This is a genomic window from Colwellia psychrerythraea, assembly GCF_000764225.1.
In the GTDB taxonomy this organism is placed as follows: domain Bacteria; phylum Pseudomonadota; class Gammaproteobacteria; order Enterobacterales; family Alteromonadaceae; genus Colwellia; species Colwellia psychrerythraea_D.
Genome location: NZ_JQED01000003.1, coordinates 57,672 through 115,342, shown reverse-complemented (window position 1 = coordinate 115,342; position 57,671 = coordinate 57,672). Strand labels below are relative to the sequence as shown.

The 57,671-nt window shown below is 38.4% G+C and carries 54 protein-coding genes and 1 other RNA gene (2 of these 55 cut by a window edge); 23 read left to right on the top strand and 32 right to left on the bottom strand.

The genetic code is table 11. The features are described from left to right. The 3 genes from ND2E_RS20650 to ND2E_RS20660 all read left to right on the top strand — a co-directional run. A protein-coding gene (locus ND2E_RS20650; RefSeq protein ID WP_033091910.1) for an ABC transporter permease crosses the window boundary here: on the top strand, positions 1–126 show its 3' portion. 2,367 nt of this gene lie to the left of the window's left edge; the window shows 126 of its 2,493 coding nt (coding positions 2,368–2,493); its start codon lies off the left edge, out of view; its stop codon occupies positions 124–126. Positions 127–324: 198 nt separating this feature from the next. After that, a complete protein-coding gene (locus tag ND2E_RS20655; protein WP_033091909.1) occupies positions 325–1,677 on the top strand; it encodes a sigma-54-dependent transcriptional regulator in 1,353 nt (450 codons plus the stop codon). After that, entirely contained in the window at positions 1,667–3,001 is a 1,335-nt protein-coding gene (locus ND2E_RS20660) for a sensor histidine kinase (protein WP_033091908.1), read from the top strand. Before ND2E_RS20655 ends, ND2E_RS20660 begins: the two co-directional genes overlap by 11 nt. Before the next feature lie 62 nt (positions 3,002–3,063). Here the strand turns inward: ND2E_RS20660 and ND2E_RS20665 are convergent, their stop codons facing one another. Next, complete coding sequence (locus tag ND2E_RS20665) at positions 3,064–4,650, bottom strand: alkaline phosphatase (protein WP_223303509.1); 1,587 nt, start codon at positions 4,648–4,650, stop codon at positions 3,064–3,066. Between the two features lie 340 nt (positions 4,651–4,990). Between ND2E_RS20665 and ND2E_RS20670 the strand changes: the two genes are divergently transcribed. The 6 genes from ND2E_RS20670 to ND2E_RS20695 all read left to right on the top strand — a co-directional run bounded on the left by ND2E_RS20670 (position 4,991) and on the right by ND2E_RS20695 (position 11,853). After that, positions 4,991–7,279 carry a TonB-dependent receptor domain-containing protein gene (locus ND2E_RS20670; RefSeq protein ID WP_033091906.1) on the top strand — a complete coding sequence of 763 codons (2,289 nt, stop codon included), beginning with the start codon at positions 4,991–4,993 and terminating at the stop codon, positions 7,277–7,279. An 84-nt stretch (positions 7,280–7,363) separates the two neighbouring features. Continuing rightward, positions 7,364–8,527, top strand: a complete 1,164-nt coding sequence (locus ND2E_RS20675; protein WP_033091905.1) for a sulfatase-like hydrolase/transferase — start codon at positions 7,364–7,366, stop codon at positions 8,525–8,527. Beyond that, positions 8,524–9,624: an alkaline phosphatase D family protein gene (locus ND2E_RS20680; RefSeq protein ID WP_052056161.1), complete on the top strand. Its 1,101-nt coding sequence runs from the start codon at positions 8,524–8,526 to the stop codon at positions 9,622–9,624. Before ND2E_RS20675 ends, ND2E_RS20680 begins: the two co-directional genes overlap by 4 nt. A 509-nt stretch (positions 9,625–10,133) precedes the next feature. After that, entirely contained in the window at positions 10,134–10,808 is a 675-nt protein-coding gene (locus ND2E_RS20685) for a DUF1826 domain-containing protein (RefSeq protein ID WP_033091904.1), read from the top strand. Positions 10,809–10,953: 145 nt separating this feature from the next. Continuing rightward, positions 10,954–11,406 (top strand): Fur family transcriptional regulator, encoded by a 453-nt coding sequence (locus ND2E_RS20690; protein WP_033091903.1) that lies wholly within the window; start codon positions 10,954–10,956, stop codon positions 11,404–11,406. A gap of 33 nt (positions 11,407–11,439) precedes the next feature. Then, positions 11,440–11,853, top strand: coding sequence for a MerC domain-containing protein (locus tag ND2E_RS20695; RefSeq protein ID WP_033091902.1), 414 nt, complete (start codon positions 11,440–11,442; stop codon positions 11,851–11,853). A 127-nt stretch (positions 11,854–11,980) separates the two neighbouring features. Here ND2E_RS20695 and ND2E_RS20700 read toward each other — a convergent pair whose 3' ends face one another. The 5 genes from ND2E_RS20700 to ND2E_RS20720 form a co-directional block, all read right to left on the bottom strand. Next, entirely contained in the window at positions 11,981–12,451 is a 471-nt protein-coding gene (locus ND2E_RS20700) for a GNAT family N-acetyltransferase (RefSeq protein WP_033091901.1), read from the bottom strand. A 45-nt stretch (positions 12,452–12,496) separates the two neighbouring features. Further along, the gene (locus ND2E_RS20705) at positions 12,497–13,045 is read right to left on the bottom strand and encodes a phage tail protein (protein WP_033091900.1); all 549 of its coding nucleotides are present in this window, start codon (positions 13,043–13,045) and stop codon (positions 12,497–12,499) included. 150 nt (positions 13,046–13,195) lie between these two features. Further along, on the bottom strand, positions 13,196–13,744 hold the full coding sequence (locus tag ND2E_RS20710; RefSeq protein WP_033091899.1) for a phage tail protein: 549 nt from the start codon (positions 13,742–13,744) through the stop codon (positions 13,196–13,198). A gap of 89 nt (positions 13,745–13,833) precedes the next feature. Then, the gene (locus ND2E_RS20715; RefSeq protein WP_033091898.1) at positions 13,834–14,229 is read right to left on the bottom strand and encodes a DUF6916 family protein; all 396 of its coding nucleotides are present in this window, start codon (positions 14,227–14,229) and stop codon (positions 13,834–13,836) included. Between the two features lie 114 nt (positions 14,230–14,343). Beyond that, positions 14,344–15,036, bottom strand: coding sequence for a PEP-CTERM sorting domain-containing protein (locus ND2E_RS20720; RefSeq protein WP_033091897.1), 693 nt, complete (start codon positions 15,034–15,036; stop codon positions 14,344–14,346). Positions 15,037–15,340: 304 nt separating this feature from the next. On the opposite strand from ND2E_RS20720, the gene ND2E_RS20725 reads away from it, so the two are divergent. Further along, a complete protein-coding gene (locus ND2E_RS20725; protein WP_033091896.1) occupies positions 15,341–16,000 on the top strand; it encodes a HEAT repeat domain-containing protein in 660 nt (219 codons plus the stop codon). Between the two features lie 40 nt (positions 16,001–16,040). Here ND2E_RS20725 and ND2E_RS20730 read toward each other — a convergent pair whose 3' ends face one another. From ND2E_RS20730 to rsmI, 4 genes are all read right to left on the bottom strand, one after another. Continuing rightward, on the bottom strand, positions 16,041–17,006 hold the full coding sequence (locus tag ND2E_RS20730; RefSeq protein WP_033091895.1) for an SAM-dependent methyltransferase: 966 nt from the start codon (positions 17,004–17,006) through the stop codon (positions 16,041–16,043). Between the two features lie 320 nt (positions 17,007–17,326). Beyond that, a complete protein-coding gene (locus tag ND2E_RS20735) occupies positions 17,327–17,899 on the bottom strand; it encodes an aspartyl/asparaginyl beta-hydroxylase domain-containing protein (protein WP_033091893.1) in 573 nt (190 codons plus the stop codon). Between the two features lie 484 nt (positions 17,900–18,383). Then, positions 18,384–18,807: RNase P RNA component class A (gene rnpB, locus ND2E_RS22300), an RNA gene on the bottom strand. A gap of 213 nt (positions 18,808–19,020) precedes the next feature. Beyond that, positions 19,021–19,869, bottom strand: a complete 849-nt coding sequence (rsmI, locus tag ND2E_RS20740; protein ID WP_033091892.1) for a 16S rRNA (cytidine(1402)-2'-O)-methyltransferase — start codon at positions 19,867–19,869, stop codon at positions 19,021–19,023. 426 nt (positions 19,870–20,295) lie between these two features. Between rsmI and ND2E_RS20745 the strand changes: the two genes are divergently transcribed. From ND2E_RS20745 to ND2E_RS20760, 4 genes are all read left to right on the top strand, one after another. Further along, positions 20,296–22,338 carry a penicillin-binding protein activator gene (locus ND2E_RS20745; protein ID WP_081961956.1) on the top strand — a complete coding sequence of 681 codons (2,043 nt, stop codon included), beginning with the start codon at positions 20,296–20,298 and terminating at the stop codon, positions 22,336–22,338. Next, the gene (locus ND2E_RS20750) at positions 22,322–22,711 is read left to right on the top strand and encodes a YraN family protein (RefSeq protein WP_033091890.1); all 390 of its coding nucleotides are present in this window, start codon (positions 22,322–22,324) and stop codon (positions 22,709–22,711) included. The genes ND2E_RS20745 and ND2E_RS20750 overlap by 17 nt, the downstream gene beginning before the upstream one ends. Before the next feature lie 61 nt (positions 22,712–22,772). Further along, positions 22,773–23,363 (top strand): phosphoheptose isomerase, encoded by a 591-nt coding sequence (locus ND2E_RS20755; protein WP_033091889.1) that lies wholly within the window; start codon positions 22,773–22,775, stop codon positions 23,361–23,363. A 29-nt stretch (positions 23,364–23,392) separates the two neighbouring features. Then, positions 23,393–23,971: a BON domain-containing protein gene (locus tag ND2E_RS20760; RefSeq protein ID WP_033091888.1), complete on the top strand. Its 579-nt coding sequence runs from the start codon at positions 23,393–23,395 to the stop codon at positions 23,969–23,971. Between the two features lie 91 nt (positions 23,972–24,062). Here the strand turns inward: ND2E_RS20760 and ND2E_RS20765 are convergent, their stop codons facing one another. From ND2E_RS20765 to rplM, 7 genes are all read right to left on the bottom strand, one after another. Further along, positions 24,063–24,542: a ClpXP protease specificity-enhancing factor gene (locus tag ND2E_RS20765; RefSeq protein WP_033091887.1), complete on the bottom strand. Its 480-nt coding sequence runs from the start codon at positions 24,540–24,542 to the stop codon at positions 24,063–24,065. Further along, positions 24,542–25,183 carry a stringent starvation protein SspA gene (gene sspA / locus ND2E_RS20770; RefSeq protein ID WP_033091886.1) on the bottom strand — a complete coding sequence of 214 codons (642 nt, stop codon included), beginning with the start codon at positions 25,181–25,183 and terminating at the stop codon, positions 24,542–24,544. The genes ND2E_RS20765 and sspA overlap by 1 nt, the downstream gene beginning before the upstream one ends. Before the next feature lie 359 nt (positions 25,184–25,542). Further along, positions 25,543–26,265, bottom strand: coding sequence for a cytochrome c1 (locus ND2E_RS20775; RefSeq protein ID WP_033091885.1), 723 nt, complete (start codon positions 26,263–26,265; stop codon positions 25,543–25,545). Continuing rightward, on the bottom strand, positions 26,265–27,542 hold the full coding sequence (locus ND2E_RS20780) for a cytochrome b (protein ID WP_223303494.1): 1,278 nt from the start codon (positions 27,540–27,542) through the stop codon (positions 26,265–26,267). The genes ND2E_RS20775 and ND2E_RS20780 overlap by 1 nt, the downstream gene beginning before the upstream one ends. Further along, positions 27,542–28,132: a ubiquinol-cytochrome c reductase iron-sulfur subunit gene (gene petA / locus ND2E_RS20785; RefSeq protein ID WP_033091884.1), complete on the bottom strand. Its 591-nt coding sequence runs from the start codon at positions 28,130–28,132 to the stop codon at positions 27,542–27,544. The genes ND2E_RS20780 and petA overlap by 1 nt, the downstream gene beginning before the upstream one ends. A 644-nt stretch (positions 28,133–28,776) precedes the next feature. Beyond that, complete coding sequence (gene rpsI / locus ND2E_RS20790) at positions 28,777–29,169, bottom strand: 30S ribosomal protein S9 (RefSeq protein WP_033091883.1); 393 nt, start codon at positions 29,167–29,169, stop codon at positions 28,777–28,779. Between the two features lie 3 nt (positions 29,170–29,172). Beyond that, positions 29,173–29,601, bottom strand: coding sequence for a 50S ribosomal protein L13 (rplM, locus tag ND2E_RS20795; RefSeq protein WP_033091882.1), 429 nt, complete (start codon positions 29,599–29,601; stop codon positions 29,173–29,175). Positions 29,602–30,352: 751 nt separating this feature from the next. Between rplM and ND2E_RS20800 the strand changes: the two genes are divergently transcribed. The 8 genes from ND2E_RS20800 (at position 30,353) to yacG (ending at position 38,753) form a co-directional block, all read left to right on the top strand. After that, a complete protein-coding gene (locus ND2E_RS20800) occupies positions 30,353–30,799 on the top strand; it encodes a pilin (protein WP_033091881.1) in 447 nt (148 codons plus the stop codon). Positions 30,800–30,951: 152 nt separating this feature from the next. Then, positions 30,952–32,574, top strand: a complete 1,623-nt coding sequence (locus tag ND2E_RS20805) for a PglL family O-oligosaccharyltransferase (RefSeq protein WP_033091880.1) — start codon at positions 30,952–30,954, stop codon at positions 32,572–32,574. 210 nt (positions 32,575–32,784) lie between these two features. Beyond that, a complete protein-coding gene (gene pilB, locus ND2E_RS20810) occupies positions 32,785–34,485 on the top strand; it encodes a type IV-A pilus assembly ATPase PilB (RefSeq protein WP_033091879.1) in 1,701 nt (566 codons plus the stop codon). Between the two features lie 116 nt (positions 34,486–34,601). Beyond that, the gene (locus ND2E_RS20815) at positions 34,602–35,861 is read left to right on the top strand and encodes a type II secretion system F family protein (RefSeq protein WP_033091878.1); all 1,260 of its coding nucleotides are present in this window, start codon (positions 34,602–34,604) and stop codon (positions 35,859–35,861) included. A gap of 85 nt (positions 35,862–35,946) precedes the next feature. Next, complete coding sequence (locus ND2E_RS20820; protein WP_081961935.1) at positions 35,947–36,852, top strand: prepilin peptidase; 906 nt, start codon at positions 35,947–35,949, stop codon at positions 36,850–36,852. A gap of 31 nt (positions 36,853–36,883) precedes the next feature. Continuing rightward, entirely contained in the window at positions 36,884–37,492 is a 609-nt protein-coding gene (gene coaE / locus ND2E_RS20825; RefSeq protein ID WP_033091877.1) for a dephospho-CoA kinase, read from the top strand. A gap of 60 nt (positions 37,493–37,552) precedes the next feature. Beyond that, positions 37,553–38,305: a cell division protein ZapD gene (gene zapD / locus ND2E_RS20830; RefSeq protein WP_033091876.1), complete on the top strand. Its 753-nt coding sequence runs from the start codon at positions 37,553–37,555 to the stop codon at positions 38,303–38,305. Between the two features lie 211 nt (positions 38,306–38,516). After that, positions 38,517–38,753, top strand: a complete 237-nt coding sequence (gene yacG, locus ND2E_RS20835; protein ID WP_033091875.1) for a DNA gyrase inhibitor YacG — start codon at positions 38,517–38,519, stop codon at positions 38,751–38,753. Between the two features lie 12 nt (positions 38,754–38,765). Here the strand turns inward: yacG and mutT are convergent, their stop codons facing one another. From mutT to ND2E_RS20850, 3 genes are all read right to left on the bottom strand, one after another. Beyond that, positions 38,766–39,188, bottom strand: a complete 423-nt coding sequence (gene mutT, locus ND2E_RS20840; protein ID WP_033091874.1) for an 8-oxo-dGTP diphosphatase MutT — start codon at positions 39,186–39,188, stop codon at positions 38,766–38,768. Positions 39,189–39,339: 151 nt separating this feature from the next. Then, positions 39,340–42,018 carry a preprotein translocase subunit SecA gene (gene secA, locus ND2E_RS20845; RefSeq protein ID WP_033091873.1) on the bottom strand — a complete coding sequence of 893 codons (2,679 nt, stop codon included), beginning with the start codon at positions 42,016–42,018 and terminating at the stop codon, positions 39,340–39,342. Between the two features lie 89 nt (positions 42,019–42,107). Next, complete coding sequence (locus tag ND2E_RS20850; protein ID WP_033091872.1) at positions 42,108–43,004, bottom strand: M23 family metallopeptidase; 897 nt, start codon at positions 43,002–43,004, stop codon at positions 42,108–42,110. 58 nt (positions 43,005–43,062) lie between these two features. Here ND2E_RS20850 and ND2E_RS20855 point away from each other — a divergent pair, with 58 nt between their 5' ends. Next, positions 43,063–43,569 carry a DUF721 domain-containing protein gene (locus ND2E_RS20855; protein WP_033091871.1) on the top strand — a complete coding sequence of 169 codons (507 nt, stop codon included), beginning with the start codon at positions 43,063–43,065 and terminating at the stop codon, positions 43,567–43,569. 75 nt (positions 43,570–43,644) lie between these two features. On the opposite strand, the gene lpxC is transcribed toward ND2E_RS20855, so the two are convergent. The 12 genes from lpxC to ND2E_RS20915 all read right to left on the bottom strand — a co-directional run. After that, positions 43,645–44,562: a UDP-3-O-acyl-N-acetylglucosamine deacetylase gene (lpxC, locus tag ND2E_RS20860; RefSeq protein WP_033091870.1), complete on the bottom strand. Its 918-nt coding sequence runs from the start codon at positions 44,560–44,562 to the stop codon at positions 43,645–43,647. A gap of 264 nt (positions 44,563–44,826) precedes the next feature. Beyond that, positions 44,827–45,987: a cell division protein FtsZ gene (gene ftsZ, locus ND2E_RS20865; protein ID WP_033091869.1), complete on the bottom strand. Its 1,161-nt coding sequence runs from the start codon at positions 45,985–45,987 to the stop codon at positions 44,827–44,829. A 124-nt stretch (positions 45,988–46,111) separates the two neighbouring features. Then, complete coding sequence (gene ftsA, locus ND2E_RS20870) at positions 46,112–47,347, bottom strand: cell division protein FtsA (protein WP_033091868.1); 1,236 nt, start codon at positions 47,345–47,347, stop codon at positions 46,112–46,114. Beyond that, positions 47,348–48,226 carry a cell division protein FtsQ/DivIB gene (locus tag ND2E_RS20875; RefSeq protein ID WP_033091867.1) on the bottom strand — a complete coding sequence of 293 codons (879 nt, stop codon included), beginning with the start codon at positions 48,224–48,226 and terminating at the stop codon, positions 47,348–47,350. A gap of 9 nt (positions 48,227–48,235) precedes the next feature. Beyond that, positions 48,236–49,189, bottom strand: a complete 954-nt coding sequence (locus ND2E_RS20880; RefSeq protein ID WP_081961934.1) for a D-alanine--D-alanine ligase — start codon at positions 49,187–49,189, stop codon at positions 48,236–48,238. Continuing rightward, the gene (gene murC / locus ND2E_RS20885; RefSeq protein WP_395858391.1) at positions 49,189–50,673 is read right to left on the bottom strand and encodes a UDP-N-acetylmuramate--L-alanine ligase; all 1,485 of its coding nucleotides are present in this window, start codon (positions 50,671–50,673) and stop codon (positions 49,189–49,191) included. Before murC ends, ND2E_RS20880 begins: the two co-directional genes overlap by 1 nt. After that, positions 50,673–51,830, bottom strand: a complete 1,158-nt coding sequence (gene murG / locus ND2E_RS20890; RefSeq protein WP_033091865.1) for an undecaprenyldiphospho-muramoylpentapeptide beta-N-acetylglucosaminyltransferase — start codon at positions 51,828–51,830, stop codon at positions 50,673–50,675. The genes murC and murG overlap by 1 nt, the downstream gene beginning before the upstream one ends. Beyond that, entirely contained in the window at positions 51,830–53,143 is a 1,314-nt protein-coding gene (gene ftsW, locus ND2E_RS20895) for a cell division protein FtsW (RefSeq protein ID WP_033091864.1), read from the bottom strand. Before ftsW ends, murG begins: the two co-directional genes overlap by 1 nt. Next, complete coding sequence (murD, locus tag ND2E_RS20900; RefSeq protein WP_033091863.1) at positions 53,134–54,549, bottom strand: UDP-N-acetylmuramoyl-L-alanine--D-glutamate ligase; 1,416 nt, start codon at positions 54,547–54,549, stop codon at positions 53,134–53,136. Before murD ends, ftsW begins: the two co-directional genes overlap by 10 nt. A gap of 51 nt (positions 54,550–54,600) precedes the next feature. After that, positions 54,601–55,683: a phospho-N-acetylmuramoyl-pentapeptide-transferase gene (gene mraY / locus ND2E_RS20905; RefSeq protein WP_033091862.1), complete on the bottom strand. Its 1,083-nt coding sequence runs from the start codon at positions 55,681–55,683 to the stop codon at positions 54,601–54,603. Next, positions 55,683–57,224: a UDP-N-acetylmuramoyl-tripeptide--D-alanyl-D-alanine ligase gene (locus tag ND2E_RS20910; RefSeq protein WP_033091861.1), complete on the bottom strand. Its 1,542-nt coding sequence runs from the start codon at positions 57,222–57,224 to the stop codon at positions 55,683–55,685. The genes mraY and ND2E_RS20910 overlap by 1 nt, the downstream gene beginning before the upstream one ends. Continuing rightward, positions 57,221–57,671: the 3' end of a UDP-N-acetylmuramoyl-L-alanyl-D-glutamate--2,6-diaminopimelate ligase gene (locus ND2E_RS20915; RefSeq protein WP_033091860.1), read on the bottom strand. Its footprint extends 1,157 nt past the window's final position; the window shows 451 of its 1,608 coding nt (coding positions 1,158–1,608); its start codon lies off the right edge, out of view — the gene reads right to left on this strand; its stop codon occupies positions 57,221–57,223. Before ND2E_RS20915 ends, ND2E_RS20910 begins: the two co-directional genes overlap by 4 nt.

Sequence of the window (57,671 nt, the reverse complement as noted above, 5' to 3'; positions counted from 1 at the left end):
GATTTTAACTGGCTAGCCATGGCCTCTTTAGATGCCGTTTTAGTGATTATTGTTATTTTGTCAGTCATTATGCCGGCATGGCGAGTGATTAGCAGTGACCCTATGCAAGCTTTACGAGAAGAGTAAATTTATTACTATGATTTTTTACACTAGCCAAAACACTAAAATAATTGTCATACTAATACCCTAAGAGGTCATACCTAAAGGACAATTCCTAGCGTAAAGTGAAGAAAATGGATTAGCCCATTTCCTTCACTTTTATTTACCTTACTATTATTTATATTTTTATTAGCTAAAGACCCGCTTTATTTTATGGAAAACTCAATGAAAAACGCCACCATTTTAATTGCTGATGATGATGAAGACATCCGCTTAGCATTGAACTTATTACTCAGTGCACAGGGATATCAGGTTATCGAAGCGGCTAACGCTAAAGAAATCATCATAGAAAGCAACCGGCAACAGCCAGACTTAGTCTTGTTAGATATGAATTTCTCTCGAGATACCACCAGCGGTCAAGAAGGTTTAGCCATTTTAGAACAATTACAACCATTAAATATTCCAGTGATTTTAATGACGGCTTGGGGCTCAATTGAATTGGCAGTAGAGGGCTTACAAAAAGGCGCCAATGACTTTATCGAGAAACCGTGGAATAAACTTAAGCTATTAAATAGTATTAAACAGCAATTAAATTTTTCACGAGTCAAAGTACAAAACCAAGGTTACCGACAATTACTCGCCAACGACAATAAAAAAGCTTGGATTTGTCAATCAGAAAGTATGCAAGCTATTGAAACGCTTATCGCGCAAATTGCACCTACAGATGCCAATATCTTAATTTTAGGTGAAAATGGCACGGGTAAATCATTGCTCGCTGAACGAGTTCACCAGTTGTCATCGCGACATCAAGCTCCGCTTATCGCGGTTAATATGGCGGCAATTCCTGATAATTTATTTGAAAGTGAACTCTTTGGCCATCAAAAAGGAGCTTTTACTGATGCCAAGCAAAACCGAGTAGGTCGCTTTCAATTAGCGGACAAAGGAACTTTGTTTTTTGATGAAATAGGATCCTTGCCACTAACACTTCAGCCTAAATTGTTACGAGTATTAGAAACAGGCCACTATGAGGTTTTAGGCTCAAGCCAAACACAAGTAGCAGATGTTCGCTTAATTAGTGCAACTAATGCTAATCTCAATCAATTAGTCAGCGAACAAGCATTCCGTCAAGACCTTCTTTACCGATTAAATACTATTGTTATTACTATACCGCCATTACGCGAACGACTTGAAGATATTTCAGCTTTAGCTGATTGCTTTATCGCTAAGTTTAGTGAAAAGTATCATAAACAAACCTTAATTATCAGTCCGTGTGCGCTCAGTAAGTTAAAGCGACACAATTGGCCAGGCAATATTCGAGAGTTCAGTCATGTGATAGAACGTGCTGTTTTACTCACAAGTAGCGGCGAAATAACAGCACAACAATTAGTGTTAGAAAATACCGATAGCGCTAATGATTCAGTTACCTTACAACCCCTTGAACAAGCAGAGAAACAGTTAATTGAAAAAGCAATGTCAGTCACCTCAGGTCAAGTGATAGAAGCAGCGAAACTACTGGATATCTCTCGTAATGCACTTTATCGACGTTTAGAGAAGTTTGACATTCATCATGCCGAATAACATCAATAAAACGCCCAAACCGTTAAGCTTAAAGCTGAGCCATGAACAGTGGTTAATCTTTGGCTTATCCAGTACTTTATTGATTATATTGTCCTTAGTCATTGCGCTTACATCTACTCTTGGTTGGAGTCTATTGGCGTCAGCCACATTAGTTTTTTTCCTCTGTTATCCCCTTATCTGGCTTGCTTGGCGTAGTTATAACTTCTGGAGACAAGCCATTATGCAATTGACAACTTATACGCAAGTAATCCGCGAAGGGGAGACAAATTTACGTTTTAAGGTGCAACATCCAGACAATTTATTAGCAGAATTGCAGCAAGAAATATCTGCCCTTGCTACGGGTAACGAACATAAATTACAACAAAACCAAACACTGGATAATGTTCTGAGTCATATCCTCGATTCGTGGCCTATTCCTGTGTGTTTATTTGATGAGAATAATCAGTTAAGTTATCGAAATATCGCCATGAAAGACAAGATACAGCAACCTATGCTTGTCGGTACTGCCGCTACCGATTTAGGCTTTGTACTCGAAAACGGTAACTTAACCCACAGTCAATTCAACCAGCAGTGGCAATGCCAAAGTATCAGTTACCTCTTTCAACAAAAAAAATGTCACATCTTTTCCGCTTTAGACATCTCTCAACCATTACATCAGCAACAAAGTAATACTCAGCAAAATCTTATTAGAGTATTAGCTCATGAATTACGTAATTCATTAACGCCTATGGCATCCATGGCCGATACGCTACTATCTAACGACAGCTTCAATGAAGCGCAAGTACGGTTGGTCTTAAGTCGTATCAAACAACGCAGTAACCGTTTGCTGAGCTTTATCGAACAATACAGTCAACTGAGCCAATTACCGGCTCCACAATCAACTTGGTTTGATTTTAATGATTTACTTGATGAAGCAAAAGCGATGATCACTGCGCCTTGTACAATAAGTTATCAAGGCAGTAGTCAATGTTATGCTGACGAACAGCAAATGGCACAAATACTGATTAATATTTTCAAAAATGCCCAAGAAGCTTGCGATGAAGAGTGTTGTGAGATCCAAGTCAGTTTATATCACCGACAAGAAAGCTCTCAAGGATATCAACAAACCAAACAAGTCATTGAGATTAACGATAATGGCCCAGGATTCGCTAACCTTGATAATGCGTTGACACCTTTTTATACCACTAAGAGTCACGGCTCAGGTATTGGTTTGTCATTATGTGCTGAAATCACGCGCAATCATGGTGGTGATTTCATTTTAGAAAACACAAAAAATGGTGCGAAAATTACGCTCTCTTGGCCTGCTGACAAAAAAGTTCATTAGCGCTTTAATCAACTACTTGCTGGCTGTCTCCATTAAAGAATAAAGCATCTACAACGGGTAGTTCATGGCTCATCCTGAAGTAAGGCTTTCATCATTTTTTGAGCTATTTCAGTATGATGCTGCATCGTTGAAAATTGTTTAGTGATACTTGACGGGCCAAAGACATACACGGGTACAGGGCTTGCCGTATGCGTCCCTGTTCCCCAAACAACATTCTGCTCTGCCGACAAAGCCCTGCCAATCAAATTTGCATGAAGATCATCGCCATAAACATAAAACTCTTTAAAGTCCTTTATTTTAGGAAATTCTGCTGCTGATAAATAGCGGTGGTTTTCTTGATGATACTCATTCGGTTCACGTTTACTAATCTCCAATGCTTGCGCTAACGTTACCTTAAAGTCACTGTATTGATTAATTACCTCATACCATTGCTCCGCTTTGGTATTAACAAATGAACTATCATAACTTACTTGTTTCATCATATCGTAAAAGGTGGCTTCCTGTTGATAAAGGCGGTCAAGAGTATTTAAGGCGCCAAAATTGAAATTAGGTTTATATTGCTGACCTGCCATGCCGTTACCTGTTAAAGTTTTAGCACTTGGTACATTCTTACGTGAATAACTAAAGCCGAAACCACCCGTTTCATGGTCAGCCGTAACCACTAATAAGGTATCATTGCGATCTTTAACCCATTCATAAACTGCGTTGACGGCTTCATCAAATTTTAATAACTCATGTAACATCCAACCCGTATCATTAATATGCCCAGCCCAGTCAATTTGCCCTCCTTCAATCATGAGAAAAAAGCCTTGCTCATTTTTTGATAATATTTCTAATGCCGATAATGTCATGTCTCGTAGCGAAGGTTGTGAGCAATCAGCTGCTTTTTTACAAGCACTATAAGCAATACCATTTTCCATAGCTGAATTAGCAAATAACCCCAGTACTTTACCGCCGTTAACTTGCGCTAATTGCTGCTGATCAAAAGCAATGCTGTAACCGTATTGATTTTTTGCTTCCATAATAAGATTACGCTGATCTTTTCGTTGAGAAGAGTTATAAAGTGCATTTGCTGCTCCCAAGTCCTTCATCAGCTGCTGTGCACTTGTGTCTGATTTAATATCGTTTGGTAGAAAATGTCTCGCGCCACCAGACAATAAAACATCAACACTGCCTGACTCAATAAGCTCTTCCGCTATTTCATTTTCAAAGGAACGATGCGCTTGATGTGCCGCAAAAGCAGCAGGCGTTGCATGGGTGATGCGCGTATCAGAAACTAAGCCTGTTGCTTTTCCCTGAGCTTTAGCTCTTTCTAAAATAGTTTGTACTTTATTGCCATGTTCGTCTAAACCAATCATTTCAGAACCAGCCGCTACCCCAGTTGCTAACTGAGTTGCAGAACATGCAGAATCGACTACTAGGTGACCATCTTGACCATAAGGCGCAGTTAACGACAAACCTACGCGGCCTGACTCTGCTAATTTGGTTAACGCAGTTTGATTACCCTTATGATTATAAGTAGAGTGCTTTGCTCTTCGGGCAAACTCCTCTAACAAACCTACTTGCTGTGGACCCATGCCGTCACCAATCATTAGAATGACATTGTTAACTTTATTGTCTTGAGCGACATTTTCCGCGTTATCGCCAATAAAATTGTGACTACAGCCGAGTAAGGCAAGTGAAACACTAATAAGCACGAGTAGTTTGCTGTTAAACACAGAGTTCTCCGAGATAAGTATCAAGTATTGCTTTATTTACCCTAAGTATAAGCCTGCTATATGACACTAATAAGTCCAACGTTAGAATTTACCAACAACATACTACAGGTCTTGCTTCACGTATTTAACAAACTCACATCAACAAATCAGTGTTATAAGACAGCTGTCATAATTCATTAGTTAAACAGTCATTATTCAGTCAATAATCTGTCATAAACAGTGAGCATACTTCCCCGCAATTAAAACAATACACATTTTATCTAGGGGATATATGACTATTCAATGTTCAAAAAAACTTATCGCTATAGCCATTGCTTCAGCATTGTCGTTACCTGCTACTGCAGCCGACAAACAAGAAAATGAGAGTGCGATGGAAGAAGTCACCGTGGTGGCTAAAAAGCTATCTCATGCCAATCATGTAATTGAATCATCGATGATCAAGCAGCAGTCACCTGCTAGTAGCATACTCGCTATTATGGACAACCTGCCCGGTATTAGCATCAATGAAGGCGATGCTTTTGGTGGTGATGATTGGTCAACATCGATTACCATGCGCGGCTTTACTATTGATGGTAATCAGCAACAGCTAGGCATGACAATTGATGGCATCCCAAATGGTGGCTCTAACTATGGTGGCGGCGCTAAAGCAAATCGTTATTTAGATAGCGAAAATATGCGTACCATTGAAGTATCACAAGGAACTTCTGATATTTCATCAGCTTCATTAGAGGCACTGGGGGGGACGTTCAACTTTGTTAGTGCAGACCCTGCTTTTGAAGAAACAACAACCTTGGCCTATACCGATGGTGATCATGATGCCTCTCGCTATTTCATCCGTCATGACACAGGACGGATCTTCGATAATACCTACGCTTACGCGAGCTATTCATCCACTTCGACAAGTCGCTGGGTGGGTGAAGGGTCTAATGGAGGTATGCAAAGAGAGCACGCCGAAGTTAAGTTCATTACCGAACTAGATAACTTAAGTATTACTGGCCGTTTATCGTATGACGATGCCGACGAAGACAATTACAATTCGGTTAGTTTAGATCAGTTCAACCAAACACCTGATTGGGATCAATTAACATGGAATTGGACGGGCACGCCTCACCTTGATCAAATGTTTGCCGAAGGCTGGTCAACACTGCGTGAAAATACTTTAGGTTATGTAAAATTTGATTATCAATTGTCTGACAATGCGTCGTTTCAAATCACACCATATTTTCATAAAAATAAGGGGCGAGGTGATTGGATCCCACCTTATTTAGTTTCCGCAGTAGATAGTAACGGCAACCCAACCAACCAAGGTGGTTCAATAGGGGCGACTTATGGCTTTACCGACCAAAATGGCACGCCATTAGCACCTGCGACAGGCTGCGAGCAAAGTTTTACTTGGCCATGGGATTCTGGCCCAGGTTTACATCCAGCCTGTTATAGTGATAGCGCTGTGCCTGTGATGTCTTATCGTCATACCCATTATGAAAAGGACCGTATAGGCTTAACTGCAAATGCACAGTGGACTATTGCCATGAACGACATTCAATTTGGATTATGGGCAGAATCAAATGAACGTAATGAATCGAGAGATTGGCATAAAGTGATTGATGCACGTGTTTATCATCATTTTGATTCAACGCCCTATTGGACACAATATAGTAATGAATTTCAAACCGACACATTAAAGTTCTACCTACAAGACACGCTAGATTTTGGCGATCTATCCTTAAATATCGGCGCGCAAAAATACTTAGTAGATATTGAAAAAACTGATGGTTTTACCAACCAACAAACGGGAAAAGTTAACAGTGATTCTGATGTCCTCTTTAGTACTGGTGCTATCTATCAAGTAAACAATAACATTGAGATATTTGCTGGGTACAGCGAGAACTTTTCAGCTATTAAAGACGGTGTATTGGAGCGTGATGCATCTACACTTGAAAATATTGAACCTGAAACAGCTGAAAATATCGATTTAGGCCTGCGCTACAACACTGAAGATATTAGCTTTTCAGCCACTTATTACACTATTGATTTTGAAAATAGAATTACCTTCATAGCGCCTGGCAGCGATACTGATGGCATTGATTACACTATTGGTACTAATGGCTCTTACGTTAATGTTGGTGGTATTGAGTCCGATGGTTTTGAACTCAGTGTAAACTACCGCTTAAATGATCAATGGAGCTTATATTCATCGTATACCAATAATGATTCACGTTATGTTGGTGATGCCCCAGGTTTTAGCGAAGGTGATAAAGTCATCGATTCCGTGGATGATATGTTTGTTTTATCAACGGATTACACTAAAGGTGATTTCCGACTTGGTGCATCGGGTAAATATACCGGAGAACGTGGTGATGCGCCTTCTTACACCACATTTGATTTCAATGCAGGTTACTTTGTTCCTTTTGACGGTCAAGCAATTAGCTCGATTGACATCGCGTTCGTTGTTACCAACATTACCGATGAAAGTTATTTATCAACGGGAACCGGCAATGGGACTACCTTCTTTATCGGAGCACCTCGAACGGCTTCAATGACCTTTACTGCCAACTTCTAAAGCTTAATAGACAACATTGATAACCAAGCCAAGTAGCTCTTACTTGGCTTCTTTCATTTGAATTATTCGACAACAGGTCTACACATGTTAAAAAAAATCATTCTAATCATGCTATTGCTAACGGGCTTTAGTATTAATGCAAATGCAGACAAAGGAAATTCTGCGATCGACAATACAGCAAGTGGTACCAACTTAGTGTTAGTCACTATTGATGGATTACGGTGGCAGGAATTATTTTCTGGCGCTGACCCTTCGTTACTCAAGAATGAAAAGTTTGTTCGACAAGGACATCATGTCCAGGAAAAATTTTGGCATGACAATGAAGAAAAACGTCGTCAATTATTAATGCCATTCTTTTGGAATACCTTTGTAAAAGAAGGCATGGTAATTGGCAATCGTAATATTGGGTCAAACATGTCAATTGCTAACCAATGGCACTTTTCCTACCCTGGATACAGTGAGATTTTTACTGGTGTGGTTGATCATTCCATCAATAGCAATAAAAAAAAATTAAACCCACAAATTTCTTTTTTAGAATGGCTAAATACTAAAGAAGATTACCAACACAAACTGGCTGCATTTGGCAGTTGGGACGTATTTCCTTTTATTTTAAATAAAGAACGCAGTCAGCTTTATATTAATGCTGGGTTTGATTCAGCCAAAGGTTATGCACTGTCTAATCAAGCTAAACTACTGAACAATTTACAAAAAGAAATCCCTAGCCCTTGGCACAACGTTCGCTTAGATAGTTTCACTTATCGATACGCAAAAGATTATTTATTAACAGTTAAACCTAAAGTCATGATAATTGCTTTAGGTGAAACAGATGATTTTGCCCATGATGGCCATTACGACAGTTACCTCTCCTCGGCCCATCAAACTGATAAGTTTATCGCTGACTTATGGCACACTCTGCAAACAACCTCTGGTTATCAAGATAATACCGTGTTAATGATCACCACAGATCATGGCCGAGGTAGTAATGCCGACGATTGGCAACATCATGCCTCAAAGTTAGCGGTACAAGGTTATATGAAAAACCTCAAAGCGTTTCCAAATGGCATTATTGGTTCAGAAAATATTTGGTTTGCTGCCATGGGGCCTGGTGTGCGCGCGCGAGGTGAAATAAAAACCACACAAGAAGTTAAGCAAAATCAAATTGCCGCGACCGCATTGACCTTGTTAGGTGAAGACCCTAAGGCATTTAATCCGACAGCAGGCTCAGTTATTCAGGAGGTTTTTGAATGAAATCATCATCATTGGTGCTACTTTGCATAACCAGCTTTCAGCTATTGATAACAGCACAAGCTACGCAATTTAATCAATTAATTCAGTCAAATAAGTTAAAGAGCTCACCACAAAAAATTCTTTTTGGTTCTTGTTCACATCAAGATAAAGCCATGCCCATTTTAAAGTCTATTAATGACGAGGCGGCAGATTTATTCATTTTTCTGGGAGATAATATTTATGGCGACACAAAGAACATGCAAGATATGGCCGAAAAATACCAACGACTTGGCAATAACCCTGGGATAAAAAAACTCCGCTCTACCACACCAACCATCGCCATTTGGGACGACCATGATTTTGGTGAGAATGATGCAGGCGCAGAGTACCCGCAAAAAGAACAATCTAGAAAGCTAATGTTAGACTTCTGGCAAGAGCCACAAAATTCAGCTAGGTATACGCAAGAAAATGGTATTTATACGGCTTATATGTATGGAGAAGCGCACAATAAAGTGCATGTTATTTTACCCGATTTACGCTGGAATCGAGATGAATTGAGCAATGTCGGCAGCGTTAATTATCAAACTAACCGTCAACCAAATAATATGGGACCTTATAGTCCCAACTTAACAGAAAATGCATCAATGTTAGGAGAAGCCCAATGGCAGTGGCTAGAAACAGAATTGCAAAAACCATCAAAAATTAAAGTGATTGCTTCGAGTTTACAGCTACTACCTGAATTTACCGGCTGGGAATCTTGGGCAAACTTTCCTCATGACAGAGAACGTCTTTTTTCTTTAATTAAAAAGTATCAGGTCAACGGGGTAATAATCATTAGTGGTGATACACATTGGGGAGAAATGTCTAAGGTAACAAGCAACCTAGACTACCCCTTATGGGAAGTCACTAGCTCTGGTTTAACAGAGGAATGGAAAGAAGTAAGTCCTAACAAACATCGCGTAGGTAATTTTATTAATAACGTGAATTATGGTGAGTTGCTCATTGATTGGCAACAAGTCGACCCTCAAATTACCCTGAGCATAAAGGACGTAAATGGCAAGGTATTTAGTCAGCAAAAAATGCCGTTATCTTTAATTAGTCCATACCAGAAAAAATAGAAAGAAGTTTGTCATTTTCATTGTCTTGATGGGTTAATAATTTTTAAAACGAAAGCATTATTGCCCATTGACTAAATACCGAGCTCTCTTGCTTGAAAGTAAAACTTGGAGCTAGCTTCATTCTTTCGAAGACGTCTAAATACCGTTTATTCTGTAATTTTCAAAATAAACGGTACTGCCAAATAGCTAAGTAATCACATAAAATAGCTTCAAACGATCAACACAACATATTGATATAAAGTAACAACAAAAACCTTTTAACAAACACCACTTACCTTACCAATCTCTTTATAAAAACTAACAAAAGCACATAAAAACCGTAATGAAAATATAATAAAAACAAAAAACATGAAAAGTTAATATATAACACTTTCTGCCACCGAAAAAAAAACACACCTTGACTATGTTATAGTATCACATTAACCTATCAAACATATCTTACCTAAAACATTTTAAAGCCTCTGCTATTTCAGCTAAATGATGAATAATAATGTGGATACCTAAATATTTTGAATCAATCAACTTCCAGCGCTTTAGCGACAACCACGGACAAATGTCGTATTACGAGTCAATCTCCTCTACCAAGTACCTTAACTGATATATATCGAGATGATGTCAATTTGGCCGTTTGGCAACACTCTCTGACTGATAACATTAATCGTTGCATTGAAAAGATCATTATACAAAAGCCAAAATTTAGAACTGTAATGGTCTTAACGCCAAGTAATGCCTATGAGCACATTGCCAACTGCCTCGATGATATCGAGGAAATTCATGATTTTTGCCAGCATATAACGTTATTAGTAGACATGTTCTGTACACTTTTCGAATTAGAATGTGCAGGTTTGCGGTTGAAATTACTTGATAGCCCTATGTGTCCTAGGTTCCATGTCGATAAAGTACCGTGTCGGCTAGTGACAACCTTGCATGGTCCTGCGACTCAATGGCTTCCTCAAGAAGCGGTGAATAGAAATAAGTTAGGCTCAGGTAGTAATGGGTTGTCAGATGATTGCTCGGGGTTAATCAACCCCACAGCGAGTATCGAGCAGATTTCATGTGGAGACATTGCCTTACTTAAAGGTGAGAACTGGCACAATAATGAACAAGCTGGTTTAGTACATCGCTCCCCCATTTGCGCGCAAAGTGAGCAGCGATTAATTCTTACCTTAGATTTCATGAGCTAATTTCATGGAAAGATTAAATAATTATAAATATTTCGTCATAGCTCCTTACTTTTTACAGCCATTTTTGCGAGCCAACACACATAGTATCAAAAGCTGCACTTTAGAATACATACCTGCACACAACCGACATAAATTGAGATAAGACATGGAGAAAATTCAAGCTCATATTACACATGCTGAACAAAAGTGTCGCCAACAAGGAGCTCAATTAACAACGAAAAGAAAGCTAATTCTAACGGCATTATTACAAATAGATAAAGCTGTTTCAGCTTATGAGTTAATCGATTTGCTTGAAAAGGAATTTAAGCAATCCCTTGCTCCGATGTCCATCTATCGAATTTTATCTTTTTTAGAGAAAAGTCAATTAGTGCATAAGTTAAATATAGCGAATAAATATGTGGCTTGTGCTGATATTATCAATGACTTACCTCATGTAACGTCACAACTACTGTTTTGTCAACAATGTCAGCGAGTAGATGAAATTAAGCTAGATCCCAGCAAATTATTAGAACTAGACAACAAAGCTAAGCAATTTGGCTACCAATTATTGTCCTCCCATATTGAGCTAAATTGCATATGCAACACTTGCTTACGCTAACAATGCAGCGGTGAACTTATTAAGGTTAACAAAATGAAAAATTTATCTATTTCCACCGACAAAATGGCTATTAGTTTATCACTCGCTTGTGTACTACACTGCTTAGCAGTACCGCTGTTTATCGTTTTTTTTCCTAGTTTTGCAATAATTCCTTTAGAAGGCGAAGCCTTTCATTTTTGGATGATAGTCGCCGTTATCCCTGTTAGTATTTACGCCTTAGCTTTAGGCTGTAAAAAACATAAAACGCTGTCATTCATGGTTACAGGACTATTGGGATTATCTTGCTTAGTTGTTGCCATTCTTCTGGCTGAAAGGCATCTCGGTGAAACAGGAGAAAAAGTATTAACTGTTTTAGGTGCCGCACTGATTGCATTTAGCCACGTTAGAAACTTTTCACTTTGTCAAAAGCTAGAACAATGTCCATGCCCGGTGAAAGCAGATAAGTAGGTTCAAATTCAGTGAAATTGACAATCAAAATACTTTATAGAGCCTACAAGCAATAATATCAGCCATAAAAAAAGCCTCTACATCACTGCAGAGGCTTTTCAAGGAATATGTGAGTTGATCACGTACGTTAACCCTTCATCAATTGCTTTTGCATGGCAATCTGAGTTTCATTTTGAGAAGTGACTTTATAGCCTAGGTGATCATACAACGTCTTTGCTCTATTATTCGTAGCAACTGAAAGTGTTAGTTTAGTACAGCCTATATCTAATGCCCTGTGTTCGACTAACATCAATAATTGCCGACCGATGCCTTTATTCCTATACTTTTCATCAATGACGACATCTATGATGTGCATGCCTGATTTGTACGTGCTTAAGATAATTTTTCCAATACCTAATCGTCCGGATTTCACAAGGTAAGTTGTTGCGTCAGGCCACTGGCTCTTGTAAGCGCTAATTTTGGCCAAGTACTGCATTTCAATAAGATTTTCCCGTTGTTCTCGGGGTAGGAATTGGAATATTCGTTGTGCATGTTCAGCATCGATTTGTTGAAAGAAGCTTTCATCACTAGTCGTGCCTAATGCAATTGTTATTTTCATTTTATGTGTGGTTGAAAAGGGAGGATTCTCCCCCCTTCAATATTTTTAATTACGTGATGGATAAGTGCCAACCAATGCAATACAGTAATTTATCACAAGGAAAGGCTGCATATTGTTAACTGCTTGGTTTGCCCCCGTATTAGCAGACTCAGCGGTGACTGCCCCTGCAGCCATATCCGCATCTGCTCCTGCATTGGAATAAGTTGCAGATGAAACGCCGGCATCATTTGACCAAACATTACCAACCGCCGTATTAGCATTACCTGCACCGCCTTTACATTTGGCCGTTGCTGTAATGGCATGGTTATGCGCTGGCAGTTGATTTTGACTGAGTGTATTGGTTTCAAAGCCACTTTTCTGACCAATGGTTCTAGGTGTTAAACCAGGGCCATTACCTAAACCCATAGCGGCCCTTCCACGTAAATCGGGTAAAGCAAACGTTGTTCGGCCATCGCCACCATAGATAGTGCCAAGCAGTGAAAATAAAGCAGTATTGCTAGCAATAGAAAGTAATTGACCTTGGCATAGTGCCCAACCACGCGGAGCGAAGTTAAAACCAAAGGCTCTTATTTCGCCGACAAATGGATCTGACATAATAATTCCTTAATAAATTTTACCTTGTATAAGTCTTTTAAACAGTAATAAACCTACTGACATACAAAATAGTAAATTGCCAAAATGATTACATTTAGTCCCAAAACCTTGTTCAAAGAAGCAATGTAATCATTCCCTTTTGACGCATAATCAATTGCGCGACGGAAATAGTCCTTGAATCGCGATAATATAATTGCATACTAAGTAAGGTTGCAAATTATTAACTGATTGATTTGCCCCAGTATTAGCTGACTCAGCGGTAATAGCACCTGCGGCCATATCCGCATCTGCCCCAGCATTTGAATAAGTTGCAGAAGAGACGCCAGCATCATTCGACCAAACATTACCAACCGCAGTATTCGCATTGCCAGCAGCACCTTTACACTTAGCCGTTGCCGTAATGACATGGTTATGCGCTGGCATCTGATTTTCAATGAGGGTGTTGCTCTCTGAACCACTACGTTGACCAATGGGTCTATTAGTCAAACCAGCTCCATTTCCAAAACTCATCGCTACCCTGCCACGTAAATCGGGTAAAGCAAATGTGGTTCGGCCATCGCCACCATAGATGGTGCCTAGCAGAGAAAAAAGTGCTTGATTTTGACTTATTGCCAATAAAGCGCCATTACAAAATGCGTAACCACGAGGTGCAAAATTGCCACCAAACATTTTTATTTCACCAAGGAATGGTTCAGCCATAATATTTCCTTATTCATTGTTGAGGTTTGTACAAACCCTTTGAACAGCAAGGAACTACTAACGTACAAACAAATTTGCTATTGTTATCATTAAGTCAATAAACAAAATGTCGAAACATAGTGTTGTTTCATTGTTTGACTCGCTTCAATATTCATCTGCCGTGTTTCTAGTGTCGAAAGATGAGTAACGGAATAAATATCATCTGTGAAATTTGGACTATCACTGGTAAAGATTAATTGAAATTGTTCCATACCATCATGTTCAGGGCCAAGCTCAACTTTTTTTAGGGTTAACCAATGACTGCCATTTTCATTGCGTAATAAAAACTTATCATTAATTATGTTTTGAAATTTTTGTTGAGTAGAGTGCTTACTTGATTGTCCATAACTAAGGTCAATGGCACTTGGTTGTGCGATAGCATTAGGTAAAGCCGTCGCAACTATTGCACCGGAGGTTGATAATAAAAAATGTCGTCGATTTATCATGCGTGTATTTCCTCTTGATGACGCATCACAATGACCTATGCCAATATGATGCGTGGGCTAATAACACAACTGCTAAGGCTGCTAAACCTTTATATGTTTTATCATTACAACTTATTATTTAATACGAGCTTTTAATCCTGCTAGAGAAAGCACAATCAATAGCAAGGTACTTGGTTCAGGCACACTAGGGGGGGTAGAAGGATCCTCAAACGTGATACTTAAACTTGAATAAATTAGATGATAACCATTTGTTGCAGTTTCACTAACTTGTCCACCAAATAGAGCAGTTTGTAACCCCGTACCGCCGATATCCAAATCAACAGAAAAGTTACCATCAGCAAGGTCAGCAAAAAATGCAGCCCCTAAGTTAAAGTTATAAACACTATACTGAGCATCTGTTGCCCCTCCGCCACTTTCAAACATAACATCCAAGGCTGCAGTATTATCAATACCACCTAATGAAAATGCATCTAACTGACTTCCCGATGCAGCAGAATCATGATCCCAAATACCAAATGAAAAGCTTGCTGATAAAATGGACTCTGCAATCGCGCCATAATTAAATTGCCAGTTAACATTAGCCGGGTCGCCAAAGAGTTCGCTACCGATACCAGCATCAAAGGGGGCTGGCTGCCCTGCTTGGGCGTTAAGGATATCTGGAATTAGGGCATAGGTACTACCATCGATAAGCCCAGAAGCTGCATTTCCCAAGTCAATTTGAATCATGGCAGCTTTTGTTGTTGGCGCTAAAAGTAGTAATGATAATAGTAAAGGTAAAAATAAAGTTAACAAGTTTGAGTGCTTCATATAATGATCCTTTTACTGAAATTTATAGTGTTCCTATTAGTACATCTCGATATTTAAAGCATAAAACATACCGAGCTATAGTTATCAATAGCTTATAAAATGAACAGCCATTTAAAAAACAAACAGTGTAAAAAAACCTGACAGTTGGTTTCCACAAGTAAGAGCGTCATTATTAATCTATGCCTTACTATTGACTACAATGAGTAGTAAATGGCTTAACTCAAGGTTCACACAAAAAGTAATAGCGATAAAATATCAGGTCAATGCTAGGTTTACTCTACAATATAAAAAGAAAGGAACGCTTATGTACGTTATTTTTACTCATAAATATTTCCTGGCGATTGTGGCATTTTTCTGCGGTCTGTTGATTGAGAGATATTTATTTGCACCAGAACAAATTATCCATTCAGATGATGAAGCTTCTAGTAAATATGAAATCCAGCCAAAACAAGGAGTAAAACTTACTAATCATAAAACAATCAGTGTATTAGCAAGTCATAGTAACCCACTATCTGAAGTCAATTCTAAAGTTAATCAAAAAGAAGAACCTGTAAGTGATGATACAAAGCCAACTAATATGTTTATAGCTTCTGCCGTTCGCCTTGTTGATTTCTCAGAGGATAGGCTCTACGAGCAACCAAAACTATATTGGCACAATCAGCTTTATTTATCTGAATCAGTAGAAGATAAGCTAACCGCTATTGAAGAGTTGGTTAACTTACAAGAAACTTATCTTTTAGCATCAGGGCTAGGTGATGATAATATTGAAGTACGCAGTGCAACCATTGAAGGGTTAAAAAAAATAGCAAATAATGAAGCGGTCCAAGCTTTAGGACAGGCATTGTTTTCTGAACAAAATACGGATGTAAAAAATGAAATCATCAACGCACTAGAAACGTTAGACTATTTAGATAATGCGTTAATATTTTTAAATTACACTAAAAGACACTCTACAGAAAAATAATAAAGTAAAGGTAATTCACGTTATCAAAATAACAGTAAAACTAATTAATAACGTGCGCCTTTAATCTTGGCTGATCGGTTACTTGGTAGTTGAACTCTAAAGTTTCGCCTAATGAAAAATCCCGATCACAGCTTATCGCTCGTGGGTAAGTCAAACCAGAGTCATACTCTTTAAGCACGTGATGTTTATAAGTCTTTATGGTCGTAAAAAGTTTAGCATCTAAATACTGGGGTATTGTTTTAGGGATTTGTATTGCTATCGCGGGGAGCACTAGCTTTTCTTTATTAACTTGTGCTAATAATTGTTCTTTATTAATCGTTAATGCGCTTCCCAATCTAACACGCATTTTGGATTTGTCCTCGCCATTAAATTCAAATTCATTGTTACTATCAACCATGATCAATTCAATTTTTATCTCTTGAGGAATTAATATCGCCTTTGGCGCTTGTTTAATAAGGCGGTGGCTTACGGCGACTTGAGGCTCTTTAGCTAAACAAGCTTGCATGATTTCCAGAATGATAATATCGGGAGGATTGTTGTTATCAACTTGATAATTAAATGCGTCTATTTTTTCAATAGTATTTATTGATTTGTTTAATTTCAATGCATTTACTATTTGCTCTACTGAGTCTATAGACACTTGATGTAAATCTAATAAGGTAAATTTAGCTTGATGCTCAGTTAATATAAACATCAACGGGATTGCTAATATTGCCAAAGGTCCTGTACCAGCATATAACACTTGAGCAGGTGTTTCTGGTTTAAGCTGATTTACATCTAAAATTGCACTATGTAGTGCTCGAATAAATTGAACTGTACGTACGTAATCATCTGCACACATAATTGCCATTGTCGGTGACACGGCTAACCCCGCATTCGTTGCTGTTTCTCCTTCATCTATCCTATCGCAAAGCAATTTATCTATATCGACTGTTTTTTTTAACCTTTGCGCCAGTTCATTCATTTGCGGTTTTAATGTATATACCCGTTCCACTTGAAGATGCATGATTCAGCTGGAATTAGAAACGCCTTTAGGCAAGGCATTTATTGAAGAGAATAGTTATTCTATTGTCGAAATCAATAACGCAGCATTAAGGGGTTCTAAACCAGCCCCTTGGGGAAGGCTGAGCAAATCATACTCTGCGTTACATTTCTTTTTAAGGGAATGACCCTTAACAAAAAAATGCGCCTTGATCATGAAGCGCTCAGACTTCCTGAAACGAGCATCTTCAAGTGGAGCGGGTATAGACAGTTTTTTTCATCGATGATTTCACTAATTAGTGTTTGGATTGATGACATATTTCGTCCTTAAAACGTTTACCTTACTTAGAGCGGGTGACGTAATTTCTGCTCTAGCCAATCATTAACGACCACATCAAGCACTAAATGAATTCTGTCACTTTGACTATTATTATCGACATTATGAGGGTCTGATAAGCGTAAATACCAACACTCTCCTTGATTCATCAAAACTTCACTATCGTTTAAAAAAAAGTGCACATCTGTATTTGTCTCTATTGGTACATGCAACCGAGCTTCTCCATATTCAGCAGCTAAATCTAGATCGGTATGTTTTTTAATAATAGAGCCTGCAGCTAACTTCATTAAACGAACAGATTTTACTGGGCATCGAAACCAGCTGACAACCTTTGGCAGATAGCGAGTTTGCTTTAAAAAATGAGTATCAATGAATTCATGTTGTGAGGGATCTGAATAACTCATTCTAATGGGATGAGTTTCGCCTTTCGGGCTTCGCAGTGGAATTATTGACCACTCACCCTCAAAATTATTTTTTACAAAGTGTTCCACCCATTCATCATTTTTCAGTTTTTCGAGGTCTTGGCGCATTTGCGAATGGTCAAATAAAATAGGAAGTTTTATACGATCTGGAAACATCATTATGCTTATAATTCATCAAGTTTTTATATTAGTTTAGTTAAGCACAACTATTATTGCGAGTTAGGGTTTTAAACACTGACAGCGGCTCTTTAGGCGCAATGATTTTATTTGAGTAAGCAATTCGAATCTTCACTCACATATTAAGCAACCACAGACTAACAGTTGAAAAATAAGACTTTTGAGTAATACATTAAAATTTTATTGCACTAATCACTATTTGAATAATAATGGCACTGCTGTCTTCGATGAATTGCAATCAGAAAGAAATGTTTATCAAGCAAAAAGTTGAGCCTAAATCAATTCCGTGGAGAAGTTTGCTCGTGATTATTTAAAAGTGAGACTAAAAATGATAATTGAATTTAAGAGAGTAAAATTCGAGGCCGTGCATCTAACCGTGTACCATTTTTTGAATGTAACGATTTGATTTGAAGGTGTTTTAGCGCACCGCTTGATTATTTATTAGATAATCAAGCGGTTACTAAAATTGGTGAGATGACCACATAAGCCGGGTTTTGTAGCTCCCTTACTAAAAGTAAAAGAGATGACAATCATTCGTCTAGGCTATAAATCGCTCTATAGCTCAAGCAACCTACCCGGTTTCCACGCGAGCCACGCTTATATTAGTAAACTAATCATGAAACCCTATTTGGTCTTGCTCCAGGTGGAGTTTACCCTGCAATTACTGTTACCAGCAATCCGGTGCGCTCTTACCGCACCCTTTCAGCCTTACCTGTTCCGCAAGCGGTCATCGGCGGTCTTCTCTCTGCTGCACTTGTCGTCGGCTCACGCCGCCCAGGCGTTACCTGGCACCCTGCTCATTGGAGCCCGGACTTTCCTCCCCTCTATCTGTCTAGTTTACACCGAAATGTAAGCTACAACGATAAAGCAGCGATTGTCTGGTCAACTCGGCGCGCATTTTACCTTATTCATTGGAAATGTCTATATTCTTTGCTAATACCAATTGAAATAATTATTCGATCATTCTATGACGGTCTAAATCCCCAAAAGCTGCGTTGCTTTCAATCCCAGTAGCTAGTTATTGCTCAATCAAGCGCCTTGCTCTTGAAAATTTATCTTCGCTTAACATTGCTTACTTATTTAATTAATTGGTATAAATGATCTTACTTAAGTTCTAAAGCCACTTCATATAAGGCATTTTTCTTTACACCATAAATTTCAGCCGCAATGGCACAAGCCTTTTTGGGCTTCATCTCCGCGAGCAGCAATTTCAGCGTATTGATCACTTCTGCAGAAATTTCATTTTCCGCAACTTTATAACCTTCAATGATCAACACCATTTCCCCCTTTAACTGATTTGCATCTTGCTCTAACCAAGCAAGTAGGTTTTCAGCAGTATCACTGTGAATAGTCTCGAAGGTTTTGGTCAGCTCACGAGCGATTACAATATAGCGTTCACCACCTAAGGTGGTAACAATGTCTTGCACCGTGTCGATAGCTCTGCGTGGAGCGTCATAAAAAACCATAGTGCGTGATTCATCTGCTAGTGCAGCCAAAGTTGCTTGTCTTGCACCAGATTTAGAAGGTAAAAAGCCCTCAAAACTAAATCTATCAGTAGGTAAACCAGCGACCGATAGAGCAGAGATAGCAGCACAAGCGCCTGGAATAGGCGAAACTTGCAAGCCTAGACTTCTACAATGGCGAACTAGATGAAAACCAGGGTCACTGATTAATGGTGTGCCGGCATCGGATACAAGCGCAATAGTTTTGCCTTCTTGTAACATGCTCGCCACTTGGTCTTGACGTTGACGCTCATTATGATCATGTAATGACATGGTTTTATTTTTAATAGAAAATGCAGAAAGCAACTTTCCAGTATGGCGAGTATCTTCACACGCAATAACATCAACTTGCGTTAGTATATCAATTGCCCTTTGGCTAATATCGCCTAAATTGCCAATTGGGGTGGCGACAATATAAAGCGTCGCAGGGATTAGGGTTGTTTCACTCATGTAAACTTACTTCACTTGATTAGGCATATACCCATGATACCTCAAAAGACGTGTTTCAGGATACCTGAGCAATTCATGATCAAGGCGCCTCTTATTATTAAGGGTTTTCCCTTAAAAGAAGAGGTAACGATGAGTATGGTTTGCTCAGGCGTCCCCGCAGGGCTGGTTTAGAAACGCTTTATGTTGCGTTATCAATTTCGACAATAAAATAACTATTCGCTTCAATCAATGCCTTACTCAAAGGCGTTTCTAATTCCAGCTGAACCCCGAATTATGAAGTAACATGGGTATATATTGGTTGAGACTCACTTCGTAGGCGTTTATTATAACCCCATACTGATAGCAATATGCACAGATTTATTTATTGTGTTAACAGCAGCGTGCTTATTGGTACAATTAAAGCCAACAGAGGTAGATAACTTTTCAATGCATTTTAAACATTTTAAATCTCGAGCATTACCTGCCCTATTGCTTCTGTTGCTTGCAAGTTGCAGTACTAAGCAAGCCCCAGATTCAAAAAAACAAACACAAACGTTCACAGAAATTGAAGCAATTGATGTCGATGCAGGAACTCTATCTGCAGAGCAACACGTTGAACTAGCGAAAACATTGAACAACAATGGCGCAGTCAGTGAGTTACTGATTGCTGCCAAACTGTTTTATCAGCAAGAAAATTATGCAAAGGCACTGTGGCTTGCAGATAAAATCATGCCCTTAGTCGATGAAAATACAACGAATAGTAAGCATGAAAAAGTCCAGTTAGCGCTCATTAAAGCAAGTAGTTTACAAAAACTCAATTATTACCCAGAGAGTCATATAGAGCTAAATCAACTTGAACAATACGCTACTGAAAATAGCATTCTACTTACCGCAAGTTATTACCGATTGTTAAGCGCTGCATTTCAAAAGGAAAAACAGCCTATACCAGCGTTGAATGCACAATTATTTGAGTTCTCAGTTACGCCAGCAAAAGCACAAAATCAGCAGCAAATAACAAATATTTGGCATAATTTTCAATCGTTATCTCAATGGCAATTAAGTTTGCTCGCTTTAGATAAAGCACCTAACAGTAAGGGTTGGTTAGCCTTAACAGCTTTAGCCAATAAGTTTGGCGGCAATCAAGCCCAAATGAAATATCAGCTGAGCATATGGCAAAATAAGTTCAAACTCCATCCCGCTAATGTCATCGCACAACAACTATTGATTCAAGAAATTTCACCGAAAGATATCAAAAATATAGCGGTAATCTTACCCTTAAGTGGCAAACAACAGTCAGCAGGGCGTGCAATCCAACAAGGGGTTTTGGCTAGTTTTGCTAATGACAAGACTAAAAGTCTGCACTTTATCGATAGTAATATCGTCAATTGGTACGGATTAACCAATGATTTATCGACATTAAAAGTCGATTATGTGATTGGACCACTACTTAAAGCCAATGTAGATAAATACATCAGTCATACTAGTGCGCAAACGCAATCGCAAACTGATAACTTGTTTAATGGCAGTTCGGATTTATTTGATAGTAATAAAACCGAGAACACTGTAAATACATCACTAACTAAGCAAAGTCAAAGCGCTGATAATATCACAGCCATCGACAGTGACTTTGCGATAAAGAGCTATTTAGAAACGTCAGAAAATAGTAATGCAATAGATACTTTACTACTAAATATTCCGGCAAAAGCTTCCTTAACTTCTCATCATACGGTGCTTTCAATGCGCCCAGAAGATGAAGCAAAACAAGCAGCTGCAACCTTGAGCCGTCAACATTTTAAACACCCCATTGTATTGAGCCAAAAAAATATTGTCAGTAAACGGATTTCTCAAGCCTTTGTCAGACAATGGCAACGGTTAACGGGTAATGTCATTGAAGTAGTGTATTACGATACAGGTGCTCAAATGCAGGAGAATGTTAAGGCCAGTTTGTCGGTTGATAAAAGTAAAGCGCGTATCACTAAGCTCAAAAGTAGATTAAATCAAAGCATTAAAACTAAAACCCGTAATAGACGTGATATTGATATGATATATCTCGTTGGTACGGCAGAACAAACTCGCTTAGTGAAACCCTACATAGAAGTTAATATAAGTGAATTTGCTAAATTAATTCCAGTATATGCTAGTTCACGAAGCCATAGTACTCAATCTGATTATAGCAGTAACAGTGACCTACAAGGATTGACGTTTACTGAAATCCCTTGGTTATTAGCCAGCGAGCAAAATGCCGAATTAGCAACTCTGAGCCAAGCACTTTGGCCTAAACGTAGTGATGGTTTGTCACGTCTTTTTGCTATGGGATATGATAGCTATCAACTCATTAATAAGATTCCGCTAATGCAACAAGCACCTTATCTGCAACATTGGGGGCAAACGGGCGTGTTAAAACTTAATGAAGATGGTGTTTTAACTCGAAGCTTACTTTGGGGTGTTTATAAACAAAATAAGGTGGTTTCTATTGCTATGGAAAAATAATAGTACTGCTAAAGACACATCCAGTTCAAACAAAGGACAACTCACTGAAAGTTACGCTGAACAGTACTTGTCTGAGCAAGGATTAACTCTTATTGAAAGAAACTTTCACTCTCGCCAGGGTGAAATTGACCTTATTATGCTTGATGGTCCTACCTATGTATTTATCGAAGTAAAGTATCGTAAAAGCAAAAAGTTTGGTGGCGCTATTTCAGCGGTGCCCGCGAGTAAGCAGAAAAAGGTTAAACATTGCATAACATTTTATCTACATCAAAGTGGTTTAAATGAATATAATACGCCCTGTCGTGTTGATGTCATAGCTCTTGAAGGTGATATTACTCAGCCAGATGTTACTTGGTTAAAAAATGCCTTTTAACCTTTTATACTTTTACAATTTACTCATTACTCATATTACATAGTCGCGGAGTCCGTTTTCCATGCTAGAACAGATCAAAAACAATTTTACCGAAAGCATTCAAACACAAATAGCTGCTAGCGAGCTGCTAGGGCCATCTATTGAACATGCTGGTATGATGATGGTTCAATGCCTGCTTGGCGGCAATAAAATTATCTCTTGTGGTAATGGAGGCTCTGCTGGACATGCTCAGCATTTCTGTGCTCAATTACTGAATAAGTATGAAACTGAACGCCCTAGCCTTCCAGCAATTTCTTTAAATAGCGATATTTCTACCATTACCTCTATTGCTAATGATTACCAATATGATGAAGTTTTCTCCAAACAAATAAGAGCCCTTGGTCATAATGGTGACGTATTATTGGCTATTTCGACCAGTGGTAACTCCCGTAATGTCGTTAAAGCAATTGAAAGTGCCGTATCTCGTGATATCCCTATTATTGCCTTAACAGGTTTCGATGGTGGTGATATTTCAGGGTTACTAGGTGAGAGCGACGTTGAAATACGTGTTCCATCTGCAAGAACATCCAGAATTCAGGAAGTGCATTTAGTAGTCTTGCATAGCCTCTGTGAAATTATTGATAGTACACTGTTCCCGCAAGGTGAATCATAAATATTACTGTTCCAAAAGGGGGATCTTCAATGACTAAGAGTAAAACGGTACGTATCGTGGGGTTGCTTATGCTACTTTCTGCACTGCAGAGCTGTGCTGTTGCCACTGTAGTTGCTGTGACTGCTGGAGCTTCAATGGTGGCTGATAGACGAACTTTCAGTAAACAAATTGATGATCAAAGTATTGAGTTTGTCGCTCATAATGAATTGAATAAACAAAAGGCATTGTCAAAAAATACAAACTTGCACGTAGTTAGCATGAACGGTACTGTTTTAGTAATAGGCCAAGCACCTAACAGCTACCTCAGAGATCTGGCAATTAAAACCATCCAAGATGTACCTGATATTGTCACTATACATAACCAAGTTCGAATTGGCTCTACGACGGCTATCACTACGCAAAGTAATGATATTTGGTTAACGTCCAAAGTAAAATCAGCTTTGCTTGCCAATGGTGAAGTTAATGCAAAAGATATCAAAGTTGTCACCGAGAATTCAGAAGTATTCCTTCTAGGCTTAGTAACAAAACAAGAGGCTGATATTGTGGTAGAGATTGCACGGAACATTAACGGTGTAAGCCGTGTTTTTAAAGCTTTTGAATATATCTAACGCTGTAAGCTACCGCAAATCAAAGTAAAAAAACCTGTAGATATCTAGGATATTTACAGGTTTTCAAGTTTTATAAAAACAAGCTGGAAAATTATTTAATAATCTTCAGACTCGCTTTACTTTTTCCTTTGGGCTTGTCTGATTTTTCAGTCTCACTACCCGTAGAAGCAACGCTACTTAAAGTAGACTTTGGCTTTTCAGGAGGTACATCCACAATCTCATCTTCATCTTCAACAGGATGTTCGATTGGCAATGAAGTTCCTGCGCCATTTTCCTTGGCATAGATGGCACCTACAGCGCCGTAAGGGACCGTTATATGTTCCAACTTACCACCGAAACGGGCACTGAACTCAATGGCTCTGTCGCCTAATGCTATGGTACCGACAGCTGAACTAGCAATATTTAATACTATCTGCCCGTCAGCAACATAACTCATTGGCACTAATACACCGTAAACATTAACGTCTACCATAATGTATGGCGTTAGATCATTATCTGAAATCCACTCATAAAAAGCCTTAATTAAATAAGGCTTATTCGAGCTCATCGAGATAGGTGTTGCATCATCCATTAGGCTGGATGACCAAAGCGTAATTCACGCTCTTCTTCTGTCAGTGACGCTTGAAATGACTCACGTTCAAACAAACGTAACATATACGTTTTAAGTTCTTTTGAACCTTGACCAGTCAACTCAATACCAAATACAGGTAAACGCCATAATAAAGGAGCTAAGTAACAATCAACTAAGCTGTACTCTTCACTCATAAAGTATGGGGCTTCATTCAAAATTGGTGCAATACTTAATAAACTTTCTTTCAATTCCTGACGTGCTTTAGCTGCTTCTGTTGCAGTGCCAGACATAATCAATTTAGTAAGGCTATACCAATCTTGCTCGATGCGATGCATCATTAGGCGGCTACGTCCACGTGAGACAGGGTAAACTGGCATCAATGGTGGATGAGGAAAACGCTCATCTAAATATTCAACAATGATTTTAGCTTCATATAAGGCTAATTCACGATCAATTAAAGTCGGTACTGTGCCGTATGGATTCAAGTCCAATAGGTCTTCAGGCAAGTTAGCTAAATCAACTAAGTTGATGTCAACACCAACACCTTTTTCTGCTAGAACAATGCGTGCCTGATGACTATACATATCATCGGCATGAGAGAACAACGTCATCACAGAGCGTTTATTTGCTGCTACGGCCATAGAGCCTCCTAAAATCATTTACTTTAAAAAACAATACCAATTTGATTTAATTTCTTCTCAACTCAGAGCTATGCTCGATGTTCAATAACAAGGCAAATTTATTTAGGTTTAGTCATTCTAAATCCAATAAATTTAACGCTGTTAGTGGATATCGAGCAAGCTCCCAAGGGCGAGTTTAAAAGGCTTCTATGCTGCGTTATTGATTTTGACAATAGAATTACTATTATCTGCAATCAATGCCTTGCCTATTAAGTCTTTTAACTCTCGCTGAGTGGGAAAGAACTCAATCAATTTGGTATCATCAAAGGGGAATTCGATATTTTACTATCACCCCCCCTAAATTTACTACATCAAAAAACTTAGTGTACGTCTTTCCAATATTCTTTCTTTAAGAAATAAGAAATAATAAAGAAGAAAAATAAGAATGCTAATACCCAATAGCCCATCGCTTTACGCTCAAGTTTATTCGGTTCACCAACATACTCTAAGAAGTTTGTTAAATCACGTACTACAACATCATACTCTTCAGCAGTTAAACTACCACCCATTGCTGGAGATAAATTACCATGCTCATCAATAGTACTAACACCTTGCAGACCTTGTAAAACGTGCGGCATACCAACATCTTTAAATACTGTGTTGTTTACGTCAAATGGACGTGACTTATCAATATAAAAAGAACGTAAGTAAGTATAAATCCAATCTGGACTACGTAAACGCGCTTCCAAGGTTAAATCAGGTGGCGCGCTACCAAACCATTTTGCCGCTTCTTTTTCTGGCATGGTATTTAGAATATGATCACCAACTTTTTCACCAGTATACATATAGTTAGCGACACCGTCTGCTTTCTCTATACCTAAATCAGCAAAAGTACGATTGTAACGTTGGTATTGTAACTGATGACAACCTAAACAATAATTTATATACGTTTTAAAACCTTTTTTCAAAGACTCTTTATCCGATAAATCATTATTTGCTTTATCTAATTGGATACTTGGTCCTGATGCCACAGCAGTGAACGACATAAATGTCGTAACACTAATAAGTACGCCGAAAGTAGCGGCTATAATTAAATTTTTCATTAGTCTGCAATCCTTTCTGGAACTGGTTTAGTATTTTCATTTTTGCTGTAGAACCACAAAGCAATAAAGAAACCAAAATAGCCAAAACTAGCAATTACACCAATAAGATTAGCCGTTGGTGTTGCTGGCATAGTACCTAAAGCACCAAGAACAACAAAACAGATAGCAAATTGAATTAAGTTAACTAAATGCAATTTTGAACGATAACGAACTGATTTAACTACACCACGATCAAACCATGGTAAAGCAAATAACATAACGATAGCGCCAAACATAGCAACCGCGCCCAATAACTTATCAGGAACAACACGTAAAATAGTGTAGAAAGGACCAAAATACCATACTGGTGCAATATGCTCAGGTGTTTTCAAACCGTTAGCAGGAGTAAAGTTTGGTGCTTCCATGAAGTAACCACCACCTTCAGGAGCAAAGAACATCACCCAACAGAACAAGAATAGGAAACCAGCAACGCCCATAATATCTTTAACAGAATAATAAGGGTGGAAAGGAACCGCATCGACAATATCGTATTTATCACTATACTGCTTATGGAAAGTAAACTTGCTTAATTCTTCAGGTTTAACACTGCCTTTTGGCTTCTTAATGTCCACACCTTCAGGGTTATTTGAACCTACTTCATGTAAAGCAAGGATATGCAAGAACACTAAAACAACTAACACCAATGGCATAGCAATAACGTGTAAAGCGAAGAAACGGTTTAGTGTAGCACCTGAGATTACATAATCACCACGTATCCACAGTGTTAAGTCATCACCAATAATTGGCACAGCGCCAAACAACGAAATAATTACCTGAGCTCCCCAATATGACATATTACCCCAAGGTAATAAGTAACCCATAAAGGCTTCAGCCATCAACACTAAGAAGATCAACATACCGAAGATCCATAGTAATTCACGTGGCTTTTGGTAAGAGCCGTACATAAGACCACGCATCATGTGCATGTATACGACGACGAAAAAGGCCGATGCACCAGTAGAATGCATATAACGTAATAACCAACCGAAGTCGACGTCACGCATAATATATTCAACAGAGGCAAATGCTCCGGCACCAGATGGTTCATAATTCATTGTTAACCAAATACCGGTAACAATTTGGTTCACTAGTACTAACATGGCTAGAGAGCCAAAAAAGTACCAGAAGTTAAAGTTTTTTGGTGCTGGGTACTGAGCTAAATGCTTGTTCCAAGCATCTGTCACAGGTAAACGTTTGTCTATCCAACCCATGAAATCAGTAGCTAATTTCATTAACATTATGCATCTCCTTGAGCAACACCAATAAGTAAAGTGTCATCATTGATATAAGAATGCTCTGGAACCACTAAATTTAATGGTGCAGGAACGCCTTGAAATACACGACCGGCCATATCAAATTTACTACCGTGACATGGACAGAAGAAACCATTTGGAACGCCTTCAACGAACTGATCGAAATCACCAGCATGATGAGTCGGAGCACAACCTAAATGGGTACAAACACCCAAAGCAACTAAGAATTCAGGTTTAATTGAACGATAGGCATTAGTTGCATAAACTGGTTGTTGAGCTTTTTCAGAATTAGGGTCACGCAATTGATCATCGTGTTTAGCTAAGTTACTAACTGTTTGTTCCGATCTTCGGACTACATAAACGGGTTTACCACGCCATTCTGCTCGGATTAATTGACCAGGCTGTAATTTACCTATATTGACTTCAACTGGAGCACCCGCAGCTTTCGCGCGAGCACTTGGATTCCAGGAAGCAATAAAAGGCACAGCAGCCCCAACCACACCAGCACCACCAACAACTGCAGTAGCAGCGGTTAGGAAGCGTCTGCGGCCGTTATTTACAGGCACATTGCTCATTCATACTCTCCAACTAAGACACTAACAAAACAATTATTTTTATGACTTACTAAGTAATAAATTTACAATAACCAGCAAGCACAGCGTTTGTTTTTGTTAGATCAAATTCATACCAAGTGGTATATCGACAAAAAATTTTTACGATCATAAAGAAATAGCGTGTTTTTTACAAGGTAAAAAGGAGCTTAGACACTGTAAAAACAGAAATAATTTGAAATACTTTGAAATAGAATAAATAAAGCATATGTAGACTAAGTTAATAGGAGTTTTTAACAAAGAATTAGCATTACTTTGGACAAAAAAAAACCAACACAAAGTTGGTTTTTTAAGACGTATGAATTCTCTATATTCATCAGAACTCTAAATATTCTGAAATTAGACAAAGCGGTCAAGTTGTAAGTCCAAGAACTTATATTGAATAAGTGACTCGGACGAATAGCGATAACAACACAGCATAAATGCTAAGCATAATGAGGATTCACGCATAAAAAAACCGACGAAGAGTCGGTTTTTTATAAAATATAATTCTAAATAGTCTGGATTTAGACAAAGCTGTTAAGTTATGAGCCCCTGAACTTAGGCGTACTAAGTAATTGGGGCGAACAACGCAGACAATGCCGTATAAATCCTGAATATAATGAATTTTAACGTTTTGAGAATTGTGGTTTCTTACGTGCTTTATGTAAGCCCACTTTCTTACGTTCAACTTTACGCGCATCACGAGTAACGAATCCAGCTTTACGTAGGTCACTACGTAGAGTTTCATCAAAAACCATTAATGCACGAGTAATACCGTGACGAATTGCGCCAGCTTGACCTGAAATACCACCACCTACTACAGAGATGTTGAAGTCAAACTTTTCTAACATTTCAACTAACTCTAATGGTTGACGAACAACCATACGAGCAGTTTCACGACCGAAGTACTCAGAAATGTCACGTTTGTTAATTGTGATTGCACCGTTACCAGCTTTCATGAACACACGAGCAGTTGAGCTCTTGCGACGACCAGTACCGTAATATTGATTATCAGCCATTGCTTAAAGCTCCAAAAGTTGTGGTTGTTGTGCAGTATGCGCGTGCTCAGCACCAGCATACACTTTTAATTTGCGGAACATTTCACGACCTAAAGGACCTTTAGGTAACATGCCTTTAACAGCAAATTCAAGTACTCGTGTTGGTGCTTTTTCAATTAACTTTTCAAAGCTAATTTGTTTAAGACCACCAGGGAACTCAGTATGCGAGTAGTAAATTTTACCCTTCGCTTTGTTACCTGTTACACGTACTTTCTCAGCATTGATAACAACGATGTAATCGCCAGTATCTACGTGAGGAGTATATTCTGCTTTATGCTTACCGCGTAAACGGCTTGCAATTTCAGTAGCGATACGGCCTAAAGTTTTATCTTCGGCGTCCACTAAGAACCATTCGCGTTGTACGCTTGCTGGTTTTGCTACAAAAGTTTTCATTAAAAAACCCAATCTTAAATATGTTACTTAAATGATAATCTAAACATTCCCAAAAAAATGCTAATTACCGGTTAAATGGACTACACCATTGCCCCTTCGAGCATCGAGCCCAGCGCCACTATTTATGAGGAATTTTTCACATAAAAGTAAATAAAACCACAAAACAATAGGCATTTGTAACGTAGGGAGCGCGGATTATACAGAAAGAATTAGTGAAAATCACCTATATTTATTGATTAATAGCTATTTATTTCGAATTTTTGTCGTATTAGTCATTCATCATGGCTCTTTCTTTAGAATTCGCAACTGGCATGCAGTTACACTTTAGATTCTTAAACAGAAAATATGCGTATATTACTTCTTCTTTAATTTCTTTTTTAATTTGGTGCAAGATACAAAAAATCATCACATTTTCTAAAGGAGCTAACATTAGTTTGCTTTACTAATATTGAGTGATAAAAACTTTTAGGATACTTTGCAATAACCCTATATAGCACTGTCATGGTTAGAATATGATTCCAGTGACTATTGAAAGAAAGATTTATTTATATTATAGGCACTTAGCTTAATTATCACTGAAAGTGATTAAGCTCTACATTAAGCCAATGAGTAGTTAACAACGGATTACAAAACAACCACTTATTGGTTGACCAGTAATAAAAATCAAAAAAACTTGCAACAAAATTTTACATTTATCAATTTTTGTCGCAGTATGAAGCCAGCCCCCGTAAAAACTAATGGAAGTACAAATATGAAAAACTTACAAAATATGAAGAATAATACGCAAAAAGGTTTTACGTTAATTGAATTAATGATCGTTGTGGCAATTATCGGTATTTTGGCTGCCGTTGCGTTGCCTGCTTACCAGACTTATACACAAAGGGCACAGTTTTCTGAAGTCGTTTTAGCTGCTTCACCAGCTAAAACCGCGATAACGCTTTGTGCCACAATAGGAACTGGTGATTGTAGTGCTCTTTCTGATGGGAATGATGGCGCAGATAACGGTTGGGCTAATGCCGGCTTAGTAGATACAGTTGAAATCGGTGGTACATCAGCTGCCCCTACGGTAACAGCGACTTCAACAGCTACATTAGGTGATGGTTCACAAGCTTTTACCTTTATATTAACAGGAACAGTTGCTGATTCAGCTGTTACATGGGCTTCTTCTGGTTCATGTGAAACAGCAGGTTTGTGCTAAACAACAAGCTTTGACCTCTATTTAAAAAAGCTCTATTAGAGCTTTTTTTTTACCTTGCTTTTATACAACTAAAGTAAAATAAAGTCTTTATGTCAATCCAATCAAATTTAAAGTTTCCTTTTATTACACTATGCCTATATTTATTGGTTTTTATGCATATCATATTACCTACACCTGGTGGTATCGCACTTTATCTTGCTCCAAACATATTAGGTTGGATTTTTATTTCCTTACTAATTACTTCAGGGTTATGGCAAGTTATTCGTAAAAAAGAAATAATTTACAGTAACGTTCAGTTATTGTTCTTGCTCGGTGTTCTACTTCTCTTTATACCTTTATTTTATGATAATTTATTTAGTTACTTTGCTCTTCCTCGATTATTAGCCGCAACAGCTGGTTTATTATTGTTATTTTCGTTAACACAATTACGACTAAATAATCAGAATAAAATAGTCTTACTGCTATTATTGCTTTTAGGTGTTTCGATTGAAGTGATAATAGGCTTAGTACAATTATTTATACTTACACCCTTTGACATTGAAATTACGGGCTACACACCTCTTTCTGGTCAACCTTATGGATCTTTTACACAGCCCAATGTCATGGCGAGTTTTTTAGCTTCAGGTATAGCGCTTTCATTATTTTTATTATTACCGCATAACGCTAAATTATACGCAGAAAAATTGAAGATTTTTATATACCCTTGTTTATTTTTTTGCGTCTTATTAATTATCACTTTACAGTCTAAAATAGGATATTTAGGTGCTATTTTAGTGATACTCACCCTTACTCCTATTTTTATTAAATCCCCAGATATCTTTAGAAAGTCGATCTTGGTAATCATTTTTGGTGTTATTTTTGGGATAATATCGATGCAAACGATGCAGTCACTGAAAGAGACTAATAGAGGTAAAGGCCTATATAGTGACATGCACCGCACTGACATTTATAAAGTCGCGAGTAAAATGTTTATTGAAAAACCTTTACTTGGTTACGGTTATGGAAATTTCGAAAAAAACTATCGTGAATTTCATTTAAAAGAGATGAAAATAGATAAAAAATTAGCAGCACCGATACAAAAATTGAAGCATCCTCACAACGAAATATTATTTTGGGCTGTTGAGGGCGGTATTGTGAGCATTTTAGCGTTACTCACTTTCATTTACAGCTATTTATCTTTATTTAAAGGCTACTCATATACTAGAGCACTCCCTATACTTGCTCTAGTGATCCCAATACTACTTCATACTCAAACTGAGTTTCCTTTTTATCATTCCATCGTTCATTGGGTTTATTTTATTATTTTAATTTGGCTGACTGAACATAGTTTAGCAAAACAGAAGTTACTCACTATAACAATAAATCATACCGCCCCATTAAAAATCATTACTATTACATTCCCTATTATTACCTCTGTTTTTATGGTTACCTCAATACATACAGCTTTTAAAATGGAACAATTTAAAGTAAGTAATAATAAAGATGTTAATAGCGTAAATTCGATAATTAACACATTAGTTTGGCAAGATTATTTTGAAGTAACATTATACAATTATAAATTACAGAACGGATTTAAACAGAAAGATCCTAAAGCTTTATTAGAGTATATTCAGTGGGGAAATGAATTTGCTCAACATACACCAAGTAAAGAGTTATATTCAAATATGACCATTGCCTTAAAAACATTAGAATTAAATCATGTGTCCGTAGATGACCAACTCAAAGAAACCATCTATAAGGATGCTCTTAGATTATACCCAAATTTAGATAATTAATTTTAAGCGAGGTGCTCTTGTCATTTTCATCCTTAAAAATATAGCCTGAAAATTAAGATTAGTTCATTATAAATAAGTTTGTAAAAATCAACTACTCCTGCCCCCCTTTGATACTTGATTAATCTCTTTATGTGCTTTTGGCTAATTATCAGTTACACTCAATAGAATAGTTACTACTTTAGTATTTCCAAGAGGTTATAGCCAAACGTTATGAAAGGAAGTCATCAGCAAGCTAGCCTGCTATCTGCGCTGTCAAAGCAGAATCTTATTTCTTTAGAATCGATAGATGATATTACCGATGATTTCACTGGTAAAAAAATACCTTTTATTCGCTTTTTAATAGAAAATAAAAATCTTGATGGCAACAGTATTGCAAAAGTACTCTCTAAAAGCTTTGGCCACCCTCAAATTCAACTGAGTAAATTCGATACCAGCTTAGTGCCTGATGGTGTCCGCAATGAAAAACTGATCACTAAACATAACGCATTACCACTTTATTTGCGTGGCAAAGTACTGTTTGTTGCCATGTCAGACCCGACGAATTTAGATGCCTTAGAAGAAATACAGTTTAATACCGGTTATAACACTGAATTAGTTTTATGTGACGAGAAAAGCTTACAAGCATGTATTGAAAAAGTACTTGAAGATGAAAGTGGTGCATTAGATATCAGTGACATCGATGCCGACGAGTTAGCGGGTATTGATGTCGAAGAGTCGAAAAAAGAAGATGATAATCCTAATGGTGAAGATGATGCACCTATTGTTGTTTTCATCAATAAAATATTACTCGATGCGATTAAAAAAGGCGCCTCTGATTTACATTTTGAGCCCTATGAAAAGTCATTTCGTATCCGCTTTCGTATTGATGGTATTCTATCTGAAATCGCTAGACCCCCGGTAAGCTTGGCATCGAGAATGGCTGCTCGTTTAAAGGTTATGTCTAAGTTAGATATCGCAGAGCGTCGTGTGCCGCAAGATGGTCGAATCAAACTGGCATTATCAAAGAAAAAGTCAATCGACTTTCGCGTCAGTACTTTACCCACAATGTGGGGTGAAAAAATAGTGATGCGTATACTCGATTCATCCAGTGCAATGCTAGGCATCGATATGTTAGGTTACGAAGCCGAGCAGAAAAAAATATATATGGATGCGCTAGAGCAACCACAAGGTATGATTTTAGTTACCGGCCCAACCGGCTCAGGAAAAACAGTATCACTTTATACTGGCCTCAATATTCTTAATACACAAGAACGTAACATATCTACCGCAGAAGACCCGGTCGAAATTAACCTTGAAGGTATTAACCAGGTACAAATTAATAATCGTGCTGGTTTAACTTTCCCAAGTGCTTTGCGCTCATTCTTACGACAAGATCCTGATATTGTCATGGTAGGTGAAATTCGTGATTTAGAAACCGCTGAAATATCGATAAAAGCAGCCCAAACCGGCCATCTAGTATTATCAACGTTACATACTAATTCGGCTGCTGAAACACTAACTCGTTTACTTAATATGGGTGTGCCCTCGTATAACGTCGCCAGCTCTGTCTCCATTATTATTGCCCAGCGACTTGCCAGACGTTTATGTCCGCAATGTAAAGAAGAAGAAAAACTTTCTGAAATGCAATTAGCCGAGCAAGGCTTTCCAGCTGACCAGTTATCTGATATTAAATTATTCAAACCCGTAGGCTGTACTCACTGCACCGCAGGTTATAAGGGTCGCGTGGGTATTTATGAAGTCATAAAGATCAGCCCCACCATAGCTTCTATCATTATGGAAGGTGGTAACTCTCTTGATATAGCAAAACAATGCCAACAAGAAGGCTACAACAATTTGCGTCAATCAGGCTTATTAAAAGCAATGAACGGCATGACAAGTTTAGAAGAAATTAACCGTGTCACTAGCGCTTAACGTTACTTTCGGTTAACTTACTTATACTTAAGAAGATAATTCACCTATTTAATGGATATTACTTTATCACCTTCATAGCAAGATAGAATAAAGTGATTTATGGACCAGGGTTAACTATGGCTATTACAACAACAAAAAAGTCAGCTAAAGATAAGGCTAAAACTAAAGAACAAGATATCTTTGTTTGGCATGGGGTTAACCGGAAAGGGAAAAAAATTAATGGTGAGCTCCCTGCTAAAAGTATTATCGAGCTAAAAACTCAGCTACGAAAACAGGGAGTGACCCCAAGTCGCGTTAAGAAAAAAGCTAAACCATTATTTGGTATAGGAAGCGGAGACAAAGAAATATCGCCTGCCGACATTGCCGTTATTACCCGACAAATAGCGACTATGTTAGGTGCAGGCGTGCCACTAGTACAGACTATTGAAATGATAGGCAAGGGACATAGTAACGGTAAAATGCGCCTACTTCTTGGAGATATTGGCACTAAACTTTCGTCAGGTATCCCTTTATCAGACTGCTTACGTGAACACCCGCTTTTTTTCGATGAACTATACTGTGATCTAGTCGCCTCTGGTGAACAATCAGGTGCATTAGAAACCATTTATGGACGCATTGCTACCTATAAAGAAAAAGCTGAAGCGTTAAAAAGTAAAATAAAAAAAGCAATGACCTACCCTATTGCGGTATTGGTTATCGCCTTTATTGTCACGTCTATTCTATTGATCTTTGTTGTACCGGTGTTTCAAGAAATTTTTAATAGCTTTGGCGCTGAATTGCCCGCTTTCACCTTATTTGTCATTGCGATATCTGAGTTTATGCAAGCATATTGGTACTTTGGCTTAGCTGGCCTTTATTTGGCATTTTATTTGTTTAAAAAATCTCACCGAAATAGCCAGAAATTTCGTGATAATGTTGATAAGAATATCTTAAAGTTACCAGTTATTGGTGATTTGTTAGAAAAAGCAGCCGTAGCTCGATATGCTCGGACATTATCAACCACTTTTGCCGCTGGTGTTCCTTTGGTTGATGCATTGGAGTCCGCTGCTGGAGCATCGGGTAATGCGGTATTTAGGGATGCAATCTTGGAAGTACGTACAGAGGTATCTTCAGGTATGCAAATGAACTTAGCAATGCTTAATTGTAAAATATTCCCAGATATGGTTATTCAAATGGTAGCTATTGGTGAGGAATCAGGTACTGTTGATGGTATGTTGTCGAAAGTTGCTAATATATATGAGCAACAAGTGGATGATGCCGTTGATGGTTTAACAGCTTTATTAGAACCCATGATTATGGCGGTACTGGGCGTAGTTATTGGTGGTTTAATTATCGCTATGTACTTACCTATATTTGAAATCGGTAAAGTGGTATAACTCAAAATAATAGCAATGGAGTTATATAGATTTATAACTCCATTAGTTCAAATTCTCTACAATAAATCCAAAACAGGCAACTCAATTGTTAGAAAACTTTTTTTCACTCTTTAACCAATTTACTGTGATATTCCAACAAACCACAGTACTTTTTTATTTCACCGTTGCTTTACTTTCTTTGATTGTAGGTAGCTTCCTCAATGTAGTTATTTATCGCATACCTAAAATGATGGAATATACTTGGTATCAAGACTGTCGAGAGTTTCTCGCTGATGAAGTTGCTAATATTAAACCCAAGAACCTCCCACAGGTCACTCTTTCCAAACCCGACTCTACCTGCCCTAAGTGCGATCATAAGATTCGCTTTTATGAAAACATCCCAGTTTTTAGTTGGTTATTTCTAAAAGGTAAATGTAGCCAATGTAAAAACAAAATATCCGCCCGTTATCCTTTAATTGAAATTGCTACCATGGGGCTAAGCCTTATTGCTGCACATCATTTTGGCGCAACAATGATAACCCTGTGGGTATTACTGCTCACTTGGTGTTTGATTTCACTGACGATGATAGATTTAGATCATATGTTATTGCCTGATCAAATTACTCTGCCACTTCTCTGGTTAGGTTTATTGATAAACATCAATGGTACTTTTGTGCCGTTAAGTGATGCTGTTATTGGTGCTGCTGCTGGCTATATGAGTCTGTATTCTGTCTTTTGGCTTTTCAAAGCATTAACAGGCAAAGAAGGCATGGGCTTTGGCGACTTTAAATTATTCGCTGTTTTTGGCGCTTGGATCGGCTGGCAATTATTACCACTACTTATTTTAATGGCATCAGTCGTTGGTGCCGTTGTCGGTATTACTTTAATAATATTCAAAAATCATCAAAGAGAGCAAGGTATCCCCTTTGGTCCTTATTTAGCAGTAGCTGGCTGGATTACCTTATTATGGGGAGAGGGTATATGGTCATGGTATTTACAAAAACTCCTTTAATTCACAAGTTAAATAAGAAGTGTCTATCAACATGTCTAAACTAGTTATAGGTCTTACTGGCGGTATTGGTAGTGGTAAAACGACAGTTACCAATTACTTTGCTGAGTTAGGTGTCGACATAATTGATGCTGATATTATTGCCAGAGAAGTCGTTGCTGTTAACAGCCCTGCATTAAAAGCCATTGTTCAGCATTTCGGTCATGATTACATATTAGCTGATGGTCAACTCAACAGAGCTTTATTACGCAGTCGAATTTTTAGTCATGAAGCCGATAAGTTATGGTTAAACAAGCTATTACACCCCTTAATACGTAATGAAACCATTAAACAAACTAAAGAAGCTAACAGCGAGTATTGCATTTTGGTTGCTCCTTTACTTATTGAGAATAATCTTCTCGCACTGGTTGACCGTGTATTAATCGTTGATGTCAGTGAAACAACTCAAATATCGCGAACTTTATTACGAGATAGCAGTTCTGAGCGAGAAGTAAAAGCAATAATAGCAAGTCAAACAAGTCGCACCGTAAGAGTTAATGTCGCCGATGATATAATTAACAATGATGACTCATCTTTATCAGAAATAAAAACGGCTGTTCTATCACTTAATGAAAAGTATTTAGCCTTGACAAAAATGGTTTAAAAATCAACAATGAAATAGTTCTTTATTTACATTTTTGCTAAACTGGTTAACAAACTTTGCATGTCAACTGTCTTATATGAACATCCGCTCAATGAGCGAATACGAAACTACCTCAAACTTGAGCAACTCTTTGCTCAGGCATACACATGCCTTAGTGGCGACATCAGTATAGTTACTAGTCATCAAGTATTTTTTAATTCACTATTTTCTATATTGGATACCTTAGAGCGCAACGATACCCGTGGTGATTTAATCAAGGATTTAGAAAAGTTAGAGCAAAACCTTGTTGTCTGGTCAAAGGTTCCTGATGTAGATACCAGTGCACTTCAAAAGAATTTATCTGAAACAGTAAAGTTAGTCAGTCACCTGAGAATACCACGACCGACTTGGTGGCTATTAAAAGACGATAAATTACTTTCATGCTTAAAGCAACGTTTTGCTATTCAAGGCGGTAGTTCTAGTTTTGATTTACCACAATTGCACTTTTGGCTTCACCAGAGTGAAGCACAAACTAAACAAGAAGTCCGAGAATGGCTTTCCCTATTAAGTGATATATCATCAGCTCTTGCAATCGTACTTAAATTTATTCGTTTACGCGCTGAATTTGAAACTATCGAAGTAGAAAGTGGCTTTTACCAGGATAACGGTGAAGGCCTCATATTGTTGAGAATAAAATTAGCCAAGGATGCTGCCTATTATCCTACCGTCAGTGGCAACAAATTCCGCTACTCAATCCGCTTTATGTTGCCTTGCCAAAACACCGGCCGCAGGTATGCTAACCAAGCAACTGAATTTCAATTAGCACGTTGTTAACAGCTTGTCTTTGATATGCTCTTGCCACATAAGGGTGTTCGTTTAAGCACGCCTCAGTCATTCATATTTGTCGTACACTTTTTTAAAGAATTGCTCCTTTAAAATGTAGCCTGAATATCAATTAACAAACCCCTTTCAAAGAACTGCTGATTCCATGCAATCAGCATTAGTGTATAATTAGCATTACGTTCAACTTTAATCATAAACAACTATGACCTTAAAAGTCCCCTGCCCACAATGCCAAACAACAGTTTTGTGGAAAGAAACAAGCGAATTTAGACCTTTCTGTAGTAAACGCTGTCAACTTATTGATCTCGGTGAATGGGCAGAAGAAAACCATAAAATTAGCCAAAAAATCCAAACTGACACTGTTTTATCAGAAGAAATGTTAGATGCTATGGAAGATGAGTTTTTACTTAGCAACAAGTTCTTTGTTGAACCTGAGTAAAATTGCTTTTCTCTAAAATGAGTTTTCGAGTAGCTTATCAATAATGGCTTTATTTGCTTCTGGAAAGTTTAGTTGCTCAAACTCACTCAAAGCGAACCAACCTTGCCCTTGACCTTCCTGTGCGTTAGGTGCACCAATATAGTTTTCAACAATAAAAACATCGAGACATACACTTTTGACTTTGCCTTCTCCACGATAGGTATGTTCAACCTTAATGAGTGGTTGGCAAGATAGGACTTCGATAGCCACCTCCTCTTTAAGCTCTCTTGCGAGTGCTTGAGCAACAGTTTCATCCTTTTCCACCTTACCACCAGGGAACTCCCACTTTCCACCTTGATGGACCTCTTTAAGGCGCTTAGTTAAGAAATATTCAAAAGCCCCGCCATCATTCGCTTTTCTTATAACCCCTACTGCGACGTGTACAATTTTACTCATATTCTGCCTTTTAAATTTTGTGTTCAAAGCGTTTGACGCATATTAATATGCCTTTGTGTATATGCCTTGAGGATCACCTTTTGAAATAACTTAGCTATATAATAAAAATGCCAGTCATTAGACTGGCATTTTGTACTCATAAGCATAGCTGTTAGGCTAACTTACCGTGACATTGCTTATATTTCTTACCTGAGCCACACGGGCAAGGTTCATTACGACCCACACGAGGCATTTTTGCTTGCTCATCAGTATTTGTTCCTTGATGTTGGAAATCCTTCGGTACTTCTTCAGACTTCCTGTGCTGCTCTTCTACCGCTTCAACGTCAGATTCAGCACGGATTTGCACTTTAGATAAAATACCAACAACGTCATACTTTAAGTTATCTAACATTTCAGTAAATAATTCAAAAGATTCACGTTTGAATTCTTGCTTAGGATTCTTTTGTGCATGAGCACGTAATCCGATACCTTGGCGGAGATGATCCATAGCTGATAAATGCTCTTTCCAATGAGAATCTAAACTTTGTAACATTACAGCTTTTTCAAATTGTCGTAAAACATCGGCGCCAACAGCTTCTTCTTTATCTTTATAAGCTTGCTCAAACTCAGCCACGATTTTGTCGCGTAAGCTTTCTTCATGAAGTTTACTGTCTTCTTCAAGCCATTTAGCGATAGTCAATTCTGTTGAATATTCACCTTTCAACTGTTCTTCAAGGCCTTGTATATCCCACATTTCGTCTAATGATTGACGTGGAATATGTTGATCAATTACCCCATTAATAACATCACTTCTGATTGCATCAACAACTGAACCAATTTCTTCATTATCCAATAACTCATTACGCTGCTCATAGATAACACCACGTTGATCATTAGCAACATCATCATACTCTAATAATTGCTTACGCATATCAAAGTTACGACCTTCAACTTTACGTTGAGCATTTTCAATACTACGAGTTACCCAAGGATGCTCAATAGCCTCACCTTTTTCCATGCCTAATTTACGCATCATATTTGAAATACGTTCTGAGGCAAAAATACGCATCAATGAATCTTCCATTGATAAGTAAAAGCGCGTTGAACCTTCATCACCTTGCCTACCTGAGCGACCTCGAAGCTGATTATCAATTCGTCTAGACTCATGACGTTCTGTTGCAACTATATGTAAACCACCTAGCTCAAGCACACGTTCATGGTCAACTTTCCACTGCGCTTTAGTTTTAACGATATCATCTTCACTAGGATTAGTTAATTTAGCGATTGCAGCATCTAAGTTACCACCTAATACAATATCAGTACCACGACCAGCCATATTAGTAGCAATTGTTACTGCACCTTCTTTACCGGCATCAGCTACAATTTCAGCTTCTTGTTGGTGAAACTTAGCATTAAGTACTTTGTGTTTAATTTTTGCTTTTTTCAAGAAGTCAGACAAAAACTCAGACGTTTCAATGGCAATAGTACCAACAAGAACTGGCTGCCCACGTTTCACACAATCTTGAATATCAGCTAAAATAGCTTCGAACTTTTCTTCTGTTGTTAAGTAAATTAAATCAGATAGATCTTTACGAACCATAGGTTGGTTGGTAGGAATAATAACCGTTTCTAAACCATAAATGTGATTAAATTCAAAAGCTTCAGTATCTGCTGTCCCTGTCATACCTGACAGTTTTTCATAAATTCTGAAGTAGTTTTGAAAAGTAATAGAAGCAAGTGTCTGATTTTCATTTTGAATATTAACACCCTCTTTCGCCTCTACAGCCTGATGAAGACCTTCAGACCAACGACGACCTTCCATCGTTCGCCCTGTATGCTCATCAACAATAACTATCTCGTCATCTTTTACAATATAATCAACATCTTTTTGAAATAATTTATGGGCGCGAAGTGCTGCCATAACGTGATGTAATAAGGTTATGTTAGCTGCAGAGAATAAAGTATCGCCTGGTGTAAGTAACTCTTTCTCCACCATGATTTCTTCAATATGAATTTGACCACGTTCTGTTAAGTAGACCTGTTTAGCTTTTTCATCAATTGTGAAATCACCCGTACTCTCTTCGCCTTCCTTATCTTCTTCATCTTGCTGCTCAAGTGTAGGCACTAAAGTATTAATGGTCTTATAAAGTGCAGAACTATCTTCAGCTTGACCAGAAATGATAAGTGGTGTTCTAGCTTCATCAATTAGGATTGAATCAACTTCATCAATAATGGCAAAATGTAATGGTTTTTGAGAGCGCTCTTGTGGTGAGAACACCATATTGTCACGTAAATAATCAAAGCCAAATTCATTATTCGTACCGTAAGTAACATCCGATTGATATGCCGCTTGCTTATCTTGCGTTGTCATTCCCGCAATATTACAGCCAACAGTTAACCCAAGAAACTCAAATAAGGGACGACTCCAATCGGCATCACGAGTTGCAAGGTAATCATTTACTGTAATAACATGCACACCTTTACCAGTTAATGCGTTGAGGTATGATGGCAAAGTTGCCGTTAATGTTTTACCTTCACCAGTACGCATCTCAGCAATTTTGCCTTCATTCAGTACCATGCCGCCAATCATTTGCACATCGAAATGACGCATACCAAAGACTCGCTTACTAGCTTCTCTAACGACAGCAAAGGCTTCAACTAGCAATTGTTCTACCGTTTCTCCATTAGAAAATCGTTCTTTAAATTCTGCAGTTTTGGCTTTTAATTCTTCATCACTTAACGCTTCTAATACCGGTTCAAGTGCATTTATTTTAGTTACTTCTTTTCTCATTTGTTTTAGTAATCTATCATTTCGACTACCAAACATTTTTGTTAACAAATTTCCAAACATCTTATTTAAACCATTTAGTGAGAATTATCAGTGGCTAAAATGGCCACCTTTAGTGAATGTATTATGATAACCGTTTAATATTTTCTTGGTTATTTCCCTTTGCGATAAACAAATTTAATTGGGTTTATTTGTTTATTATTTCGTAATATTTCATAGTGAACATGTGGCCCTGTTGATCGGCCTGTACTACCCATAAGAGCAATATTCTGCCCTTTGTTTACGACATCACCAACCTTGACCAGTAAATCTTTATTATGACCATAGCGAGTAGCTAAGCCATTGCCATGATTTATCTCTATGAGTTGCCCGTAGCCATAACGTTTACTTGCCCAAGTGACAACACCTGATGCAGTAGCAATAACGGCAGTATTTTCTTTACCAGCAAAATCAACACCTTTATGCATTGTCGGCTTACCATTAAAAGGGTCTTTACGAACACCATAATATGAAGATAACCAGCCTTTGGTTATCGGTCGACCTGATAAATAACCATTATTTTGTATATGGTGACCAAAAGTTAAAGATTCAAGCATTTGTAGCTGTTTTTCTTCGTAATTTATCTCACTTTCAAAGCGCTCTATCTCTACAATGAGTTGCTCTAGGGTTTTTCCATTCACCAGAGGATGACTTGATGCCGGCCCCCCGCTCGCTGGTAGCTGGTCAAAATTAAACTCTTTTTTGGGAATGCTAGCATCATCAGCTAACCGGTTACCAAGTGCATTTAAACGTAATACTTGGCTTTGTAATTCAGCTAGTTTAATTGTTAATGCGGTAATCTGCTGGTTTTTCGCTTGGATTGGGGTCGAATTAACTTGAGAGTACACTTGGTATTTCTCGTCGCTGGGCTTTAATTTATTGCTGACAATTAAATGCACAACTAACCCAGAAATAAGTGCGAAAGCACACACAGCAGATAACCAATGCAATTTAGTAAGGCGCATTGAAAATCTGACGTTCTTTCCTCGGTATAGTAGTGTTAAACTCATAGGTATCTATTTCGGTTAATATATTCAGTAGCTGTTTTATTGGATTTTGGTAGTAACAATGGCTAGAAAATCAAAAGTCCCTATTAATATGTCGGCTCTATTGCAAACAACGACTGGCACTTTGGCACATATTCAAACAAAAACCAACTCTTTGACTATTTTGGCTGACATTGTACGGCAAATTTGCCCTGATTTGCCAGAAGATGCTTGGCATATTGCAAATTGTCGCGAAGATTCCCTAATCATTGAAGTAAAATCACCTGTTTGGGGGCAAAGGTTGCAGTTTGAACGTAACACTATTTGTAACGCATTAAGAAGTAGTACCGACGGTAATTTTCAGCGTATTGAAATTAAAGTAAATCCGCAAGGTTTTCGCCAACATCGCCATGAGCTTACAGAAAAAACACGCGCTGAACTGATCAAATCAAGCGAAGCAAAGTTGCAACAAAATAATACGGTTGTAAATGAGAAAACAGCGAAACAATTTTTAGATATCGCTAAGAAAGCACCAAAAGGTTTGAAAGAAAAATTAGAAAAATTAGCAAAAGTGGCAGGGAAAAAATAGATTAAGAGAAATAACGATGCGAACATATCACCTTGAGTGTTAACAGGTCATTGTTCGCATATTGAAGGCAGTAAGCTAAAACGCCGTTGCGTTTACTTCCTGGTATTCTATTGGTGAAGCTTTATCACCTTCATAGGTGACCCATTCCCATGAATCAGTCTGTTTAAAAACTTCTCTGAGTAATAGATTGTTTAAACCATGGCCCGATTTAAAGGCATTTAATTCACCCAAAATACTAGCACTGCCCATGTAAAGATCGCCAATAGCATCAAGAATTTTATGCTTTACGAATTCATCATCGTAACGTAATTCATTTTTATTAAGCATTCTATAATTATCAAGTACGATGGCATTTTCTAAACTACCACCTAAAGCTAGGTTATGTGAGCGTAAAAACTCAATGTCTTTCATGAAACCAAACGTTCTCGCACGACTAATTTCTTTAATAAAAGAACAACTAGAGAAGTCCATACTCATAGTTTGGCAGGTTTTCTCAATAACAGGGTGCTCAAATTCAATAGAGAAATTAACTCTAAAGCCTTCATAAGGCAATAATTCAGCCCATTTGTCACCCTCTTCTACGCGAATTGCTTTCTTAATACGTAAAAAACGTTTTGCTGCATTTAAGGTCTCAATGCCAACTGATTGAATTAAGTAAACGAAAGGTAAAGCACTACCATCCATAATAGGTATTTCAGGTGCATCAACATCGATAATTAAATTATCGATGCCTAAACCCGCAACCGCTGAGAGTAAATGTTCAACCGTTGAGACCTTAACTTGCTGCTCATTAACCAAACAGGTACATAACGTTGTTTCGCCCACAGCTTCAGGTGACGCTTTGATATCAACCACAGGGTCGAGGTCAACACGACGGAAAACAATACCGGTGTTTGCCGGTGCAGGACGGAGAGTAACCTGCACTTTTTCACCTTTATGTAAACCAACACCTACTGTTGAAACACTTGTTTTTAATGTACGTTGCTTAATCATATCAGCCTCGCTTATTTTTACTTTTTACTGGTTAATAAATGTAATTGCTTTTATCAATATTTATCGAGTAAAAAAACCAGATAAACCCTTTTCAAGCAATACCTTACCCCATATTTTAAAATGAACTACCTATTTATTCCCCAGTAAAAACTGAGCGTAAAACTAGCTAGGCACTTTTCAGGGCGCGTAATATACCAAAAAAAAGCGCAAAAATCAAAAAAACCAATAACCACTGAGCTTGATTCAGAACCAATGGTTAGTTAATTAATCCGCTTGCTTACGTAAAAAAGCAGGGATATCTAAATAGGTATCTAAATCTGTTGCAGGTGCTTTTTGTGCATTGCTATCAGTCATCGCTACTGTTTCACTCGCTATATTTGCTTGTGGTGCTGCAGGGGTATAATCTGCGCCTACAACTTTTGACTCAGCGATTGGCATAGGGTTGACTAAGGTAATGTCGGGCTTGCTTTCAGCACCAATACCCGTCGCCACAACAGTTACACGTAGCTCATCTGTCATGTCCATATCTATAACCGCACCAACAACAACCGTGGCATTTTCAGAAGCAAAAGCTTTTACCGCATTACCAACAGTTTCAAACTCATCGATACTAATATCCATACCTGCGGTAATATTAACTAAGATACCGCGTGCACCTGCTAAATCTACATCTTCTAGCAGCGGACTAGAAATGGCTGCATCGGCAGCTTCTTGTGCTCTATCATCACCAGAAGCAATTCCTGAGCCCATCATGGCTGTTCCCATTTCAGACATAACAGTACGAACATCGGCAAAATCCACGTTTATTAAGCCTGGACGTGTGATTAGTTCGGCAATACCTTGCACTGCGCCAAGTAGAACGTTATTTGCTGCTTTAAAAGCATCCAATAAGCTTGTTCCTGGACCTAATACTTTCAGTAACTTTTCATTAGGAATGGTTATCAGTGAATCAACGCTTTTTGATAAAAACTCAATGCCTTGATCGGCATAGTTCATTCGCTTTTTACCTTCAAATGGGAATGGCTTAGTCACAACAGCAACCGTTAAAATCCCCATTTCTTTAGCTATTTCAGCAACTACAGGTGCTGCACCTGTACCGGTACCACCACCCATACCAGCTGCGATAAAAATCATATCTGCACCTTGCAAGGCTTGCTTAATAGTTTCTCGATCTTCTTCCGCTGCACAACGGCCGATTTCAGGGTTTGCGCCAGCGCCCAAACCTTTAGTTACATCAGCACCCAGTTGTAAGGTAACATCTGCAGAAGAATTACGTAACGCTTGAGAGTCAGTGTTTGCGGTAACAAACTCAACACCCTCAATCGTTTGTGAAACCATGTGTTCAACGGCATTACCACCACCGCCTCCAACGCCGATAACTTTAATTATCGCTTCTTCGCTATGGTCTTCCATTAATTCAAACATTTTTCTCTCTCCGTTTTACTTACAATAACTTAAAATTTTTAATAAACTGTTGTTATTTGTTACGTTACTTAACAACAACTCGAGATAACTGTTATTTCCATGTAACAGCTCACAATACAGTTCTTTAGAACTCGCCTTTAAACCAAGCATGTATTCTTGACCAAAAGTCACCAACACTTTCTCGTTTTTTCGATGTGCTATTCACTTCACTCGTTGCCTGCATACCGTAATGTAGAAGGCCAACAACTGTGGAGTAACTAGGATCGTTTACATATTCTTTCAATCCTTGTATTGATAAAGGATTAGCAATGCGAACCGGCATTTGGAAGATTTCTTCCGCAAACTCAAGCACGCCCTCCATTTTCGCTGTACCACCCGTTAGTACATAACCGGCTGCGATCTGATCTTCCAAACCAGACTCTCTTATTTCATCTTGAATTAATTCAAATAACTCTTGATATCTTGGCTCAACAACTTCGGATAAGGTATGACGCGACATTGAACGTGCAGGTCGTCCACCCACACTCGGCACATCAATACTTTCTTCCATACTAACTAATTGCTTTAAAGCACAGGCGTATTGCACTTTAATATCTTCAGCATGACTTAGTGGTGTTCTAAAAATTTTAGAAATATCACTAGTCACTTGATTACCCGCAACAGGTATTACTGCCGTGTGGCGTAAAGTACCTCCTGTAAAGACTGAAATATCCATGGTGCCCGCGCCCATATCAACAACACATACACCTAACTCTTTTTCATCTTCGGTCAACACGGCATAACTAGATGCTAGTGCAGAAAAAATTAATTGATCCGCAGTCAAATCACAGCGCTCAACACATTTAACTAAGTTTTTAGCCATATCATTAGCACACGTTACAATATGAACTTTCGCTTCCATACGTACGCCAGACATACCTATTGGACTTTTAATACCGTCTTGACAATCAATGCTGAACTCTTGTGGTAAGACATGCAACATACGACGTTCAGCGGAAATAGGTACTGAACGTGCAGTATGAATAACATTATCTACATCCTCTTGAATCACTTCTTTGTCATTAACTGGCACCATGCCATTTTCATTTTGACAACTAATATGTTTACCTGAGATCCCCAAGTAAATTGAGCTTATTTGACAATCTGCCATCAATTCAGCTTCATTAATGGCGCGTTGGATTGCTTGAATAACTAAATTCAAGTCATTAACCCCGCCTTTATCCATACCGCGAGCAGGCTGATTACCGACACCAATAATACTTAACTGATTGTCTGGTGTAATCTCTCCTACCGCGACAGATATTTTGGAGGTACCTATATCAAGGCCAACCACTAACTTTCTTTCTGCTGCTTTAGACATTTAACTTAAACTCTTAACTAATTGTGCTGATTTAAGGTGATAATTCTTGTTATTTTTTTGCAATTTACGCTGTGTCTTATTTTGGCTAATGTTGTCTACTGTTTTCCAACCAACAGCCAATCCCGTATCATACCGCAAATCGATGTAATCAACCGCCTGATTTTGCTCTTTTTCTGTAATTTTTTTTGTCTTTAGCTGAGCTTTAATAATTGGGTAAACATCCATAAAACGCTGAATGCGTTCAACCCGCTCTTCTCGACCTAAATTTAAGGTCACACCATCATCTAATGTTAACTGCCATGAAAAGCGTTCACTTAACACTAACTCATCAATTTTCAATGCTTTAAAATCAAGTAAGGCATTGAGATCCCGATAGTTTTCTAAAGCCAGCAATTCACTCCCTTCAGGGCCAAAAAAACTTGGAAGGTAATGATTAATCCGGTTAATATCAGCTTGAAAAACTTGACCCGTTTGATTAATTAAAAAGCCACCATTCCATAAAGCTACCGGATTTTGATCAACCACATATATTTTCAATCTATTAGGCCACTGCTTTCTTACGGCGACTGAGTAAACCCAGGGTAAATTAAGTACATAACTTTGTACTTCATTGACATCAACTTGAAAAAAGTTCCCCATATCAACCTGATCAATCGCATTGATAATGTCACTACGCTTGCTATACGGCATTTCACCTGAGACATCGATTGATGTTACGGGTGCACTTTCTTGACCAATAAAGTGTTGAGTCAGCCAAAAACTGATGGTGATAAGACTAAACAGCACAATAATAAAAAACACCAAACCCAAACCAAAAGACAAAGCGCTGTCTTGGCCTAGCGGTGTTGCTTTATTATCAGATTGCTGCTTTTTATTCATAGTCCTTTGTTACTCTTTAACACTAAGTTGTAAAATTTGAGTCACTAACTCACTAAAATTCAGCCCAAATACCTTTGCCGCCTTGGGTACGAGTGACGTTTCAGTCATACCCGGTACGGTATTCACTTCTAATACCTGCCATTCTCCGCGCTGATTTTGCATAATATCAACACGACCCCAGCCTTGGGCTCCTGTTGCATTGAACGCTTTGATTGATAACGCTTGTATTTCGCTTTCTTCACGTTTATTTAACCCACAAGGACAGTGGTACTGTGTACTTGTAGATTGATATTTTGCTTCATAATCATAAAATTCACGTGGTGTTTCCATATGAATAGCTGGTAATGCTTTGTCACCTAAAATAGTAACCGTATATTCTGGACCATCAATCCAAGCTTCAAGTAAAACTTGTCTATCAAAACCAAATGCTTCAATTAGCGCATTGCGGAGTTGCTCAATGGTTTTTGCCTGTGCCATACCAATACTTGACCCTTCATTGGCTGGTTTTACCATCACTCTACCGCCTAATTCGGCAAGAATATTCTCTAATGATAATGTTGCAAAATCAGCTTTATTTACAATGGTAAAAGGAGCAGTTGGGATATCACAGGCTTTGAAAATTTGTTTACTACGAACTTTATCCATCGAAAGCGACGAGCCTAAAACATTTGAGCCTGTATAAGGAATACCTAAGTATTCAAGTGCACCTTGCAAGCAACCATCTTCACCGCCTCTGCCATGTAAAGCAATGAAAACGCGATCTATGTTTTTGTCCAATAAATCAGTTAACGGCACTGTTTTAGTATCGATTAAAGTAACATTAAAGCCTGCCTCTTCAAGGCCTTTCGCAATAGCTTGTCCTGATTTAAGCGACACGTCACGTTCTGCTGAATTACCACCATAAAGTACAGCAATTTTCTCTTGTTTAAGCATCTCTAGTGGATTATCTAGTGCCATAGCCATTAGTTATTACCTTTATCTACAGCTTGACTTGTAGAGCCAGTGTGCAGTAAAGCATGCTCCGCTAAGTTGCGCGCTACTGCGCCAATACTTCCTGCTCCTTGTGTGATTACCATGTCGTTATCTTGCAAATGAGTCGCTAATAATTGGGGAAGTTTATCAATATCACTGACATAAACAGGTTCTATTTGACCGCGTAGACGTATTGAACGTGCTAAGCTTTTACTATCTGCTGACGAGATTGGCGTTTCTCCTGCTGCATAAACGTCAAGCAAGAATAAACAATCAACTTCAGAAAGTACTTCAACAAAGTCTTCATATAAGTCACGTGTTCGAGAATAGCGATGTGGCTGAAAAACCATAACTAGACGTTTATCTGGCCAACCTTGGCGCATTGCTAAAATTGTTGCTTTCACTTCACTGGGGTGGTGGCCATAATCGTCTACCAAAACCATACGACCTGCATCAGTAGTGAAATCTGATAGCTTCTCAAAGCGTCTACCAATACCCTCAAATTCGATTAAGGCCTGACAAATAGCTTCATCAGACACTCCCTCGTCTTTAGCTACAGCAACACCAGCCAAAGCATTTAATACATTATGCTGGCCTGGCAAGTTTACACTCATTGCTAGCGGTTTTTGCCCATCGACTTTTACGGTGAAATGACTAACAGCCCCACGTTGTTTATAGTTTACCGCTCTGACATCTGCATCCTCAGAGAAGCCATAAGTGATCACTTGACGGCTAATACGTGGCAATAATTCTCGTACTACAGGGTTATCAATACACACTACCGCTAAACCATAAAATGGTAAATTATGTAAAAACTCTATGTAGGTATCTTTAAGTTTTTCAAAGTCACCTTGATACGTTTCCATATGATCAGCATCAATATTTGTAATTACCGCAACCATGGGTTGTAAGTGTAAAAAGGAAGCATCACTTTCATCAGCCTCTGCGACGAGATAACGGCTGCTACCTAGCCTTGCATTCGTACCCGCACTATTGAGTAAACCACCAATAACGAACGTTGGATCTAATTGACCTTGAGCAAAAATACTGGAAATTAAGCTTGTTGTCGTTGTTTTCCCATGCGTACCCGCAATGGCAATACCATGTCGAAAACGCATTAACTCTGCTAACATTTCCGCACGTCTAACTACTGGGATGCGCAAATTTTTTGCTGCAATAAGCTCAGGATTATCACTGCTAATTGCGGTAGAAACTACAATTACGCTAGCTTGCGCTACATTAGCTTCCTGATGACCAATGATAATACTGGCACCTAATGATCTTAAGCGTTTTACCACTTGGTTTTCACCAATATCTGAGCCTGAGATTTGATAACCTTCATTTAGCAATACTTCGGCAATACCACCCATTCCCGCACCGCCTATACCAACAAAGTGGATACGTTTTACCCGACGCATTTCAGGCACCTGCGCGGCAGTTGAGTGAGTACTATTTGTTGAGTTAACTTGCTTAATCATATCTTCTCTTCATTATTTCTAAATTTTGTGCCATTGGATTGAGAAAGCTGTTGGCATAATTTTGCTACTTTCTGACTTGCATCACTGTTTGCTGCATTCAAGGAAGCTTTAGCCATACCAGCTAACGTTTCAGGCTGCTCAAATAATTGAGTAATTAAATCAGTAACACTCTCATTAGTTAATTTTTCCTGTGGCAATAGCTTTGCCGCATCACATTCGACTAGGTATAGTGCATTTTTTGTTTGATGATCATCTACCGCATGCGGCAGTGGAACAAAAATAGCCGGGATACCCGCCATTGCTAATTCTGATACGGTTAAGGCTCCTGCACGGCAAATGACTAGATCTGCCCACTGATACGCTGTAGCTATATCAGTAATAAACTCTGTAATTTTTACTTTGCCAGATTCAATATCGACTTGCTCATAAGAATTAGCGACTTTGGCTTTATTATTTTTTCCAGTTTGATGCCATATGCAATAATTATTATCGCTTTGTGATAACAACCCAAAACTAGATGGCATCACATTATTTAACACTTGGGCACCTAAACTGCCGCCAACCACAAGTATATTTTTACTAGCAGGTTCGGTTTGATCAGCGTTTTCTGAAACGCTTACCTGCTTAACAATTGAAGTACGTAATGGGTTTCCAACTACTTCGGCATCAATCTCGCTGTTAAAAGCATTAGGAAAAGCACAACAAATTTTATTGGCAATGCGCGCTAATAATCGATTACTTAAACCTGCAGCAGCATTTTGCTCATGAACAATGAGTGGGATATTACTTAACCACGCCGCCAAGCCACCCGGTGCGCTAGCATAGCCTCCCATCCCTAATACAACATCTGGTTTCACCACTTTAATGACCCGCCTTGCTTGAAACAAAGAGCGTAACAATTTAAAGGGCATAACAAGTGTTGCTAATATATTCTTACCACGCAGACCACTTATATTAATAAAGGAAATATCATAACCATGCTTAGGCACAATGTGTGCTTCCATTCGATCGGCAGTGCCTAACCAATGAATTGTCCACCCTAGGGCCTTAAGTTCATCGGCAACCGCAATGCCTGGGAAAATATGCCCACCAGTACCACCAGCCATAACTAACAAGGTTTTTGCTACCCCTTTATTATTATGATTAACACTCATTATTTGTCACCATCTTGCTTAACTTTGCTCTTAGCTTCTCTTTTACTTGGCCTTTTTGAGCTAGTTGCTTGAATACTCTGTAAGCGTATTTCATGGTCAATACGTATTAATATAACCAGTGCTAAAGTCATCACGATCATAGAACTACCACCATAACTAATCAATGGCATGGTTAATCCTTTAGTCGGTACAATACCTGCACTTGCACCAATATTTACCGCGGCTTGAAAACACATCCAAATACCAATGGAGTATGCTAAAAAACCTTCAAAATATTTTTCTTTAGCTAAGGCATAACGTCCTAAAATAAGTGCTTTGTAGACTAAAATCATACTCAATATCAGCACAACACTGATACCAACAAAACCAAACTCTTCAGCCAAAACAGCCATTACAAAATCGGTATGCGCTTCAGGTAGATACTCCAATTTCTGTATGCTATTCCCTAATCCTTGACCTAATAGATCACCACGACCATATGCCATTAATGATTGAGTGAGTTGATAGCCACTTCCAAATGGATCTTGCCATGGGTCTAAAAAGCTAGTCACCCGCCGCCAGCGATAGGGTTCAAAATAAGCCAGCATTCCCAGTGATGTAGCCCCCACTAAAGCCATGGCAATAAATTGCCATAACTTAGCCCCAGCTAAAAATAGTAAACCAAATGTAGTAACAAACATCACGATGACCGTGCCTAAATCAGGCTGTAATAACAACAATGCCGCCATTACGCCAAAGACAATCAAGGGTTTAATAAAACCTTTTAGGTTTTCCATGACTTGTTCACGTCGACGAACTAAATAGGCGGATAAATAACAAAAGAAAAATAATTTAGCAGGCTCCGCTGCTTGAACCGTAATTGGGCCAAGTACTATCCAACGTGTTGAACCATTTACTGAACGCCCTATCAACAAGACAGTAACTAGCAATACAATGGCAAAGCCTAATAAGTAGCTACTATTTTTATGCCACCAAGACATAGGAATTTGTAAAGCAACACTCGCGATAGCAAGGCTCAAGCCAATATAGATACCGTGGCGAATTACAAAATGAAAGGGGTTATTAAAAAGGCGTTCAGCTACTGGAATTGAGGAAGATGCAACCATGACGAGTCCAACCATATACATGGTTAACCCTAACACGATGAAACTGCGATCAAAGGCACTTGCACCATATTGATTTGACCCCGCCATAAATCGATTAATCCATTCAGGTAATGGCGGTACAGGTACTTGTGATAACGTCTTTGATATCGCTTGAGTCGTTTCTAATGACACAGTTCTCGCTAAGGTCATGGTTTTCTCTAATGACATGAACCCTCCTTAGCTTGAACCGCATTAATAAATTGCTCCCCGCGTTCTTGATAGTTTTTAAACATATCAATGCTCGCGCAAGCTGGTGACAGTAAGACCATATCTCCAGGCTGTGCAATTTTCTTTGCTTGCTCTACTGCCTCATTCAGAGTATTTACTTGTATTGCATCACTGACTAATTCAGCAATTGCACTGCCATCTTTGCCTAACGTAATTAATTGATTGACATCACAATTTAATATTGTTGTTAGCGTACTAAAATCAGCCCCTTTGCCGTCGCCACCTGCAATTAGAATTAACTTACCTTGAGCCAAAAGTGTTGGCGCTAATCCTGAAATAGCGGCAAGGGTTGCCCCAATATTTGTTGCTTTAGAATCATTTATCCATTGAATATCATCTTCGCTACTCACGCGTTGGCAACGATGAGCTAAGCCACTAAACCCAGCAAGATTAGCTGTCATAGCCGATAATGACCAACCAGCGCAGTAACCTAGCGCTAAAGCAGCCATATAATTCAGCGCATTATGCATTCCGGCAAGTGGTAATTCATCGAGAGAAATAATTGCTTGCTCACCAAACATCAAAATTTGTTTATTTTCAATACTATTCAGACCGAAGTGGCCTTGACTTGGCTTATCTAAACCAAAAGTAATGGTTTCTTGAGCGGGAACTAAGGTGTTCGACGCTTGATCTTCTCTGCTCACCACAGCCATTTTTGCTTGTGGATAAATACTTTGCTTGATCGCCTGATAATTGGCTAATGTTTTATGCCTATCGAGGTGGTCATCACTAAGGTTAAGCACACTAGCGGCAATAGCTTGCATGCTAGATAGGGTTTCTAATTGGAAACTAGAAAGTTCAACAATGATAATTTCTGGCTGATTTGCATGCTGGGAAGTGCCTGCATTTTCTCGTTGAAGTAAATCAAGTATGGGCTCGCCAATATTTCCTGCCAATGAAGCGTTAACGCCAATCACTTTAGCTAAATATGCTAACAACGACACAACAGTAGATTTACCGTTTGAACCGGTGACTGCCAGCATTTTAATCGGGACACTAAGACTATTGTTGACGAGACAAAATAACTCCACATCACCTATAACTAAGCAGTTTTTTGAAATGAGTGCCGTTATACCTTCACCGACTAAATCAATACCAGGGCTGGTAATAATAATATCAGCATTAGCAATTAAACTTTGATGCCATTGGCCAAAAACAAAATTGGCCTTGGGATAATCATGCTCGTATTGCCCTTGTATTTCGGTACTTGAAAATGGCATAGAACGCGAATCATTAACAGCAAAAGACAAACCTTGCGCATGCAAAAAACGAAGGCATGACAAACCTGTCATTCCTGCTCCTAGCACGACAATATTCTTATCTTTAAACGCTGCTAACCAAGTCATAACTTATTTAAATATATCCTATTTTTCTTAACGTTCTTTCTATAAACGCTATTAACGTAGCTTCAAGGTCGCTAAACCAATCAGTACTAATATCAATGAAATAATCCAAAAGCGCACAATAACTCGCGGCTCTGGCCAACCTTTTAATTCGTAATGGTGATGAATTGGCGCCATACGGAAAATACGCTGACCACGCATTTTATATGAGCCAACCTGTAAAATAACCGAAACGGTTTCCATAACGAAGACACCGCCCATAATGAATAAAACTAACTCTTGGCGAACAAGTATCGCAATAACGCCAAGTGCCGCACCTAATGCAAGAGAGCCTACATCTCCCATAAAGACTTGTGCTGGATACGTGTTAAACCACAGGAAACCTAACCCCGCACCAACGATTGCAGTGCAAACAACAACTAATTCACTGGTTAAAGCAATATGTGGAATATTCAAATAACTAGAAAAGTTTACATTACCTGTAACATAGGCAAATAAGGCAAAAGCACTGGCAACCATTATGGTAGGTACAATAGCAAGACCATCAAGGCCATCCGTTAAGTTAACGGCATTTGAAGTGCCAACAATAACAAAATAACTCATCACTACATAAAAAATACCTAACTGCGGTAATAACTCTTTCACAAAAGGTACTAATAGTGCCGTTTCTGTTGGGCTTTGCGCAATATAATACAAAAATATAGCAGTGCTTAAACCAATAATGGTTTGCCAAAAATATTTCCAGCGAGCAATTAAACCGTTAGAGTCTTTACGTATAACCTTGCGATAATCATCCACGAAGCCTATAACACCAAAGCTCACAATGACAAATAACACCACCCAAACATAAATATTACTTAGGTCTGCCCATAATAAAACACTGAAAACAATGGAAGCGAGTATTAACAGCCCTCCCATAGTTGGTGTACCTGATTTAGATAAATGACTTTCAGGGCCATCATCTCTTACCGTTTGACCAATCTGCATTTTTTGCAAATAACGAATAAGTTTAGGACCAAAATATAATGAGATAAACAGCGCGGTTAGCGTGCTAATAATGGCGCGAAATGTTAAATAAGAAAAAACATTAAACGCAGAATAAAATTGAGTTAAATACTCACCTAACCACAATAACATTAAGCCATACCTTCTTTACTTTGATCATCACTAGCAATATTTTCTGTGCTAGTTCTTAGGTCATTATTGATATCTTTCTGAACATTCATTTGTTCGAACCATTCAAGAATTTCTTTCACTACATGCTCCATATGTGCACTTCTAGAGCCTTTAACTAAAATAGCAATATCTTGCTGGCCAACAGATAATTGCTTATTCAATAAGGTAAATAAATGAGTTAATAACTCAGTTCTTTGATTAAAATGTTGACTATGCTCATCGTTATCATTGTCTTTGGCGAAAGCATCACTGGCCGCTTGGCTTAGCACCCCTAACGACAATAGGCTATTTAACTTCAAGCGCTTAGCAAATATACCAACCTCTTGATGATAGCTGCGTGCTTCACTGCCTAATTCGCCCATATCACCTAGAATAAGTAATTGCTTACCTGGATAATTTGATAATAATTGTGCTGCCGCTTTGGCTGATTCAAGGTTAGCGTTATAGCTATCATCAATAAGCTTTATACTGCAGCCTGTTTGCTTATTTTCAAAGTGATGTAAGTTCAATCGACCTTTTACCGGTTTCATTTGCGCTAAACCTAACTGGATACCTTCAAGGCTAGCACCAAACTCTATCGCAATTGCAGCTGAAGCAACCGCATTACACACATTATGCTTGCCTGGTACGGGTAATGTGACATCACAATGACCTTGCTGGGTGTGTAAAGTAAAAGTTGCGCAACCATTCTTGTCTAAGTTGACATTTTCGCTATAACAATCAGCTTTATTAACACAAGAGAAGGTATGGACCGTTTTGTCCGTTAAGCGCCATTGCCATTTACTAGTATACTTAGTGTCTTGGTTATAAAGGGCAACACCATTTTCGCCAAGACCAGAGAATATTTCCCCTTTTGCCCTAGCTACGCCACATAAATCGCCAAACCCCTCAAGGTGTGCTGCTGCAATATTATTTATGACGGCGACATCTGGCTGAGTTAACGCAGTGGTATAGGCAATCTCCCCCATATGATTAGCGCCCATTTCAATCACTGCAAAGTCATGGCTATGCTCTAAGCGAAGTAATGTTAAAGGTACGCCAATGTCGTTATTAAAATTACCATTGGTTGCTAATACATTACCTAATCGAGACAAAATAGCCGCAACCATTTCTTTCACGGTAGTTTTACCACTACTACCAGTAATACCTACCGTTTTAGGAGAGACTTCATTTTTTACAAAGGCGGCTATTTGACCTAAAGCAATACGCGTATCATTGACAACTAATTGCACGACATTTTTTACTGCCTCCAATTGATGATCAACAATGAGTAATTGACAGCCCTGCTCGATAACTTGCTGAGCAAAACGGTGGCCATCAAAGCTAGGTCCTTTGAGCGCTAAAAATGCTATATCTTTATCAGAATGTTCTTCGATAGCCCGACTATCAGTAACCAACTGATTAATAGTAAAAACATCCGGAATTAACTCAGCTTTTTGTTCAGGTATTAGAAGTTCACCATCAGTCACGCTAGCTAACATAGTCAGTGAGATCGTAATCATAAATTTGCCTCATTTGATAATGTAGCTATGTCGGCATGCTTTTGATAAAAACTCTGCACGACTAAACGTTCGTTATAAGCTAATTTTTGAGTGCCAATGATTGCGCCCTGTTCATCATGTTTTGCAACAATGACATAATCTTCGTGGCCTTTACCTGCCAACAAGACGATATCGCCAAACTTTGCTTTCTTTAGGGTGTTCAATACCGCTTGTTCTCTTTCTAAAATAATAGTTATTTTCTCTGCATCTGGATTAGCAAAACCATCGACAATATCATTGGCGATTAACTGAGCATCTTCACTACGGGGGTTATCATTGGTGACAACCAAATAATCGGCATACTTCTCCGCAGCTTTCGCCATTAAAGGTCTTTTGCCTTTATCTCTGTCACCGCCACAACCAAAAACAACATAAAGCTCACCAGAGCAATGTTGACGGCAAGCTTTT

What these genes read in the sequence shown, in the direction of transcription:
- ND2E_RS20655 (WP_033091909.1), top strand. Translation starts at nt 325, where the DNA reads ATGAAAAACGCCACCATTTTAATTGCTGATGATGATGAAGACATCCGC.
- mutT (WP_033091874.1), bottom strand. Translation starts at nt 39,188, where the DNA reads ATGAGTAAAATTGTACACGTCGCAGTAGGGGTTATAAGAAAAGCGAAT.
- murG (WP_033091865.1), bottom strand. Translation starts at nt 51,830, where the DNA reads ATGAGTGTTAATCATAATAATAAAGGGGTAGCAAAAACCTTGTTAGTT.
- ND2E_RS20780 (WP_223303494.1), bottom strand. Translation starts at nt 27,542, where the DNA reads ATGTTAATGAAATTAGCTACTGATTTCATGGGTTGGATAGACAAACGT.
- pilB (WP_033091879.1), top strand. Translation starts at nt 32,785, where the DNA reads ATGAAAGGAAGTCATCAGCAAGCTAGCCTGCTATCTGCGCTGTCAAAG.
- ND2E_RS20880 (WP_081961934.1), bottom strand. Translation starts at nt 49,189, where the DNA reads ATGGCTATGGCACTAGATAATCCACTAGAGATGCTTAAACAAGAGAAA.
- ND2E_RS20695 (WP_033091902.1), top strand. Translation starts at nt 11,440, where the DNA reads ATGAAAAATTTATCTATTTCCACCGACAAAATGGCTATTAGTTTATCA.
- ND2E_RS20815 (WP_033091878.1), top strand. Translation starts at nt 34,602, where the DNA reads ATGGCTATTACAACAACAAAAAAGTCAGCTAAAGATAAGGCTAAAACT.
- mraY (WP_033091862.1), bottom strand. Translation starts at nt 55,683, where the DNA reads ATGTTATTGTGGTTAGGTGAGTATTTAACTCAATTTTATTCTGCGTTT.
- ND2E_RS20735 (WP_033091893.1), bottom strand. Translation starts at nt 17,899, where the DNA reads ATGATGTTTCCAGATCGTATAAAACTTCCTATTTTATTTGACCATTCG.
- ND2E_RS20745 (WP_081961956.1), top strand. Translation starts at nt 20,296, where the DNA reads ATGCATTTTAAACATTTTAAATCTCGAGCATTACCTGCCCTATTGCTT.
- rsmI (WP_033091892.1), bottom strand. Translation starts at nt 19,869, where the DNA reads ATGAGTGAAACAACCCTAATCCCTGCGACGCTTTATATTGTCGCCACC.
- petA (WP_033091884.1), bottom strand. Translation starts at nt 28,132, where the DNA reads ATGAGCAATGTGCCTGTAAATAACGGCCGCAGACGCTTCCTAACCGCT.
- ND2E_RS20765 (WP_033091887.1), bottom strand. Translation starts at nt 24,542, where the DNA reads ATGGATGATGCAACACCTATCTCGATGAGCTCGAATAAGCCTTATTTA.
- zapD (WP_033091876.1), top strand. Translation starts at nt 37,553, where the DNA reads ATGTCAACTGTCTTATATGAACATCCGCTCAATGAGCGAATACGAAAC.
- ND2E_RS20690 (WP_033091903.1), top strand. Translation starts at nt 10,954, where the DNA reads ATGGAGAAAATTCAAGCTCATATTACACATGCTGAACAAAAGTGTCGC.
- ftsZ (WP_033091869.1), bottom strand. Translation starts at nt 45,987, where the DNA reads ATGTTTGAATTAATGGAAGACCATAGCGAAGAAGCGATAATTAAAGTT.
- ND2E_RS20715 (WP_033091898.1), bottom strand. Translation starts at nt 14,229, where the DNA reads ATGATAAATCGACGACATTTTTTATTATCAACCTCCGGTGCAATAGTT.
- ftsW (WP_033091864.1), bottom strand. Translation starts at nt 53,143, where the DNA reads ATGTCATTAGAGAAAACCATGACCTTAGCGAGAACTGTGTCATTAGAA.
- ftsA (WP_033091868.1), bottom strand. Translation starts at nt 47,347, where the DNA reads ATGTCTAAAGCAGCAGAAAGAAAGTTAGTGGTTGGCCTTGATATAGGT.
- murD (WP_033091863.1), bottom strand. Translation starts at nt 54,549, where the DNA reads ATGACTTGGTTAGCAGCGTTTAAAGATAAGAATATTGTCGTGCTAGGA.
- ND2E_RS20710 (WP_033091899.1), bottom strand. Translation starts at nt 13,744, where the DNA reads ATGGCTGAACCATTCCTTGGTGAAATAAAAATGTTTGGTGGCAATTTT.
- ND2E_RS20700 (WP_033091901.1), bottom strand. Translation starts at nt 12,451, where the DNA reads ATGAAAATAACAATTGCATTAGGCACGACTAGTGATGAAAGCTTCTTT.
- ND2E_RS20670 (WP_033091906.1), top strand. Translation starts at nt 4,991, where the DNA reads ATGACTATTCAATGTTCAAAAAAACTTATCGCTATAGCCATTGCTTCA.
- rpsI (WP_033091883.1), bottom strand. Translation starts at nt 29,169, where the DNA reads ATGGCTGATAATCAATATTACGGTACTGGTCGTCGCAAGAGCTCAACT.
- ND2E_RS20875 (WP_033091867.1), bottom strand. Translation starts at nt 48,226, where the DNA reads ATGAATAAAAAGCAGCAATCTGATAATAAAGCAACACCGCTAGGCCAA.
- ND2E_RS20755 (WP_033091889.1), top strand. Translation starts at nt 22,773, where the DNA reads ATGCTAGAACAGATCAAAAACAATTTTACCGAAAGCATTCAAACACAA.
- ND2E_RS20705 (WP_033091900.1), bottom strand. Translation starts at nt 13,045, where the DNA reads ATGTCAGATCCATTTGTCGGCGAAATAAGAGCCTTTGGTTTTAACTTC.
- ND2E_RS20775 (WP_033091885.1), bottom strand. Translation starts at nt 26,265, where the DNA reads ATGAAAAATTTAATTATAGCCGCTACTTTCGGCGTACTTATTAGTGTT.
- sspA (WP_033091886.1), bottom strand. Translation starts at nt 25,183, where the DNA reads ATGGCCGTAGCAGCAAATAAACGCTCTGTGATGACGTTGTTCTCTCAT.
- ND2E_RS20855 (WP_033091871.1), top strand. Translation starts at nt 43,063, where the DNA reads ATGGCTAGAAAATCAAAAGTCCCTATTAATATGTCGGCTCTATTGCAA.
- secA (WP_033091873.1), bottom strand. Translation starts at nt 42,018, where the DNA reads ATGTTTGGAAATTTGTTAACAAAAATGTTTGGTAGTCGAAATGATAGA.
- ND2E_RS20800 (WP_033091881.1), top strand. Translation starts at nt 30,353, where the DNA reads ATGAAAAACTTACAAAATATGAAGAATAATACGCAAAAAGGTTTTACG.
- ND2E_RS20730 (WP_033091895.1), bottom strand. Translation starts at nt 17,006, where the DNA reads ATGCATCTTCAAGTGGAACGGGTATATACATTAAAACCGCAAATGAAT.
- ND2E_RS20675 (WP_033091905.1), top strand. Translation starts at nt 7,364, where the DNA reads ATGTTAAAAAAAATCATTCTAATCATGCTATTGCTAACGGGCTTTAGT.
- ND2E_RS20660 (WP_033091908.1), top strand. Translation starts at nt 1,667, where the DNA reads ATGCCGAATAACATCAATAAAACGCCCAAACCGTTAAGCTTAAAGCTG.
- yacG (WP_033091875.1), top strand. Translation starts at nt 38,517, where the DNA reads ATGACCTTAAAAGTCCCCTGCCCACAATGCCAAACAACAGTTTTGTGG.
- ND2E_RS20805 (WP_033091880.1), top strand. Translation starts at nt 30,952, where the DNA reads ATGCATATCATATTACCTACACCTGGTGGTATCGCACTTTATCTTGCT.
- ND2E_RS20760 (WP_033091888.1), top strand. Translation starts at nt 23,393, where the DNA reads ATGACTAAGAGTAAAACGGTACGTATCGTGGGGTTGCTTATGCTACTT.
- coaE (WP_033091877.1), top strand. Translation starts at nt 36,884, where the DNA reads ATGTCTAAACTAGTTATAGGTCTTACTGGCGGTATTGGTAGTGGTAAA.
- rplM (WP_033091882.1), bottom strand. Translation starts at nt 29,601, where the DNA reads ATGAAAACTTTTGTAGCAAAACCAGCAAGCGTACAACGCGAATGGTTC.
- ND2E_RS20910 (WP_033091861.1), bottom strand. Translation starts at nt 57,224, where the DNA reads ATGATTACGATCTCACTGACTATGTTAGCTAGCGTGACTGATGGTGAA.
- ND2E_RS20850 (WP_033091872.1), bottom strand. Translation starts at nt 43,004, where the DNA reads ATGAGTTTAACACTACTATACCGAGGAAAGAACGTCAGATTTTCAATG.
- ND2E_RS20725 (WP_033091896.1), top strand. Translation starts at nt 15,341, where the DNA reads ATGTACGTTATTTTTACTCATAAATATTTCCTGGCGATTGTGGCATTT.
- ND2E_RS20680 (WP_052056161.1), top strand. Translation starts at nt 8,524, where the DNA reads ATGAAATCATCATCATTGGTGCTACTTTGCATAACCAGCTTTCAGCTA.
- ND2E_RS20720 (WP_033091897.1), bottom strand. Translation starts at nt 15,036, where the DNA reads ATGAAGCACTCAAACTTGTTAACTTTATTTTTACCTTTACTATTATCA.
- lpxC (WP_033091870.1), bottom strand. Translation starts at nt 44,562, where the DNA reads ATGATTAAGCAACGTACATTAAAAACAAGTGTTTCAACAGTAGGTGTT.